Here is a 53,041-nt window from a genome sequence, read left to right as displayed (position 1 = left end):
CATCTCCACAGGAACCCGTTGCCAAGAGGCGCAACCATGCCGATCGCTGGTGGGGATGTCTCCACGCTCTCACCGATCCGGGCTTTGTACCACCCCTCCTTCGTCCATCCGGTCGCGGCGGACGTCCCGGTTCTCAGATGCGGCGGGGGCCGGGGCCGCTCTCGCCGAGGGCGTCCTCCGGATTGAGCAGGCGGCAGGCCTTGAGGGACAGGCAGCCGCAGCCGATGCAGCCCGCGAGCTCGCGCTGCAGATGCTCGAGCTGGGTCCGCCGCTCCTCGAGCTCGGCGCGCCAGCGCTTGGCCACGCGGCGCCAATCGCCGTGCGAGGGCGGGGCGTCGACGGGCAGGGTCTGGAAGAGCTCTTGGACCTCGCTGAGCGGGATGCCGATGCGCTTGGCCACCACGATGATCGAGATCCGTCGCAGCATGTGGCGGCGATAGCGTCGCTGATTACCCGGCGTGCGCGTCGACGCGATGAGGCCGAGCTGCTCGTAGAAGTGCAGCGCGGAGGGCGCGACGCCCGTGCGTCGGGTGACCTCCCCGATCGGGAGGAGATCGTCCGGTTCCATCCGCCGCCCTTCCGTAGACCTCAACAATAGTTGAGGAACGGGCGGAACGGTCAGCGCGAGGTCGGCGGAAGCTTGTCGACGCCGTGGCGGTTCGGCTTGTCCGGCTCGGCCGCGGTCTCCGGCGTCACGTCCGGGCTGTCCGCCGGCGCGCCCGACGTCGGATAGTGCGGCTCGTCGATCTCGACGGCCTTGTCCCTCTCGTCCGCCGGGGGCAGGTGGTCCAAGGGCTGCTTGATGTCATCGGGGTGGTGGCTCATGGCCCCAGCGTGCGCTGTGCCGCGTGCGGCACCCAAGGGGGTTGTCATCCGGCCCGCCGTGTGGTCGGTGGGTGGCGCTACTACGGGTCGAGCGCCATGCTCCGCGCCGAAGGCGGTCCGGATCTCATGCTCTGGGAGGCGCCGGGGCACGCGCCGATGAAGCTCACGGTGTCGGGGGAGGAGCGGCCGCTCTTCTTCCTGCGCACGACCGAGATCCACGCGCTCGCCGAGCGGTTCGCGGCAGAGGGCGTCGAGGTGGTGAGCTTCGACGACGGCGGCTTCGCCCTCTTCCTGAAGTTCTTCGACCCGGACGGCACCCTGCTCGGACTCATCCAGCACGCCGCCTGAGCCCGGCGTCGCGAGCGGGTCGTCGGGCTCCGCGGCCCTGTCGGTGGGTGCCGGGCTGGGCTATCGTCGGGGCACGGCTCCGCGCGGAGGGGCTGCGAGGAGGGGCGCATGGAGCAGGTCGACACGGTGATCGTGGGCGCGGGCGTGGCGGGATTGACGGCGGCGCGGCTGCTGCAGGATGCCGGGCGGACGGTCGTGGTGCTCGAAGCGCGCGACCGGATCGGCGGCCGGGTGCACACGGATCGGACCGACGGCATCGTCGATCTCGGCGCCTCGTGGATCCACGGTGTCGACGGCAGCCCGGTAGCGGCGGCTGCCGAGGCCTTCGGCATGCGGACCGTGGAGTTCACCGTCGGCGGTTTCCAGGTGGACAGCCGGCCGATCGCTTATCACGGCCCCGACGGGCGCCCGCTCTCCGCCGAGGAGACGCGCGCCTTCGCCGCCGATGTCCACGCGGTGGACGCCGTGCTCCCGGACATCATCGCCGCCTCCCGCCCCACGGCCTCCTACCGCGACGTCACGGATGAGGCCCTCTCGCGCCAGGGATGGAGCGCCGAGCGTACGCAGCGGGTGCGGGAGTACCTGGAGCATCGCGCCGAGGAGCAGTACGGGGCGTGGATCGAGGACCTCGCCGCGCACGGCCTCGACGACGACGCGATCGAGGGCGACGAGGTCGTGTTCCCCGACGGGTACGGCGTGCTCCCGGAGCGCCTGGCCGAAGGCCTCGACATCCGGCTGGAGCACCTCGTCACCCGTGTCGACTGGAGCGACGACGGCGTCTGGGTGCGGACCTCGCACGGCGACTTCTCCGGGGACACGACCGTCATCACGGTTCCCGTCGGCGTGCTGCAGGCCGGAACCATGGAGATCGTCCCTCCGCTGCCGCCGGTGAACGCCGAGGCGCTGGGGCGGCTGCGCATGAACGCCTTCGAGAAGGTCTTCCTGCGGTTCCCGACGCGGTTCTGGGAGGACGGGGTGTACGCCCTCCGGCAGCAGGGCCCCGAGGCGCGATGGTGGCACTCCTGGTACGACCTCACCGCGCTGCACGACGAGCCGCTCCTGCTCACCTTCGCCGCCGGGCCCGCCGCGGCAGCCACGCGGGACTGGAGCGATGCGGAGGTGCAGGCCTCGATCATGGCGCAGCTCCGCCGGCTCTACGGCGACGGAATCCCCGATCCGATCGGGATGCGCCGCACGGCCTGGCAGGACGATCCGTTCGCGCACGGGTCGTACGCGTACATGACGGTCGGGTCGACCACCGCGGATCACGACGACCTCGCCACCCCGGTCGGCGGCGTGCTGCACCTCGCGGGCGAGGCCACGTGGACCGACGATCCGGCCACCGTGCCCGCGGCCCTGTTCTCCGGGCATCGTGCGGCGGAGCGCATCCTCGGGCGGGCGGCCCCGATCGAACGGCTCTGGGCACAGGGGTGACGCGCCCCGGCGCCGGCAGTGTGGCCGTCGCCATACGTCCGGTCAACCCCCTGCGCCATTCCTCGCCGCCGCGCATACGGTCGTCGGACCGAACAGAGGAGGAGAGCATGAGCGACCCCCAGAACACGCAGGGCACCCCCGGCGCCGACGAAGAAGCCGACACGGCCTCCGGCGGCGCTCCCGACGACAGCGGCGAGAGCACCGACGACGTGCTCGAGCGCGAGACGACGGACGACGAGGGCAAGCCCCTCGAGAACCCGTCCGGCGGCTGACCGCCGCACCGCCCGAGGGTCAGCCGCGCTCCAGGTGGCGCGGCTACCCTCGGGTCATGCGCCGCATCGCTCTCGTCCCTCTGCTGCTCGCCGTCGGTCTCCTCGCCGGGTGTGCGCAGGTCACCCAGGCCGCGGGAGACGCGTTCGGAGTTCCGGTCGCGGAGACGTGCGCGACCATCGACGACGCGTACGCGCAGTATCAGGAGCTGCTGAGCCAGGGCGACGCGTCCGCGGAGCAGCTCGATGCCGCGCGCGACGACCTCGTCGCCACCCTCGACGGCGTCGCGGACGGAATGGACGGGCAGCTCGGCGACCTCATCCGCTCCGGCGCCGATCAGCTCGGCGGCATGACCGACCTTCAGGCCCCGGAGACAGTCGAGGCGATCGAGCGCCTCCACGACGGACTCTCCTCCTTCTGCGGCTGAGCCGGCTCGCGCGGTCGTGTCGCGACGTACCACTGCCGGAGCAGCAGCACGATGAGCAGTACGTCGACGGCGTCACCCGCGTAGAACATCAGCTCCGCTCCGATCCGCGCGTCCCCGGGGTCGACACCCACCGGAGGGTGTGCCCACAGCCACTTGGCGAGGATCGAGTGCGCGGCGATGAAGACGATGAGGACGGACGCCCGTACGGTGACGGAGGCTCGATGCGGATCGGGATCGAGGCCGAGGATGCTCGCGGTGAACAGATACCCCGTCAGCAGGACGTGCAGGTGCACGGCAGCATGCAGCCACGGTGAGGCGTGCATGAGGGGGAACAGCGGCGTGGCGTAGAGGAGCCACAACCCGGCGATGTTGAGGGTGCCTGCGACCACGGGATGCGTGAGCACCCGGATCGGGGCGCTGCGCAGCACCCGGGAGAGCGCACGGGCCTCGGCGACCGGAAGGGCGCGGAGGGCCAGGGAGACCGGACGCCCGAGCACCAGGAGGAGCGGGGCCAGCATGCCCACGAGGACGTGGCCGGCCATATGCACCGGGAAGCTGCTGTGGGCCAGGGCGGCGAACGGTCCGACGGTGCCGACCGCGGTGCACAGCAGACCGCTCATCCAGGCGGCCGTCCGTGGCCGCGGCCAGGGACTGCGGTCGCGGGTCCGCCGCAGCGCGACGAGATACAGCACGGCGGCGCCGAGGAGGAGGACGAGGGCGAGGAAGGGGAGGACGTCGATGCCCCCGCCCGTCGCATCCGCATCGAGGCCCGGAAGCCGAGGCGGGTCGTCGTGCCCGTCGTGCACGGCTGTCACCCCCTCGGGGCGGGTCGGGTCCGCCACACCGTGAGGGCTCCGGCAGCGAGCAGCCCGATAGTTGCGAAACCGCAACTATCGGCGTATGGTTGATCTCGATCAACTTTCTATGCAGGAGCATTCCCCCGTGACACACACCTCATCCTCTTCCGAGACCGCGCGCTCGGCCCGCGAGGTCTTCACCGCGATCTCCGGCCTCATCGTCGGCATGTTCGTCGCCGTGCTCTCCGGCACGGTCGTCTCGACCTCGATGCCCGTCATCATCGCCGACCTCGGCGGCACCCAGTCGCAGTACACCTGGGTCATCACCGCGAGCCTTCTCGCCACCGCCGTCTCGACGCCGATCTGGGGCAAGCTCGCCGACCTCGTCGACCGCAAGGTCCTCATCCAGATCTCGCTCATCCTCTTCACGGTCGGCACGGTCATCGCCGGCTTCTCGACCGACACGAACATGCTCATCGCGGTCCGCGTCGTGCAGGGCATCGGCGTCGGCGGCCTCATGTCGCTCGTCATGATCGCCGTGGCCCTCATCATCTCCCCGCGCGAGCGCGGCAAGTACATGGGCGTCGTCGGCGGCATCATGGCCCTCGGCACGATCGGCGGCCCGCTGCTCGGCGGCGTCATCACCGACGCCTGGGGCTGGCGCGCCAACTTCTTCGTCGGCGTCCCGTTCGCGATCGTCGCGCTCGTCCTGCTGCAGTTCACCCTGCACCTGCCCAAGCCGCAGCGCGGCACCAAGGTGTCCATCGACTACTTCGGCATCGTCCTGCTCGCCGTGGGCGTCTCGACCCTGCTGATCTGGGTCTCCATGGGCGGCAACCAGTTCGACTGGGACTCCGGGACCAGCATCGCCCTCGCCGTCACCGCGGGCGTCGCCATCGCCGCCTTCGTCGCCGTGGAGTTCTTCGTCAAGGAACCCATCGTCCCGATGTCGCTGTTCCGCAACCGCACCTTCACGCTGTCGGTCATCGCCTCGATCGCGATCGGCGTCTCGATGTTCGCGACCTCGGTCTTCCTCGCGCAGTACTTCCAGCTGGCCCGTGGCGCCACGCCGACCGAGTCGGGACTGATGACCATCCCCATGATCATCGGTCAGATGGGCGCGTCGATCATCATCGGACAGCTCGTCAGCCGCTTCGGCAAGTGGAAGGGCTGGATGGTTACCGGCTCCATCCTCGCCACCATCGGTGTGAGCCTGATGGCCACCCTGCGCTACGACACCCCGTTCACCCTGGTGGCCGTGTACATGTTCGTCCTCGGCGCCGGCCTCGGCATGGTCATGCAGAACCTCACCCTGATCGTGCAGAACGACACCGCGCCGCAGCAGCTGGGTGCCGCCTCGTCGAACGTCAACTTCTTCCGCACGATCGCCGGCACCATCGGCGTGACCGTCATGGGATCGCTGCTGTCGACCAGCGTGGCCGACTTCATGAAGGACGGCCTGAAGGGCTTCGTCCCGACCACGCCCGACGAGATCAGCGCCCTGGAGCGCCTGGGCTCCGGAGACGTGCCGAAGGTGGGCGAGCTGCCCGACACGATCCGCACGATCGTCGAGAGCGCCTACGGGCACGGCATCGCGGACGCGTTCATCCTCGCCATCCCGCTGGCCGTGATCGCGATCATCGCGATCACGTTCATCAAGAACAAGCCGTTGTCCACCAAGAACGCCGCGGAGCAGCTGCGCGAGCAGGCCGAGGAGTCCGTCATCGAGGTCTCCGAGGCCGAGGTCGGCGCCAACCTCTCGACGGGGACGATCCGCACCGGGCAGGCCGGACCGGCGACCACCACGGGGTCGGTGAGCGTGCTCGAGCGCGACGATCGGAAGCAGGAGCGCTGACATGATCGCGTCCGAGGCGGTCGGCACCCCCGACGTCGACACCGCCCTCAGCGACCTCCAGGCGCATCTCAACCTCATCTTCGCGCGGACCCGGTCGCTGTGGAAGGAATCGGCGTCCCGGGTCCACCCGGAGCTGCAGGTGGCGGGGTACAAGCTGCTCACGTTCATCGACCGGGCGGGCTCGGCCAGCGCGCACGAGCTCGCCGAGCGCTTCGAGATGGACAAGTCCGTCGTCAGTCGCCAGGTACGGATGCTGGAGGACCTCGGGCTGATCGCCTCCGTGCCGGACGAGCGTGACGGCCGGCTCCGGGTGCTCACCGCGACGCCCGCCGCGTGCACCGCTCTCACCGAGGTCCGGCGAGAGTACGGCACCCGGCTCCGCGCCGTGATCGACGAGCTCACGCCCGCCGAGATCGACGCCGCGTCCAAGGTGTTCCGGCTCCTCGCCGAGGTCTGAACCGGGCCCCGCGACCGCCTGCGGTCGCGGGGCTTCGCCGTACACTGGCGATATGCGCGCCTCGTCCGACGATCCCGCCGACGACGCTCCCCTCGACGATCTCGACCAGGCGGTCGCCCGCGTCGAGCACGAGCTCGGCCGTCTGTTCGCCCGCATCCGCGTCGGGTGGCGCGAGGCTGCCGCCACCGTGCATCCGGACCTCCAGCCGCTCGGGTACCAGGTGCTGACCTCGATCCTCGCCGGACGGGCGACCTCGGCGGGGGCTCTCATCGAGCGCCTGCAGACGGACAAATCCGCCGTGAGCCGGCAGGTGCGTCAGCTCGAGCAGCTCGGGCTCGTCGAGAGCATCCCCGATCCCGAGGACCGCCGCGCCCGGGTGCTGGTGGCGACCCCGCTGGCCGAAGAGCGCGTCGCTCTCGCCCGCTCCCGGTATGAGGGGCGCATCGGCGAGCGACTGCGCGGCTGGACGGCCGCCGACCTCGACCACTTCGCGAACCTCGTCGCCGATCTGGGCGGTTGATACACCGGAACACCTGGTCGATTCACGGGAATACAGCGGCCGGCCGTGTCCTTGGTCCCTCTGTGACTCTCTACGACTCCGCCGACTTCGGCTCGCTGCACCTGTCCAACCGCGTCGTCATGGCGCCGCTCACCCGCACGCGTGCGGACGCCGACGGCGTGCCGACCGCGATCATCGAGGAGTACTACCGTCAGCGCGCGGGGCAGGGGCTGATCATCTCCGAGGGCGTCTGGCCCGTCCTCGAGGGCAAGTCGTACCCCGGGCAGCCGGGGATCGTGACCCCCGCCCAGATCGACGGATGGCGACGCGTGGCCGACGCCGTGCACGCCGAGGGCGGCACCATCGTCATGCAGCTCATGCACGGCGGCCGGGTGGGCCACCCGGAGATCTCCGGTGAGCCCCGCGTCGTCGCCCCGAGCGCCCTGGCCGCCCCCGGCCAGACGCGGACGCCCCAGGGCAAGGCCGACCTGCCGGTCGCGCACGCCCTCACCCTCGACGAGATCCCGGTGGTCGTCGAGCAGTTCGTCCAGGCCGCGCGGAACGCGATCGCGGCCGGCTTCGACGGCGTCGAGGTGCACGGCGCCAACGGCTACCTCGTCCACGAGTTCCTGTCTCCCGTGTCCAACGTCCGCGACGACCGGTACGGCGGCTCGCCGGAGAACCGCGCGCGCTTCGCGATCGAGGTGACCACGGCGGTCGCCGCCGCGGTGGGTGCCGACCGGACCGGCATCCGGCTCTCTCCGGCCCACGGCATCCAGGGCGTCATCGAGGACGACGCGGCCGACGTCCTCGCGACCTACACCGCGCTCGCCGAAGGGCTCGCGCCTCTGGGGCTGGCCTTCGTCGATGTGCTGCACGCCGAGCCCGCCGGAGAGCTCGTCCAGGCCATCCGCCGGGCGGCGGGCGCACCGCTGATCGTCAACACCGGCTTCGGCGTCGAGACCACCCGTGCCGCGGCAGAGGAGCTGGTGGCCGAGGACTGGGCGGACGCGGTCGCGGCCGGGCGTCCCGTCATCGCCAACCCCGACCTCGTGGAGCGCTGGCGGACCGGGGCCGAGCTGAACGAACCGCGCCCCGAGCTGTTCTACGGTTCGACCGCCGAGGGGTACATCGACTACCCGTCCCTGGAGGTCGCGCGCGCCGGCGAGTGATACGGAGCGCCCGCTGTCACACGACGATGTCGTCGGCCGTGTGCAGCGGGCGCCATCCGGTCTCGCGGATCCCGCGTCGGGGGAGGACGTCGGCGTCGGGCAGCGGGCCGAGGTCGACTCCGGTGAGGGTGGTGACCTCGGCGACGGGCACCTGGAAGGTGCGGAAGGCTCCGAGCGACGCGACGGCGAGGACACCCTCCCTGGTGTCGACGAGCTCTGTCTGGTCGAGGAGGAACGCGGCGGCGGCGAGTCGGCCCTCGGAGCTCCAGGCCGCGATCTTCCAGAACCGGAGGGGGATGCGGATGCCGCGGTACGGCGGGTCGGTGTCGGCGAGCACCGGGGCGGTGAAGACGGACAGGCGCTGTGCGGTCGTCTCGGCATACGCGAGCACGTGGTCCTCCAGCCCGAGCCAGAGGTCTTTCGACTGGTTGAAGACGGCCGCCTGCGGAGCCGCGTTGGGGTAGGTGAAGGTGGCTTCCATGGCCGCGCGGGCGTCGGAGCGCTCGCCCCAGCCCGGATCGCGGCGGCGCACGAGATGCCCGCGGTCGAGGTCGTTCCCCGCATAGACCGCCGGACCCGCCTGCTCCTCTGCGGGCACTCGCGGGTCAAGACGCCACTCACCCGTCCGGGGGAGATCCCGCAGGCGGGCGCCGTCGATGGTGACGGCCGTCACCGCGGCGAGCCGCCGCTCCGGGTCCAGCAGCACCGTGAACCGGGGAGCGGGGAGGGTGCGCACCGCCATCGGAGGCACGGGCAGGGGAAGCGGGATGCCGAGGAACCCGGGGTCGTAGCCGTCCGTCATGCCTCCATCGTGCCCCGGCCCGCCGACATCGGGTGGCCGCCGCTCAGGCCGGGCCGTTGTCCTCCGCGCGCCGTGCCGCGGCCTCCCGCATGCGGCGGCGGATGCGCAGCGCGATGAACACCAGGAGCAGCAGGATGAGCAGGCCGACGACCACGTCGGAGATCACGCCGCTCCACTGCTCGAGGATCGGCCGGATGGCGGGGCCGAAGGCGAACCCGAGGCCGATCCAGATGCCGTTCCAGACGGCCGATCCGACCAGGGTGTACAGCGTGAACTTCCACAGGGCCATGCGCTCGATGCCGGCGGGGATCGAGATGAAGGAGCGCACGAGAGGCACGCAGCGGCCGAACAGCACCGCGCCGCCGCCCCAGCGGGCGAAGAACGCCTCCGCCTTGTCGAAATCGTCGTGGTCGAGGAGGGGGATGCGTCCGACGATGCGTCGGGTGCGGTCCCGGCCGACCGCCGCGCCGAGTCCATACCAGATCCACGCGCCGACGAGCCCTCCGAGGGTGGCAGCGGCCCAGGCGCCCCAGGCGTTCATCCGGCCGTCGTAGGCGAGGAAGCCTGCCGCGGGCAGGATCGCCTCGGATGGGATCGGGGGGACGAACGTCTCGATGAGTACCGCGAGGCCGACGCCGACCTCGCCGAGGGTCTCGATCAGGCTGAGCACCCAGCCGATGAATCCGTCGTAGCCGGGGGCGGAAGCGGCGAGGGGCAGGGTGCCGGGGGTCATCGTGTCCTCTGTCGGGGGATCGCGGTGATCGTGCGGAGAGCGGGTCCGTCGGAGCGGACTTCGCCTCTGCACGGTATCGCCCTTCCCTGGACCCCGCCTGCGTGCGCAGGGAGCGGGAGGAGCCGGCGTTGTCAAGGCGCTCGCCGCCGTCCGACGGTACGGAGATCATGGAACCCCATCGACCGAGGAGGCAGCATGACCGATCCGCGCCAGGACGAGACGACCGGGTTCCAGGGGGAGCCCCCGACCGCCAACAACGGAGAAGGCGACGCCCCGGAGGTCGACGTGACCGATCTGGAGCCGGAGGAGATCGAGGACGGCGTGGAGGTCGACGACCGTCCCTGATCGGTGGGGGAGGTTTTGACATAGGTCAAAATCTCCCCTACCGTCGAGTCATGGGCACGGCGGAGAGCAGAGACGGCGAGACCGATGCGATCAGCGGTGTCACCGCCGCCGAGATCTCCGAGAGCGTGCGCGACCTCGTCGAACGGGGAACCCTCGTCGCCGGCGACCGCCTCCCTCCTGTCCGCACCCTCGCACAGCGCCTCGGCGTCAACCGCAACACCGTGCTCGCGGCCTATCGCTCCCTCGTGACGGCGCGCATCGCGACCACCGGCGGGCGCACCGGCACGACGGTGCTCGGACCGGCTGCCACGCCGGATGAGGGCTTCACGCCCGGAACGGCCCTGCGTGACATCGCCAGCGGGAACCCCCAGGCGGCCCTGCTGCCCGATCTCGCCGCGGCCCTCGCGACGGTGCATCCCCGGTCCGTCCTCTACGGCGAGTCGGTGATCGACGCCGAACTCGCCGAGTGGGCGACGCGCTGGATTGCAGAGGACCAGCCGCGTCCCTTCCGGCTCTCGGTCACCGCGGGCGCCGTCGACGCCGTGGAGCGGCTGCTCGCCCAGACGCTCGTGCACGGCGACCGGGTGGGCCTCGAGGACCCCTGCTTCCTCTCCAGCATCCAGACCGCGCGGCTGGCCGGGTACACGCCCGTCGCCATCCCGGTCGACGAGGAGGGGCTGACCGTGGAGGGAGTGCGCGAGGCCCTGGAGGCCGGCGTGCGCGCGATCGTCTGTACGCCCCGTGCGCACAACCCCACCGGGGTCAGCACCAGCGCCGCCCGCGCTGCGGAACTGCAGGAGGTGCTCGCGCCCCATCCGCATGTCCTCGTGATCGAGGACGACCACTTCTCCCTGCTCGCCCCCACGCCCTACGCGAGCATCATCGGCCCGGCGCACGAACGCTGGGCCCTCGTGCGGTCGGTGTCGAAGTTCCTCGGGCCGGACATGCGCCTGGCGGTGACGGCCTCGGACCCGGTCACGGCGGAGCGGCTCGCCCTCCGGCTCAGCCCCGGGACGATGTGGGTGAGCCATGTCATGCAGCAGCTCGCCGCGGCCATGCTCCGTGACGAGGAGGTCCATCGGCTCATCGCGACGGCAGGCGCCCGCTACGTGGCCCGCAACCGGTCCTTCGTGGCGCTCCTCGCCGCCCGCGGAGTGGAAGCCTCCGGGGAGAGCGGCCTGAACGTGTGGGTCGACGTCCGCGACGACGCCGGCGTGGTCGCGGATCGGCTGGCGCGCCGTGGCTGGCTCGTCCGTCCGGGTTCCGAGTTCACCCTGGAGGACGAATCCGCCGGGGGGCGCCACGTGCGGGTGACCGTGCACAATCTCGACGACGCGGAGCTGCGCTGCCTCGCCGACGATGTCGCCGCAGCCGCCGGACCGGCCTCGACCGAGGAGGGCGCGTGACGCAGGGCGAGACGGCGGGTGTCTTCCGGGTCGGGCGGTCGTCGCGACTGGACGGCGTGCTCTACGACCTGCGCGGTCCGGTGGCGGAACGGGCCGCAGAGCTGGAGGCCCGCGGCGAGCAGATCCTCCGCCTGAACATCGGCAATCCCGCCCCGTTCGGCTTCGAGGCGCCGCCGGTCATCGTGGAGGCGCTGCGAGCGGCGCTTCCCCGTGCCCACGGCTACTCCGAGTCCCCTGGTCTGCCGGAGACGCGCGAGGCGATTCGCGCGCACTATGCGCGCCGACCCGGATTCCCGGCCCTGGGGATCGATGCGGTGACCGTCGGCAACGGGGTGTCCGAGCTCGTGGGCCTCACCCTGCAGGCGCTCCTGGAACCGGGGGACGAGGTGCTCGTCCCGAGCCCCGACTATCCGCTGTGGACGGCTTCGACCGTCCTCGCCGGAGGAGAGCCGGTCCACTACCCCTGCGTCGAGGAAGCCGGCTGGCGTCCCGACCTCGAGGCCATGGCTGCGGCGATCGGACCGCGCACGGTGGCCATCGTCATCATCAACCCGAACAACCCGACCGGGGCGGTGTACGACCGCGCGACGCTGGAGGGCATCGCCGACCTCGCCCGTCGTCACGGACTGCTCCTGCTCTCGGACGAGATCTACGACCGCGTCGTGTACCCGGGCTTCACGCACCTCTCCACGGCGCAGGTCGCGCCCGACGTGCCGTGTGTGACCTTCGCCGGACTGTCGAAGACGCACCGCGTCGCCGGATATCGGGCGGCCTGGGCGCTCACGACAGGGTTCGCCGCAGACGACGCCTTCCTCTCGGGAGTGCGACTGCTCGCCTCGATGCGGATGTGCGCGTCCGTACCGGCGCAGCATGCGATCACGGCGGCGCTGGAGCACGACACGTCGCTCGACGCCCTCGTCGCGGAGGAGGGGCGTCTGACGGTGCAGCGCGACGCGGCGACGGCGGCGCTGCGGGAGATCCCCGGTGTCGAGGTGCAGGAGGCCGGTGGTGGGCTCTACCTCTTCCCGCGGCTCGATCCGGAGGTCTACGGCATCCAGGATGACGAGCGCCTGGTGCTCGACCTCCTCGATGCGGAGCGCATCCTCCTGGTGCACGGGCGGGCCTTCAACGGCGCGGACTCCGACCACGTGCGCGTCGCCTTCCTGCCCGAGACGGAGGTCCTCGTCGACGCCGTGCAGCGCTTCGGCAGGTTCCTGCAGGGGTACTCGCCGCCCCGGAACTGACGACGCCCGAACCCGGTGGAGTGACCGAGTGGCCAGGTCGCGGTCCGCAAGACCGTGTACGCAGGTTCGATTCCTGCCTCCACCTCTGAGAGGACACCCGCGGCCGGCGGGTGAGTTCAGGCCGCGAGGCCGAGCCAGGCGCGCGGCGAACGGCCGAGCCGCTGGGCGAACGCGCGGGAGAACGCCGACGCGCTGGCGTAGCCCAGGTCGGCGGCGACCGCGCTCACCGACATGCCGGCGCGCAGCTGCTCCTGGGCGATCGTGAGCCGCCACTCCGTCAGGTAGTCGCCCGGCGCGCGGCCGACGACCTCTTTGAAGCGGGCGGCGAAGGCGCTGCGCGACATGGCCGCGGTGCGCGCGAGCGTGTCGAGGTTCCAGGGCTCGCCGGGTGCTTCGTGCATCGCCACGAGCGCGGGTGCCAGACGCTCGTCCGAGAGTCCGGGCAGCAGTCCCGGGGGAAGCACCAGCTCGCCGGAGTGGTCGAGCATCCAGCGGAGGAGCTGGATGAGCACGACCTCGAACATCCGGTCGGCGAGCAGGGGACGACCGCAGCGCACGTTGTCGACCTCGGCGAAGAGGAGGTCGAGCGCAGGCGCGAGGGTGGACACCTCGTCGAGCGGCAGGACGATCACGGAGGGGAGGGTGCGCACGAGCGGGTGGGTGGCCCCGCCGTCGAAATCGATCGTGGCGCAGGCGAAGTCGGACTCCTCGGTCGGGGCGTTGAGGAAGGTGTGATCGATCGGGCGGGGGAAGAACAACAGGCTCGGGCGTGTGATGGTCTCGCGCTCGATGCGTCCGTCCGGGCGCTGATGCGTCACCTCCATCTCGCCGCGCCGCAGCACGTGGAGGAAGCCGTGGCCGGCGCTCGCCGCGAAGACCGTGGTGCCGCAGAGCGGTCCGGTGTGGAACAGGCGACTGCGCACTCGGAAGCGGTCGAGCAACGGGGTGAGGCGGTCGAGCGGCGGCATTCCTCCATTCTTCTGGACGATGTGTCATGAAAGCAAGATCAAATGATACGTATCGTACTCACTGCCGCGGAAGACTGAAGGGGAAGCCGAACCCGGCTCGTCTCGAAACAAAGGAGCATCCCATGCCCAACGTCCCTCTCGTCGACCGTGAGGCCGCCACCGGCCCCGTCAAGGACCAGCTCGAGCAGATCGGCTCCGCCTTCGGCGCCGTCCCCGCCATGTTCCGCGCGGTCGCGAACTCGCCTGCGGCCCTGACCAGCATGTGGAGCGCGTTCGGCGCCTACGGTGGGGGCACGCTCGGTGCGGCCCTGGGTGAGCAGATCGCCGTCGCCGTCGCGAACCGCAACTCGTGCGGCTACTGCCTCGCCGCGCACACCGCGCTCGGCAAGAAGGCCGGCCTCTCGACCGAGGTCCTCGCCGAGGCGCAGGAAGGCACCTCCGACGACCCGCGCACCGCGGCGCTGCTGGCCTTCGCGCTCAAGCTCGTCGACGAGCGCGGCCAGGTGACCTCGGCCGATGTCGACGCCCTCCGCGCGCACGGCTGGAACGACGAGCAGATCGTCGAGACCATCGGCCAGGTCGCGCTGAACCTCTTCACGAACTACGTGAACATCGCGCTCGACGTGCCGATCGACTTCCCGACGGTGCCGCTGCGTCGCGCCGCCTGAGGTCGAGGGGAGCAGAGGCCGGATTCGCTGGGGGTCCGGCCTCTTCCGCTGCCCCGGCCGGCTCGCTAGGCCTCGACCGCATCCAGCCAGTCGGTGAGGACGCGGGTGGCGAGCGTCTCGAGCCGGGGGCCGAGGGTGCGTGCCTGCTCCCGGATCACCCGCGGGTCGATGCCGTTGTGATGCAGTTCGTGGGCGTGGCCGATGAGCCAGCGCTCGATCGTGCGGTGGTCGGCTTCCAGGTGGAACTGAAGGCCGAGAGTGCGCCCCACCGCGAAGGCCTGATGCGGGAAGCCGGGCGTGTGCGCCAGGGACTGCGCCCCGGCGGGGATCGCGAACTCGTCCCCATGCCAGTGCAGCACCGGCTCGCCGTCGAGCGGGGCCAGGACCGACTCCCGGCCCTCGGGCGTCAGCGTGAGCGGACCGAAGCCGATCTCGACCGCACCGGTCGGCCGGACCGCTGCGCCCAGGGACTCGGCGAGGAGCTGCGCGCCGAGGCAGACGCCGAGCGTGGCGCCGCCGCTGTCGAGTCGCGCCGCGACGGCGGCCTTCGAGGAGCGCAGGAACGGGTAGCGATCGTCGTCGTACACCCCGATCGGACCGCCGAGGACGATGAGCAGGTCGGCTCCGGCGACGGCGACGGCGTCTGCGTCGAGTTCGTCGATGCCGGCATCGAGGAGGGTGGTCTCGTAACCGCGCTCCGCCAGCAGAGGAGCGAGGATCCCGAGGTCTTCGAAGGGGACGTGGCGAACGGCGACGGCCGTGCGGGGCGTGCGGGACGCGGACATGCACTCTCCTCGGATAGATTTGACCTATGCCAAAAATAGCACAGGAGGTTCAGGGCTCCGAAGTGATCGTGCACGCCGCGGGGGTCCTGTTCGACTGCGATGGCGTGCTGGTGGATTCGGTCCCCTCGGCGGCGATCGCGTGGGATGCCTGGGCCCGCCGGTACGCCCCGGGATTCGACTTCCTCCGAGACGCCCCGCACGGCATGCGACCGAGTGAGGTGGTCGCGGCGATCGTCGGGCCGGAGCGGGCCGCCGAGGCGACCGTCGATCTCCTCGCGCGAGAGCTCGCCGTCGCCCCGGCGACCACCGGGATCCCGGGGGCCGCTGCCCTGCTCGCTGCGCTGCCGTCCGAGCTCTGGGCGGTTGCGACGAGCAGCAACAGGGCGGTCGCGACCGCGCGGATGCGGGGTGCGGGCATCCCGGCACCCGCCCTGCTCGTGGCCGCCGAAGACGTGGACCGCGGCAAGCCCGCTCCCGACCCCTACCTCCGCGCCGCGCGTCTGCTCGGGCGGGACCCGCGGGACTGCGTGGTCTTCGAGGACTCGGCACCGGGGATCCGTGCGGCGCGGGCGGCCGGCGCGGGGCTCGTGGTCGGAGTGGGCGCCGGCTCTGCGGCGGCCCACCCCGACCTGATCGTGCACGACCTCGCCCGTGTGCGCTGGAGCGGCGAGGCGCTGTGCCTGCGAGTGCTCAGCGGAGCGCGCTGAGGGCCTCGTCGATGACGTCCACCGCGACGTCGAGCTGCTCGTCCGTCGTCGTGAGCGTCGGCAGGAAGCGGATCACGTTGCCGTCGCTGCCCGCGGTGAGCAGCAGGATGCCGCGCTGGGCGGCGAACTCCGAGACCATGGAGGCGGCCCCGGCCAGCGGTCGCGTCGTGCCAGGGGTGCTCAGCTCGAAGGCCTGCATGGCACCGATCCCACGGACGTCGCCGACGACGGCGTGACGGGCGCGCAGGCCCTCGAGCCGCGCGGACAGGTGCGCGCCGATCCGCCGGGCGTCCGCGAAGAAGGTCCCGTGCTCCAGCTCGTCGAACACCGCGAGGGCGGCGGCGATCGAGACCGGGTTTCCGCCGAACGTGCCGCCGAGGCCGCCCGGGTCGGGTGCGTCCATGATCTCGGCGCGACCGGTCACCCCGGCCAGGGGCAACCCGCCGGCGATGCCCTTCGCCGTGAGCACGAGGTCCGGAACGAGGTCGAAGTGCGTGCTCGCGAACCATGTCCCGGTGCGCCCGAGGCCCGTCTGGATCTCGTCGGCGATGAACACCACGCCGTTCCGCGTGCACCACTCCTGCAGGGTCGGCAGGTAGCCCGCGGCAGGGACGACGAAGCCGCCCTCGCCCTGGACGGGCTCGGCGATGACGGCGGCGAGGTCGTGGACGCCGATGCGCTGTTCGAGATGGGCGATCGTGCGCGCCGCGGCCTCCGTCCCGTCGAGGCCGTCCCGGTAGGGATAGGAATTGGGGACACGGTGGATGTCGGGAGCGAACGGGCCGAACCCGGTTCCGTACGGCGCCGCCTTGTGGTTCATGGCGAGCGCGAGGTTGGTGCGCCCGTGGAACGCGTGGTCGAGGGCGGCGACAGCGCGCCGTCCCGTGTGTCTCCGGGCGATCTTCACCGCGTTCTCGACGGCTTCGGCGCCGGAGTTCGCGAAGGCCGTGCGGGTCTCGTGGGTGCCGGGCACCTTCTCCGCGAGCAGCTCCGCGAGGCGCACGTAGCCCTCGTACGGGGTGACGGTGAAGAGCGTATGCGTGACCCGATCGAGCTGCTCGGCCGCGGCGGTGACGGCGGCGAGGTTGGTGTGGCCGATCGTCGTCACGCCGATGCCGCTGCCGAGGTCGAGGAAGCGGTTGCCGTCGACGTCGGTGACCCAGGGGCCGTCGGCGTGCTCGATGTAGACGGGGAGCACGCTGCCGACGCCGCGGGGGACGACCCGTCGCCGGCGCTCGTGGAGCGCCCGGCTCCGCGGCCCTGGGATCTCGGTGCGCAGGCGCGGAGCCGTCAGTGCGGTGTCGGAGAACAGGCCGGGTGCGGACATGAGAGGGCTCCTTCGCGAAGGGGGTGTCGGCGGGCGCGCGACGTGGTCCCGAAGCTATGTTAGATTTTGACCTATGTCAAAGTCTGAGCATGTCGGAGACGGCGCCGCGCGCTACCCGACGGCCGTCACCGCCGCGGATTTCCGTGCCAACCTCGCCGCCGTCCGCGCCCGTATCGACGCCGCCGCCGAGCGTGCGGGACGGGAACCCGGTGCGGTGCACCTGCTCCCGGTGAGCAAGACCGTCCCGACCGAGCGGGTGCGGGTGGCCATCGGCGCGGGGCTGCGTCGCGTAGGGGAGAACAAGGTGCAGGAAGCCGTGCGGAAGAACCGGGAGACGGCCGATCTCGACGTGGACTGGGTGGTCATCGGCCATCTGCAGACGAACAAGGCCAGGGACGTCGCCTCGTTCGCCGCGGAGTTCCAGGCGCTCGACCGGCTCCGGGTCGCCGAAGCCCTGGACCGGCGCCTGCAGGCCGCAGGGCGCAGCCTCGACGTGTACGTGCAGGTGAACACCTCGGCCGAGGACTCGAAGTTCGGGATGCCGCCCGACGAGCTTCCGGGCTTCCTGAAGGCCCTGCCGTCCTACGATGCCCTCCGTGTCCGCGGGCTGATGACGCTCGCGCTGCTCACACCGGACGACGCCCGGGTGCGGAGGTGCTTCGCGCTGCTGCGCACTCTTCGGGACAGGGCGCGCGAGGAGACCCCCGAGCTCATCGGCGACGGCGCCCTCTCTATGGGCATGTCCGGCGACTATGAGATCGCCGTCGAGGAGGGGGCGACGTGCGTACGGGTCGGGCAGGCGATCTTCGGTGCGCGTGCCGTCCCCGACAGTCACTACTGGCCGGAGGGTTGACCCGCTCAGTCCTCGGTGCGGAAGCCGGCCGCCTTGTGCGTGCCGTCGCAGAAGGGCTTGAGCGCGGAGAGCCCGCAGCGGCACAGGGCCACGGTGCGTCGGCGCGGGTCGATCACCGTGCCGTCGCTCGCGTGCAGCTCGATCTCGCCGCGCACGAGCAGCGGGCCGTCGGGGTACGCGGTGACCGTGACCGGTTCGTCCCGGCCGCTCATGCGGTCGTCCTCTCTCGCAGTGCCGAGCGCCCTTCGCTCCAGGCGTCGAGGGTGTGGGCTCCGGCCCAGCCGTCGACCGTGAGGCACGCGGCCGCGCCGAACAGGATGTCCGCCAGCAGTTCCGGACGGTCCTCGGCGAGGCTGCCCGCGAGGTCACGGGCGGCGATCTGCTCGTGCACCGCGTCGGCCTCCACATGCTCCTCGAAGTACGCGGCGACCTCGTCGGCGAACCCCAGCCGGTGCAGGCCGTCGGCGTAGAACCGGCACGGGATGGACGAGGTCATCTCGTAGGCGGCGAGATGACCGACGATCGCGCCGACGAGCCGGCGGTTGAGTCCGAACAGGCTCATCATGTTGTGCGAGGCGAGCGTGATCGCCGGGGCGTCGTCGACATAGGCGCCGTAGGTGTCGTCGAGTCCTGCGGCGCGCAGGGCTCGGGCGTAGAGCTCCGCATGCACCCGCTGCGGGCGGCCGCCGCCGTACTCGTCCGACTGGATCTCCACGAGCGCGGCCTTGGGGCGCCCGGTCAGCCGCGGAATCGCCCACGAGTGCGGATCGGCCTCCCGCAGCGTGTACACCGATCGCAGGATCAGGGACTCCTCGGCCTGCTCGCGGGTGGCCTTCCTGGCGATGTGGCGCGACAGACTGGGGCCGGTGTCCGCGGCAGCGAGGGCGAACAGGGCGCGACCCACGGCGTCGACCGTGGGTTCGGGAAGCTCGGGCACCGGCACGGTGTCACGCAGTGCGGCCTCGAAGGCGTCCTCGAGGATACGGCGTGCCGTGACCACCCCGGCATCCCACTCGAGACTCGCATCCAGCTGCGGAAGCGATCCGTAGGAGGACGCGTAGAGGACGAACAGGGCGAGCTGGATGTCGTCGTCCCTGACCACGTCGTCGCTCGCGGCGACGGCTGCGGCGGCGAGGTCGGGGAGGGTGGCGGCGTCGTCACCGCGACCCGTGAGGACGCCGAGGACGGCGCTCGACAGGGGGCCGCGCGGCGAGAAGGCGACGGCGGTGTCGGCGTCGAGGGTGGAAACGGTCATGAGGAGGGGCTCCCATCGGATCGATCACCCGCATCCTCACCCGCGCGAGCGGAGACCACCAGGGACTTGACGCCGAGGCGCTCGGCAGGCAAGCGCGCCCGCCGTCACGGGCACCCGGCGAACACGTACCCCTCCTCGTCCGGAGCGACGAGGTCGCGATCGCGGAGCACTGTCGACGCCGGGGTGTCCGGGTCGGCGCACAGCTCCGCGAACGGCCGAGGGAGCTGATCCGTGTACTCGATGTCGATCACGTGCGGCCCGTAGACCGCGGTGTACGCGCCGCACTCCGCGTAGGCGGCGCACTCCTCCGTCACGGCGAAGTCGAAGCCCGCGCGCTCCTTCAGGGCGTCGGCATGTTCGGCCGCGTTCTTCTGCCCGGCGGCGAGCCCGACGCCGTGCGCCGCGTCGACGAAGAGCTCCGCGAGGGCGAGGTTGTCGTCCAGGCTCAGGGCGCCGTCCGCGCGCGAGAACGAGTCGAGGTTGTCGAACTCGACCGCCTGGAAGCCGGAGTCTGCACAGCCCTCGATCCACGGGATCACGATCTCGGCGATGCGGGACCGCTGTGCCGCGCTGCCGGTGTCCAGGAGGGCCTCGTCGGGCCAGTCGGGATCGACGACCACCTCGTCGCCGTCGTGCAGGAGCAGGTCGTCGGGCCAGGTGTCCAGCTCGCCCGGCTGGGTCTGGAAGCCGTTGACGTAGCAGACGGAATAGAGGCCGGCGGCGGGCTCCGCGCTGCGGTCGCGGGCGACGATCCCCACACCCTCGGGCGGGTCGTAGGCGCCGCCGAGCTGGTAGTCCGGGAGGGCGGCGGTCGGAACCAGCGCGACAGCGGCCGACGGCGCCGTTCCCTCCGCGGGGAGAGCGGACGGAGCGGTGCAGGCGGAGAGGGCGAGGATCCCGACCGCGACGAGGGCCGCCGGCGCCAGGGAGACGCGTGCGCTGCTTCGACCGCGCGGGGGACGAGGGAGGCTCATCGCGGCTGAGGCGTCGGCTGTGCGGGGGCGTCGGCGGGCGGGGCCGTGGCCTCCGAGGGGTTCCGGCGGATCCCGATCCACGACACGACGCCGCCGAGCACGAGGAGCGCCGCCGTCACCCAGGCTGCGTTGTGGAACCCGTCGAGGTCGAGGGTGCCGCCGACGATGGTCGACAGCATCGCGACCACGAGCAGACCGGCGACGCGGGAGACGGCGTTGTTCACGGCGGAGGCGATGCCGGAGTGGTTCTCATCGATGGCGCCGAGGATCGCGGCCGTCAGTGGGGCGACGGTGAGCGACAGGCCCAGGCCCATCACGATCATGGCGGGGAGCACCTGGGCCCAGTAATCGAAGGCGGCGTTCACGGTCAGCAGCATCAGGGCTCCGACGGCCATGATCAGCGGTCCGAGCGTCATGAAGATGCGCGGGCCCCAGCGCCCTGCCCACCCGCCGGCACGGGAGCTCAGCAGGATCATGAGGATCGTCATCGGCAGGCTCGCGAGCCCCGCCGCCGTCGCGCTGAGTCCCGCCCCCTGCTGGAGGTAGACGCCGACGACGAAGCCGTTGAGGGAGAGCGCGGCGTACACGAACAGCGTGGCGAGGTTGCCCCACCCGAAGTCGCGCACCCGGAACAGCCAGAGCGGCATGAGCGGCGTGGCCGAGCGGCCCTGGCGCCACAGGAAGACGGCGAAGAGCGCGGCCCCGGCCACGGCGGGGATCCAGATCGCGGGGGAGGCCCACCCGAGGTTCGGCTGCTCGATGAGGGCGAAGACGATGGCGCCCAGGCCCAGGGCGCACAGTGCTCCGCTCCACCAGTCGACGCGGACGCCTCGCGGGTGCTCCGGCAGATGCAGGCGGGCGAGCAGCACCAGCGTCACCCCGATGGGGAGGACGTTGATGAGAAAGACGAAGCGCCAGGACAGGAAGTCGACGAAGAGCCCGCCGAGCAGCGGACCGACCAATTGAGCGGCCGTGGTGAAGGCGGTCCAGACGCCGATGGCCCTCGCCTGGAGGTCGCCGCGCATGGTCGCGGTGATGAGCGCGAGGGAGCTGGGGACGAGCAGGGCCCCGGCCGCCCCCTGCGCCCCGCGGGCCACGATGAGCATGAGCGGGTCGATCGCGGCGGCGACCGCGACGGACGCGATGCCGAAGGCGATGAGGCCGATCCGCATCACCAGCACCCGTCCGTAGGCGTCGGACAGGGAGCCGGCGAGCAGGATCAGCGCGCTGAGGGTGATGAGGTATGCGTCGACGACCCACTGCTGCGTGGTGATCCCGCCGCCGAGCTCCTCGCTGATGGCGGGAAGGGCGACGTTCACCACTGTCCCGTCGAGGAACGTGACGAACGAGGCCAGCACGGCGATCGCGATGACGAGCCGCTGGAGCGGGGCGAAGGATGACACAGGCCGACCCTACTCCGGGCGACGGACGCGAGGGCCGGTCAGTCAGGCGGTGTTCCGGTACCTTCCTGCAGGAGCCGTCGGAGCGCGGGGAGCCCGTCCCGTGCGTGCGCCGCACGCTGCCGTGCCGCGCCGGTCCCGTCGGCCCGTATCCGGGCGAGGCCCGCCCGCACCGCGTCCGCATCGCCGAGCTCGTCCAGCACCGGTCCGATGTCGTCGAGAAGGTGCTCCGCCACCGTCCAGGCCGGGGCGATCTCGCCCGTGAGCGGATCCAGGAGGCGGGCCGTCATCCCGGCTCGCGACGCCATCCAGATCGACGCGTCGATCGTCTCCGTCTCATCGGCGACGATCCGCTGCCCGGACGACAGGGCGATCCCGCGGGTCAGCAGCGCGGAGAGGACGGCGTCCTCCGCGGTGAGCTGCGTGTCCGCGACGCGCGCCTCCACGGTCGGGTAGCGCTCGGAGAGGCGCACCGCCCAGGAGAGGGAGGTCGCCTCGCCGATGGTCCCGAGGTCGAGGAGCTGGTCCACGCGCGTGCGGTAGTCGTCGACGTCGGCGAACCGGGGCGGACACCACGACGAGGGGAGTCGGCGGATGAGCATGCTCCGCCAGCTCGCGAAACCCGTGTCGAGACCGTTGCCGAACGGGCTGTTCGTGCTGAGGGCGAGCAGCAGGGGCAGCCACGCGCGAAGCCGATTCAGGGAACGGACCCGCTCCTCCTCGTCCGGCACCTCCACGTGCACGTGCAGGCCGTTGACCTCGTGCTCGCGGGTGAGGTGCGCCAGCCGTCGCGCGACGTCGTCGTAGTGCGCCGACGGCGAGAGGCGCGGCGAGCGGAGAGTGGTGAACGGCGCGCCGGTCGGTGCCGCGATCGCGCGCCGGACGCGTGCCTGCCTCCCGATGGCCGTGCGCAACGCCGTCAGCTGCTGGACGGCCTCGGCGCCGGTGCGCACCGGGTCGGTGAGCGCCTCGACCTGCGAGGCCAGGTACTCGGTGGTCACGCGTCCGGCGGTGACGTCATCGCCGATGCGCTCCAGGATGTCACCGCTGAGGGCGACGGGGACGAGCGAATCCTCATCGAGCAGGAGGAACTCCTCCTCGATCCCGAAGCGCGTCATCCGGGTCAGTGGTTTCGCAGTTCGGAGATGAGCTCGGCCTTGCGCTTGCCGCTGTAGCCGGTGAGCCCCAACTCCTTCGCGCGCTTCCGCAGCTCGGGAACTGTCCAGTCCTCGTAGTCCCCGTGCTTCCCGCCGCGGCGGCCGACCGAGCTGCGGCCGTCTCGTGCGGCCGCGTTCGAGATGCGGGCGGCCTTCTCCTTCGAAGCCCCGTCGTCGCGGAGCTCTTCGTACAGCTCCGGATCCTTCAGCGAGTTGTTGCGTCGTCCTGGCATTGCTCTGCTCCTTCGCGCATCGGGAGGGTCCAAGTCAACCCCCTCCAGAGAGGGTGTGGTTCGGGTCTAGCGTGAGGTCACCGCAGTCGGGCGCCCGCGCCCCCAGAGAAGGGAAAGACCGATGAACATCCTCCTGATCATCGTCATCGTCATCGCCGTGATCCTCGCGATCACCGGAGGACTGGTGCAGTCGCTCCAGTTCCTGCTGTGGGTCGGTCTGGTGCTCCTGGCCATCGCCGTGATCGCCTGGCTGATCCGAGCGATCACCGGCAGCCGCAAGGTCTGACCCGAGTGCGGAGGGGGAGGCTCGCCATCGGCGAGCCTCCCCCTCTTCATGGGTTCAGCGGGTGGGGGATCAGCGGTTGAACGCGTCCTTGACGCTGTCGCCGGCCTTGCCCGCGGCGTCCTTCACGTTCTCGCCGGCCTGCTTCGCGTCGGCCTTCACCTGATCCGCCTGGCCTTCGGCCTCGAGCTTCTCGTTGTCGGTGAGCTTGCCGAAGCCTTCCTTGACCTTGCCACCCAGCTTCTCAGCGGAATTCTTCATGTCATCTGCGCCACTCATAAGAGGCTCCTCTCCTGGACGGATCGATTGCTCTTCGAGCGTCGCACCGGCGTCGCGGTCCGTCCACGGGATTGACATTCACCGACGGGCGTGTCAACGTTCCGCCCCCATCGACTCCCGCCCGCACAGGGGTTAGCCTGGCGCCAGGCGGGTGTCCTGCCCGTCGTCCTGGACGAAGGGAGCGGTGTGCGATGGACGCGATGATGATGGGTGCCATGTCCAAGAACATGGAGTCGATGCCGGACATGGCGATGATGGACATGTCGGTGCTCCAGGCGTGTATGGACGCGTGTGCCGCCTGCGAGCAGGCCTGCACGGTGTGCGCGACGCAGGAGATGGACTGCGCCCCCGCGTGCATGAACTGCGCGGACATGTGCCACACGATGATGCGATCGATGCTCCGCATGCAGGGGATGACCCCGGCCACGATGATGGCGATGCTGGACGCGTGCATCGCGATGTGCCAGATGTGCATGGACGAGTGCATGCAGCATGCCGATCACAGCGACGTCTGCCGCCTCTGCGCTCAGGCGTGCCAGGCCTGCATGAACGCGTGCATGGCGGTCCGCGACATGATGATGGCGAGGGCCTGACCCGAGGGGGTCAGGCCCTGGTCACACGACGGCGACGTTGAAGCGGGTGCGTCCCACGGCGAGCACGGCGTAGTCGAGGTGGAGGGCGACCGGGCTGCCGATGGCGGCCTCCAGCGCGGCGCCGGAGCCGTTCCACAGCGTGTGCGTGGTGCCGTCGAGCGTGCGGACGACGAGGTCTCCGGCGACCGGATCCGCCGCGATCACGAACGCGTCCGCCCATCGCGCCGGGGTCGCCGCGGCGAGACGCTCCTGGATCAGGTGCAGGGCGTGGCCGGGGGCCGACGAGGAGCAGCGGCCGCCGTTCCTGCACATGCACGTCGCACGCTCACGCACCTCGAGGGGCGGACGGTGGTGCAGCGGCGTGGACACGGGGACTCCTTCGGATCGGCGTCCGGCCAGAGTACGTCGACGAGGTCGGGATCCCGCAGCGCTCCCGACACGCGACGAAACAAACGGGTGTAGGCTCGCCGGGTGCTGTCGTCGATGAGTGCCCTCGGGGCGCGGAGCGGAGCTGCAGGCGCGTTCAGCGCCGCAGGCAGAGGCTGAGGACCGGCCGGAGGCGGAACCCCGTCCCCGGTGCTGCGTCGTACCCCGGCATCGTCCGGGTGATCCTCCGATCCGTCTCGCCGTTCCGGCGATCACACCGAAAGCTCTTCCCCTCATGCGTCCCATCGACGAGCGCGCCCTGCGCGCCTCCTTCTGCAACGCCTCCCGCAAGGAGGTCTCCGACATCACTCTGCCGCCCGGCTTCGCCGAGACCGATTTCGACCGGCTCGACTACCTCGGCTGGATCGACCCGAAGCTGCCCCGGCGCGCCTATGTCGTCGTGTGGATCGACGACGAACCCGTGGGCGTCGTGCTGCAGCGCGCCGAGCAGCGCGTGCTCGCCCGCGCCCAGTGCTCGTGGTGCGAGGACGTGACGCTCCGCAACGACGTGCAGCTGTACGTCGCCCGACGCGCCGGGGCCGCCGGCCGCAAGGGCGACACGGTCGGTGTGCTCGTGTGCGCGGAGTTCGGCTGCAACGCGGCGGTGCGCAAGCTCCCGCCGCTGGCCTATCCGGGGTACGACCGCGAGCTCGCGCGCGAGATGCGGATCCTGCGGCTGCAGGAGCACGTGACCGGATTCGTGCGCGAGGTCGCCCGGACCGACTAGGCCGTCACGGTGCGGACATGCGCGAGGGCGGGTGCCGCCCACGCCGCCGACAGCCGGGCGAACGCCTCGAAGCTGCGTCCGCCCGGCCAGTCGGCCGGCAGCATCGCCGGGGGCAGTCCCGGATCGGTGTAGGGCAGCACCCGCCAGCGGTCGATGAGGTGCACGTACGCGGGGAATGGCGCATCGGGGAGCGCGGTGAGCGAGGCCTGGAAGGCTTCGTGCTCGCCGCGCAGCGCGTCCAGGTCCCACCACGCCGCCGCGGCCTCGGCCAGCGTGCCGGCCGGGGCGGGGGCCGACGCGTCGAACAGCGTCGCCCAGCGGCGGGCACCGAGCTCGTCGAGGATCTGCTCCGCCTCCGCCCTGAGGTGCCCGGGGCAGATCCACAGGGCGGGGGAGACGACGCCGGCGCCGATCCACTGCAGGCGCCGGCGCAGCTGATGACGCACGCTGCGCGCACTCTCCGGGATCGAGAACGACACGAGGCACCACGAATCGTCGTCGGTCATCTCCTGCATCCGGAAGATCCGGCGGTCGCCGCGCTCCAGCATCGGCACGGCCGCCGGGCTCAGCCGGTAGCCGACGGCGTCGCGGCGCTCCGGCAGGAGCAGGCTCTTCTGCTTGAGACGGGCGATGCCCGTCCGGGCGGGAGCGGCGGGGATGCCGAGGTCGGCGGCCAGCGCCACGAGATCGGCGGCCGAGATCCAGCCTCCGAGCGGGCGCAGATACAGGCCGATCAGGGTGCGCAGGAGCGAGGCGGTGCTGCCGGGGCGGGCGTCGATGTCATCGAGCACGACCGGCGCCGCGGGCTCAGGAGACACCGGACTCCAACGCATCCCTGACCGCGAGCACCCCGGCGACGGTCTCGGCGTGCGAAGTGCTGAGCGGCGACAGCCCGAGCCGGATCCCGTCCGGGAAGCGGAAGTCGGGGATGACGCCGTCCGCCCAGAGCCTCCGGGTGACCTCCCGGAAATCGGGGTGGCCGATCGTGATGTGTCCGCCGCGTCGCGCCGGGTCGCGAGGGCTGAGCAGGCGGACGTCCAGCGGCGCGAGCAGCTCGTCGTACGCCCGGACCGCGAGCGCGGTGAGCGACTCCGACTTCGCGCGCACGCCGTCGATCCCCGACTGCTCGATGAGGTCGATCATCCCCTGCATCGCGAGCATCGAGGTCACCGGCGGCGTGCCGCTGAGGAGCTGACGGATGCCGTCGGCGGGGACGTACTCCGGGCCCATGGCGAAGATGTCGGCCGCGCTCCACCAGCCTTGGATCGGCTGCCGCAGCAGGCCCTGCAGGTCGTGGCGGAGGTAGGCGAACGCGGGCGATCCCGGGCCGCCGTTGAGGTACTTGTAGGTGCAGCCGACGGCCATGTCGACGCCCCAGTCGTCGAGCTGCATCGGCACGACACCCGCCGAATGGCAGAGGTCCCACAGCATGAGCGCTCCCGCGTCATGGACGACGGCGGTGATGGCGGGCATGTCGGCGAGGGCGCCGGAGCGGTAGTCGACGTGGCTGAGCGAGACGAGCGCGGTCCGCTCGGAGACCACGGCTGCGACGTCGTCGACCGTGACGCCGTGCACCGGGTCGGGCGTGATCCAGCGCAGTGTGGCCCCCATCTCCGCCGCGACGCCCTCGGCGAGGAACCGGTCGGTGGGGAAGTTCCCCTCTTCGATCACGAGCTCCGTCCGCCCCGCGGATCCCTGAGCCGTGCCCCTGGGGCCCTGAGTCGCGCCCCTGGGTCCCTGAGCCTGTCGAAGGGCCCCCCGCATGAGCTTGTACAGCAGGACGCTCGTGGAGTCGGACACGACCGTCTGCCCCGGCCCCGCGCCCAGGGCGACGGCGCCGATGCGGTCTCCGAGCTCCATCGGCAGGGCCATCCACTGCTCGTCCCAGGAGCGGATGAGGCGGGTGCCCCAGTCCTCGCGCACGAACGCGGCGAGCTTCTCCGGCACGTCGCGCAGCGGCCGCCCGAGCGAGTTGCCGTCGAGGTAGGCGGTGACGCCCGGGGCCTCGACGAAGGCGTCGAGATGCGCGGCGAGCGGGTCGGCGGCGTCCAGGGCGCGGGCGGCGTCGAGGAGGGTGGTGTCGGCGGAGCGGTCGGTCATGTCACACCTTCAGGTCGGCGGCGGTGAGGGGGCGGGCGGCCAGGGGATCGGCGGATCCCGGTGGCAGCAGGAGGAGGAGAGAGCGGGGATCGAGCGGGTCGACCGGCGCGAGGGCGCGGAGGACGGCCTCGTCGTCGAGCCCGGCGGTGCGGAGGGCGGCGACCTCGGTCGGGTTCAGGTCGACGGGAGTCGGGCCGTTGCCCATGTCGGTGCCGTAGCGGACGGTGCCGCCGGCGGCATGAAAGCGGGCGACGTTGTCGATCGCGATGACCCTCGCGGCGGGGTCGTGAATGGCGAGGGTGCTGATCCAGGAGGCCCGGACGGCCTGCTCCGCGATCTCCTCGTCATCCAGACGCTCGGTGAACGGGGCGTGCGCGAGCTGGCTCGCTCCGAGGCGGACGACGCGCTGCGCCTCGCCAGGGCCCTCGGCGTGGGCGACGACGGGGAGGCCGTGCGCCACGGCGAGCTCGACGATCGCGCGGAAGAGGGCGTCGGAGAAGGTCGGGCCGGCGGTGCTGTTGCTCGCGACCTTGATGCCGGAGGCGCCGGCCGCCACCAGCTCCTCGATCACGGTCGCGGCCGCTGCGGAGTCGGCGATCTCCCGGACCGAACCTGCCGGCGCCCACGCGCGGTCCGAGGGGTACCCGCCGGGAGGAGTGAGGAACGCGCCGGCGTAGTGGACGGTGCGCGACGCGTCAGAACCGCGTCGGGTCGACGAACCTCCGGAGTGGTGCCGGGCGATCCCCGCGACCGTGGACGGATCGCCGCCGAGGTCGACCACCCGCCCGAGGCGCGACGAGGCCAGGAGTGCATGGTCGACGAGCTGCAGATGCACGTGGTGGTCGGTGAAGCCGCCGACGATGCGTCCGGCCAGGGCTGGGGTGCCGGGGGAGGGCTCCTCATCGCGGAGCTGGGGGCGCCCGTCCGCGCCGAGCCCGACGACGCCGTCGCGCCAGCGCTCGCCGTCGAAGAACGTCGCCGCGAGCATCAGGAGCCGATCTCGGTGCGGACGGTGTAGAGCTCCGGGAAGAACGTCAGGTCGAGGGCGCGCTGCAGGAAGCCGACGCCGCTCGATCCACCCGTGCCGACCTTCATCCCGATGGTCCGGGACACGGTCTTGAGGTGGCGGAAGCGCCAGAACTGGAAGTTGTCCTCGAGATCGACGAGGTCCTCGCAGGCCTCGTAGAGGTCCCAGTGGGTGCGCGGGTCCTGGTAGATCGCGCGGATGGCGGGTACGAGGGCCGGGGTCTCGCGGTACGGCTGGCGCACGTCCCGGTCGAGGATCCCGTGCGGGACGGGGAGCCCGCGGCGCGACGCGTAGCGGAGGAACTCGTCGTACAGCGTGGGCTTCTCCCACTCGGCCGTGAGGAGCGCGAGGTTCGCGGGGTGGTCGCGGAAGACGCTCAGCATCTTCTCGTTCTTGTTGCCCAGCGCGAACTCCACGGCGCGGTACTGCACCGACTGGAAGCCGGACGAGTTGCCGAGCGCGCCACGGAACTGGGCGTACTCCGTCGGGGTCAGTGTCGCGAGCACCGACCACTGCTGCGTCATCACGTCCTGAATGCGCTTGACTCTGGCGATGCGCTTGAGGGCGTCGCGCAGGTCGTCGGCCGCGAGCAGTTCCCGCGCCGAGCTGAGCTCATGCAGCAGCTGCTTCAGCCAGAGCTCCGTCGTCTGGTGCTGGATGATGAACAGCATCTCGTCGTGGTGCTGCGGGTCGCTCACCGGGTGCTGTGCTGTGAGGAGCTGGTCGAGCGCGAGGTACGAGCCGTAGGTCATGCGGCCGGAGAGGTCCGTGACGATCCCGGACTCGAGTGCGCGTTCGTTCTCGGTGTGCATCCCGTGAACATATCATTTCCGTGCCGGTCGTCACAGAGACGTTATGTCCGATTCCCGACGCATCGGCACGACCCGGCGACGGTGGCACGGGTATCCGGAGGATTCGGTCGTGCACCCGTGCCGGAGTCGTGCATCTGTGCCCGGGTCGTGCATCCGTGCCCGGGTCCGCCTGCACGATTCGGAGACGGTGGCACGGGTATCCGGAGGATTCGGGTCGTGCATCCGTGGCGGGGTCGTGCAACGGTGGCAGCCTGCGCCTGACGAAAGGGGCCGGGTCAGCGGGTGTGCGCGTCGAGGAAGGCGATGGTGTCCGCAAGCGCCTTCCGGGCCTCGGGGAGATCGAGGTGGAACTGGTATTCGTGCGGGAGCTCCGGCTCGTGCGGCGCGGGCCAGAACACCGGCGTCACGTCGACCCCGAGCTCCTGGAGCCGCTTCGACATCGGGATCGACTGGAGCCAGGTGAGACCGTCGCCGTTGCCGCCGGAGATGTAGGTCGCGGGGAAGTCGGCCGTGACCCAGTCGACGGTCGACATCGTGGCCCCCGTCGAGTCCTCCGCCCAGGTCTTCGTGCCGGAGTACGCCCACATCGCCGACTTGAAGCCCCATCCGGCGACCCCGTCGAGTTCTGCCAGTGCGGCGAGGTCGTAGACGCCGCAGTTCAACACGGTCGCGACGAGCTGATCGGCGAGGATCGACGGGCGGATGCCGAGGATCTCCGCGTAGTCCGGATTCGTGATGAGTGTCGCCATCTGGCTGGCGAGCTGGGCCCCGGCGGAGTCTCCCGCCAGCACGATGCGGCGCGGATCGACGCCCAGTTCCGCCGCGTGCGCGTCGATGTAGGCGAGGGCCTCGTCGAGCTGGTGGACGGCGAGCGGATACACGCCCTCGGGTCCGCGGGTGTAGTTCACGCCGATGGTCGTGTAGCCCTCCGCGGCGAGGATGCGGAGGTAGGGATCGACGTCCTCCTTCGATCCCGAGATCCAGGCGCCTCCGTGGATCCACACCACGGTCGGCAGTGCGCCGTCGGCGGAGGCGGGGCGGAAGACGTCCATCGTCGTGTCCGCACCGGCGTCACCGTAGGCGACATCCTTCCGCTCGTCGAGGGCGGTGTCCGGGACGTGCTTCGTCATCTCGGCGGCGGTCTCGTCGCCGCCCTTCGTGAACACGGAGCGGATGATCATCGCGGACGGCCACGGGGTGAGCGCGCCGACGATCGCGACGACGGCGGCGACCGCGGCGAGGGTGCCCACGGCGATCTTCGTGCGACGCCAGGGCGTCCGACCGGTCTTCGCGGCCACGGTTCCGGCGGTGCTGCGGGAGTCTTCCACGGCCTCAGTGTGCCAGCATCCGCCGTCGTGGACCGCGAATGACGAGCGTCCTCACCCGGCGAGGCTCGCGAGGAGACGCCGGAGGCCGTACTCGAAGGCGCGGTCGACGTCACCCCCGAGTCGGAACGCCCCGGACAGTTCCATCTGCAGGAATCCGGTGGCCCAGGCGGTGAAGAGACGCGCGGCGTCGAGAGCGTCCGTCTCGCCGACCGCGGTGGCGCAGGCGCGGATGACGGGGGCGGCGGAGCGTTCCAGGGCCTCGCGGGAGACCGCGGCGTTGAACATGAGGCGGAAACCCTCCGGGTGCGCATGAGCGAAGGTGCGATAGGTCCGGGCGAGCGTGGAGAGGTCGTCGCCGGCCGCCTCGAGCTGGGTCGCGAGGGCATCGACGGATGCCGTGGCGACCGCGACTCGCAACGCCTCACGATCGCGCACGCGCTTGTAGAGGGAGGGGGCCCGCACGCCGACACGCTCCGCGACCGCCTGCATCGTGAGCCCCGCAGGACCGTCGGCCTCGATGATCTCCTGGCCGGCCGCGACGATGGCATCGATCGACGTGCGTTCGGGGGTGGGCATGGATCCTCCTCGATGGCTATTGACAGTAGCCATGATAGCTACGTAACGTAGCCATCGCAATCGCCCGAGAGGATCATCATGAAGCTCGCCCCTCACCTCCACCGCCTCGGCAACGACATCGTCGCCTCGTACCTCATCGACCTGCCCGAGGGCATCACCCTCGTCGACGCCGGGTTGCCCGGGCACTGGCATGACCTTCAGCGGGAGCTCGCCGTGATCGGCCGCCCGCTGTCCGACATCCGCGGACTCGTGCTGACCCACGGCGACAGCGACCACATCGGATTCGCGGAACGACTGCGTCGCGAGTCCGGCGTTCCGGTGTACATCCACGGCGCCGATGCACACCGCGTGCGTACCGGGGAGAAGCCGAAGACCCCGATGGGTCCTTCCCGGATCGGTCCCATGCTCGGGTTCCTCGCCTACGGCCTCCGCAAGAGTGCGCTCCGCACGCGCCACGTCACCGAGGTTTCCGAGGTCGCGGACGGCGACGTGCTCGACCTCCCCGGGGCCCCGGTCGTCGTGGGTCTTCCGGGGCACTCGCCGGGGAGCATCGCGGTGCACGTCCCGGCGGTCGGCGCGGTGTTCGTCGGCGACGCCCTGACCACGCGGCATGTGCTCACGGGGGAGGAGGGCGCGCAACCCGCCCCGTTCACCGACGAGCCCGCGGAAGCCCTGGCCTCGCTCGACCGCCTCGCGGCGCTCGACGCCGAGTGGGTCCTTCCCGGCCATGGTGCTCCGTGGCGCGGAACTCCCGCCGACATCGCCGCCGCGGTCCGCGCCCACGCCTGACGCTCGCCCCTGTCGGGTTCAGTAACGCTCCTCCCCGCGGCTGCCGAGGTGCACTTTCCGTCCCGCCCGAACGCCGCAGCACGGTGCTGGATCGATAACGCACCGCCGTCGCGCGGCGGAGGTGCGTTTCGCGTCCCGCGACGCGGACTCCGTGCGGGATCGAAACCGTGCCCGGTGGGCCCGCGCGAGGTGCGGGATCCGTCCCGCTGGGAGGGCTCGCCGGCGTGCGGGATCGACAACGGGCGCGAAACGGTGTGCGGAGGTGCGATTTCCGTCCGGCACGGGCGCGGGGTGCGGGCCCGGGGCGGGGTCAGGGGGAGAGGAGAGCGGCGGTGTCGGTCACGGTGATCTGCGGGGGATACAGGGACATGACCTGCACGGCGGCCGCATGGTTCTCGGCCGTGGAGCCGGCGCAGGCATCCGCCGCGAGCGTCACGCGTGCCCCGGCGTCCGCGGCGGCGAGAGCGGTGGACACGACGCAGCAGTCCGTGGACACCCCTGCGAGCACGATCCGACCACCGCGCCCCACGATCGCCTCCAGCTCCGGACCCCATTTGCCGAACGTCGGGAGGTCGACGGTGGGATGTGGAGACAGCCCTTCCGCCTCGGGGACGAGCGCGTACAACGGGTCGTCAGCGGGGCGGTCGGCGAACGGCCACGCGGCGAAGTACTCGCCCCAGGAGGTCGAGCGGTCGGCCGTCGGCAGCCACCGGGTCACGAGCACGCGCTCGCCGAAGGCGTCCGCGAGGCGCCGGATGTTCGTCATCGCGGCGGCGAAGAACGGCGAGCCCCAGGCCGAGTCGGGCGACGCGAAGATCACCTGCGGATCGACCACCACGAGCCAGCTCTCGTCCTGGGGCCCTGAGCCTGCCGCCCCCTGAGTCCCTGAGCCTGTCGAAGGGCTCACGACTCCTGCCGCCGGATCTTCCCCGCCCGCGCGAACCAGGTCACGAGGAACGAGAGCACGAGGGCGACGAACACTCCGAGGTTCGCGTACGCCCAGTCCCCGTCCGCCCCGCCGACGAGGAACAGGAGGTATCCCTGCCAGTTGTTCCACGGCGCGGCGTCCGCGAAGCCGTTGAGCACGAGGCCCCACCCGATCACGCTCGCGACGACCATGGTGCCGATCGAGGTCCAGTCCCAGGCGCCGTAGCGGCCGCGGCTGTCGAACAGGGCCGCCTCGTCGTAGTCCTTCCGGCGACGCAGGATGTCGGCGATGAGGATGCCGGCCCAGGAGGCCAGCGGCACGCCGAGGGTGATGAGGAAGCTCTGGAACGGGCCGAGGAAGTCGGTCGCGAAGAACACCACGAAGATGGTCCCCGCGGTGAGGATCGCCCCGTCGATCGCCGCCGCGGACGGCCGCGGGATGCGGATGCCGAGGCTGAGCAGGGTCAGCCCGGAGGAGTAGATGCCGAGCACCGCACCGGAGACGAGCGCGAGCACGGCCGTGAGGAGGAACGGCACGAGCACCCACACGGGCAGGATGCTCGCCAGCGCGCCGATCGGGTCCGCGGCGATCGCGTCCATGAGCTCCTCGTCCGATCCGGCGAGGAGCAGACCGAAGACGACGAGGATGACCGGTGCCACCGAGCCGCCGATGGTGTTCCAGGCGACGATCGCCCCGTCGGACGCGGTGCGCTTCTGGTAGCGCGACCAGTCCGCGGCGATGTTGATCCACCCCAGCCCGAATCCGGTCATCACCATCACGAGCGCGCCGACCACCTGGCCGATGCCCCCGTCAGGACGGGCCAGCACCGCGGCGAGGTCGATGGTCGGCGCGGCGAGGATGATGTAGACGATCGTCACGACGCCGGTGATCCACGTCAGCACCGACTGCAGCCGCATGATCGTGTGGTACCCGAGCACGGAGGCGGCGACGATCAGCGCGGCGACGATCACGGTCGCGAGGATCTTCAGCCACAGACTGTCGCCGTCGCCGCCCAGCTGCGTGATGACGGTCGCCGTCGCGAGCACGGCCATGATCGCGAGGAACGTCTCCCACCCGATCGACGTGAGCCAGGACACGATCCCCGGCACCTTCTGCCCCTGCACGCCGAACGCGGCCCGGGAGAGCACCATCGTCGGCGCCGACCCGCGCTTGCCCGCGATCGCGATGAGCCCGCAGAGCAGGAACGACACGACGATGCCGATGACCGAGACGACCGTCGCCTGCCAGAAGGAGATGCCGAAGCCGAGCACGAACGAGCCGTACGACATCCCGAACACCGACACGTTCGCCGCGAACCACGGCCAGAACAGGTCGCGGGGCTGGGCGGTCCGCTCGGACTCGGGGATGATCTCGATGCCTGCACGCTCGATGAGAGCCGGCCTGATGTCGTTCATCCTCACATCCTGGCACTCCGGGGGCACACTCCGCGCGGCCCGATTCAGCCGGCGAAGAAGGCCCCGGCCACGCGGGTCAGGTCGTGCAGGTCCGAGACGCCGGCGAGCTCGCGGGCGGAGTGCATCGAGAGGATCGGGATGCCCACGTCGACCGTCCGGATGCCGAGCCGGGTCGCGGTGATCGGGCCGATCGTCGAGCCGCACGGCACGCTGTTGTTCGAGACGAACTCCTGCGTCACCACCTCGGCCCGATCGCACCAGTTCCGCCACGAGGCGGCGCCGACCGCATCGGTCGCATAGCGCTGGTTGGCGTTGAGCTTGAGGATGGGTCCGGAGCCGAGCACGGGCTGCACGACGGGGTCGTGCCGGCCGATGTAGTTCGGGTGCACGGAGTGCCCCACGTCGCTGGACAGGCACCACGACGACGCGTACGCCTGGCGGCGGGCGGAGCCGTCGGCGCCGAGCCCCGCGTACAGCCGTTCCAGAACGTCTTCGAGGAAGGGGCCTGCGGCGCCGGAGCGCGACTCGGAACCGAGCTCTTCGTGATCGAACGCGGCGAGGATCGCGATCGGCGCGCCCGCCACGGGGGCGTGTGCCGCGAGGGCCACGACGCCCGCGTGCACCGAGGCGAGGTCGTCGAGCCGGCCGGAGGCGAAGAACGCGTCGTCCTTGCCGAACACGGCACCCCGCGCGGCGTCGGCGACCACGACGTCGTAGCCGCGGATCTCTGCGGCGTCCACGCCGGCGGAGTCGGCGAGCTCGGCCAGCAGATCGGCCTCGGTCGGATCGCCCAGACCCCACACCGGCTGCGTCTCGGTCTGCTTGTCGAGCGCGAGGCCGTTGTTGACCCCGCGATCGAGGTGGATGGCGAGCTGGGGGAGGCGCAGCAGGGCTCCGGTGTCGGCGAGGACGACCCGGCCGTCGGCGAGGGCGAGCCGGCCGGCGAGGCGCAGCTCCCGGTCGAGCCAGGAGTTCAGCAGCGGACCGCCGTACACCTCGACGGCGGCCTGCAGCCAGCCGCGGGCTCCGGTGGTGGGCTGCGGCTTGAGCTTGAAGCCGGGGGAGTCGGTGTGCGCTCCGAACACGTGCACGGGCGTCGTGGAAGACGCATCCTCCGGCACCACCCACGCGATCGTCGCGCCGTCGCGGACCACGAGGTACCGGCCTCCGGGCTGCGCAGGCCAGGCGTCCTCCTCCTGCAGCCGCGTGAAGCCGGCCTCCTCCAGACGGCGGGCGGTCTCGGCGGCGGCATGGTAGCTCGACGGGGAGGCGGCGACGAAGTCGGCGAGGTCTTCGGCGTGGGCGAGGGCGTCCGGGGTGACGGGCATGGCATGACCTTCCTGCGCAGGGTGTCCTTCGAGCGTAGTCGCGCCCGGTCGCCGCGCCCCTCCCGGTCGGGGATAGGGTGGTGGCGATAGCGCCTAGGGTTCCGGGGTCTGCACCCGTCTGGTCCGAGCGGCGCCACGGTCCTCCTCCGCAGGAGGGCCGTCATCTGACAGGACAAAAGCCCGGAGGACCCGATTCGTCGCGCCCGCGGCGGAGGGAAGGGTCTGCCGTGTCCGCTGTCGCTCTCGTCCTCGTCCTCGCCGCCGCGATCGCCCACGCGTCCTGGAACGTCATCGCGCACGGTATCAGCCGCGCCGGCTCGCCGTTCCTGTGGTGGGGTGCGGTCGCCAGCACCGCCGTCTGGATCGGGGCCGTGCCGTTCACGGGCGGACTCGGTGCGGCCGACCTCGGCTCGTTCGCACTCGGGGTTTCCGTCTCCGCGGTCCTGCACGTCGCCTACATGGCCGTGCTGCAGCGCGGCTACCGGGAGGGCAGCCTGTCGACCGTCTATGCGACCGCACGCGGCACCGGCCCCTTCCTCTCCGTGATCGTCGCCGTGCTCCTGCTCGGCGAACGCCCCTCGGCCCTGGCGCTCGTCGGCGTCGCCGCGGTGATCGCCGGTGTGGTCGCGATCGGGTTCGTCGACCGCCGTCCGGCGGGCAGCGGGCGCCGCATCGACCCCGGCCTCCTGTTCGGTGCTCTCACCGGCGTGGCCATCGCGGTCTACACGATCTGGGACGCCCACGCGGTGCGGGAGTGGGAGCTGTCACCCGTGGCGTTCATGGTCGGGACGACGCTGCTGCAGGTGCCGTTCTATTCCGTGGCGGTGCGCGGACGATGGGGTGCTGTCGTGGCGCTGGGGCGCACGCAGTGGCGCCGCATCCTGGCCTTCGGCATCCTGTCGCCGCTGTCCTACATCCTCGTGCTGACGGCCATCCAGATCGCTCCGGTGGCTCTCGTGGCACCGCTGCGGGAGGTCAGCGTCGTGCTCGTGAGCCTGTTCGGCGCCTTCGTCCTGCGCGAGTCCCGGCCCGGCTGGCGGATCGGCGCCTCGCTGGTCGTCCTCACCGGGATCGTGCTGCTCGCGCTCTGAGGCCGCGGCTCACCGGAAGGTGACGAGGCCGGCGTGGGCGGCCGTGACGAGGATCTGCACGCGGTCGCGCAGGTGCCACTTCGACATCATGCGACCGAGGTGGGCCTTCACGGTTCCCTCCGAGACGATGAGCGCCTTCGCGATCTCGGCATTGGACATGCCCTTCGCGAGGCACTGCAGCACCTCCTCCTCGCGCTCGGTGAGCGGTTCGAGGGTCTCCGCCGCCGCGGTGGGAGTGGAGTCGCGCACATGGCGGATGAGCATCGACGCGATGCGGGGCGACAGCGAGCTCGCTCCCGCGAACACCTCGCGCACGCCCGTGACGATCTCCTCCGCGCTGGAGTCCTTGAGCAGGTAGCCGGAGGCGCCGGCGCTCAGCATGGGCAGCACCGTGTCGCTGCCGTCGAGTGTGGTGACGGCGAGGATGCGCACGTCGGGCCACCGTTCGGCGATCGCCGCAGTCGCCTCGATGCCGTTCATCTCCGGCATCTGGACGTCCATCATCACGACGTCGGGCTTCTCGCGCTCGACCGTCGTGAGGGCCTCCACACCGTCCTCCGCCTGCGCCACGACCGTGATCTCGGGCGCGCGCGACACGAAGTGCGACAGCGCCGAGCGGACCAGAGGATCGTCATCGACGATCACCACGCGGATTTCCTGCATGGAGGAAGCCTAACGGCGTGAAGCGGGCGCTCTGAGGATGTAGACCTTTGGCTATCGAGGTCTGGACGAACGCCAGATGTGCGCTCCGCGCGCCGCCGAGAAGATGAATACAGACATCGACAAACGGCACTAGAACGGAGGTGAATGTAATGACTTTCTGGCAGCAGGTTGGCAAGTTCTTTGGTCTCGTCCGCTAGAGTACCTGGCGAATAGGAGATAGTGAACCATGGCCTTCGACCATTCGATTCGCGGTTCCGCGGATTCGCTCCGACTGGTTCGAGGCGAGAAGCTCACTGCCATCGAGCGCATCGTCGTTCTAGCGATCATCTCCATCACCGTCGCGGTCGACGTCATCGGCCTCATCGTCGCCCCGGGTGTGAATCCCGCGGCCGTCCTGGTGAGCATCGCGTCGTCGGCAGTGTTCGCCCTTTATCTCTGGAAACCCCTCATCGCGACATGCGCCCTCGGCGTCGTGTTCGCCCTATCTTTTCTGGCAGGAACCGAATCCCAGGTCTTGACCGCCGCCGCTGTCGCGGCCGGGCTGGTCATGCGACTCGGGTGGACCGCGTTGATCCTGTCCTACACGGGGGCCTTTCTCGTCTCTGCCGCTATCGTCGCCTTCGGCGATGCGGATTCCGGCGTGAATGTCGCCCTCTATCTCGTCTTCGCCGCAGTCGCGGGTGCCGTCGGCTTCGCCCTCCGATTGGCGTTCGCCCGCGGCAGCAGACTCGAGCGTCAGCTGGAGGCTGCGGCGCAGCAGGAACGGGAAGCCGTCCTCGCCGAGCGACGATGGATCGCCGGCGAGCTGCACGACAGCATCGCGCATCACCTCACCGTGGTGTCGCTGCACGTGCAGATGCTCGAAGACCCCGACGCCAGCGATGGCTCCCGGGAGGCGATCCGTGTCGCCGCCCGCAAGGCCATGACCGACCTCCGTTTCGTGATCGACCTCGCCGACGACGGCCCCCGTGCCGCGGGTATGCCGACGGGCGACCTCGTCGCGGCGGTCGAGGAGGCGCAGACCGAGTTCGAAGCGGCCGGGCACGAGGTCATCCTCGATGGCGACCCCGGCGACGAGCGCATCCCCCGGGCCGTGGAGATCGTGCTCGCGCGCATCGTGCGCGAGTCGGCGACGAACGTCCTGAAGTACGCGGGCCCCGGCACCGTCGAGATCCGTCTCGCCGTGGACGACGACAAGGCCCACCTGTCGCTGCGGAGCCCGCTGCCCACCACGCCGCGTCGCGAGCTCTCCTCCAGCCGGACCGGACTCGGACGGATGGCCGAACGCGTGATGGGCGCCAGCGGCGAGTTCAGCGCCGGGGAGGTGGACGGGCATTGGCTCGTCTCCGCCGTGTTGCCGGTGGTGTGAGCCCCGCGTAGTCTGAGACGGCGCCCGTGATTCCGGGCCTGAGACCGTAGACGAAAGTCTACGAGTGTCTCGACATTCGGCACTTCAGCGGCCTCGCGGCGCCGACATATGCTGAAGGCTCCCCAGATAAAGCGTCCCCAGCGCTGCGATCGCGGGCGCGATCTTTCTGGCTTCTTAAACTCCCGCGCCCGCGGTCGCGAATCTGTTCCGGGCCTCAGCCGCCCACCGCTCTCATGTAGTGTCCGTCCGTCGATATCCCGGATGCCGCCACCGTGAAGCGCACCACCTCGCTGAGGTAGCGGTCTTCCGATGCTTCGAAGATGCGCCCCTCGGCGTCCCGCGACGTCCGCGTGAGGCGGAGGATCGGGGTTCCGCGCGGCACACGCAGGAGCGCGGCGTCCTGGTCGTCGGCGGCCACGGCATCGATCACGTGCTGCAGGGTGACGATGGGATGGCCGACCGAGGCGAGGTACTCGGTGATCGACACCTCGTCGAGGTCCACCTCGAACAGGCGTCGCCCGACGTCCTCGGTGTACGCGAGGCGCTCCAGCATCGTCGGTCGACCGTCGAGAAGCCGCAGCCGGACCACGCTCACGATCGTGTCGTCGCGTCCCACGCCCAGGGCCGAGGCGAGGTCTCCCGCGCGACGCAGGCTGAGCTCCTGCGTCTGCGCGCCCGGCGAGACGCCGAGGTCCCGCGCCCAGCGGGTGAAGGGAACCGAGACGTCCACCGCCTGATACGCCTTCCGTGCCACCACGCGCGCGGGGCGGCCGCGGCCCGTCTCGATCAGCCCTTCGGCGCGGAGGGCAGCCAGGGCGTTGCGGATCGGACCGCGTGACGTGCGCCAGCGCTCCGCGAGTTCCGCTTCGGTCGGCACGTCGTCCCCGGGGCGGAGCGTCCCGTCGGCGATCCGCGCGCGGAGGTCGTCGGCGATCTGGGTGTACACAGCTTCGGCCACATAGGTACATTACTTCGTTCGACGCCGTCGCACAGTGGGCGTTGCGTGGCCGTTCACCCAGGCGAATGCCGGGTGAACGCCGCCTGAACTCTTCCGAGATAGGTATACATCTCGGCCGCGGGGCTGGGAGAGTCGTCCCTGGATCACTCCTCCCACCCTGAAAGGTCCTCATGAAGCTCCGCGCTCTCCCTGCCCTCGCCGGCGCTGCGATCCTCGCGCTCGGCCTCGCCGGCTGTTCCGGATCGGCCGACGCCACCGACGCCTCCGCCGACGCTCAGTCTGCCGGCGGATTCGCCGTCGACGAGAACACGCTCGTCTTCGGAGTCGTCCCCGACTCGGTGGACACCGAGACGAACTACCAGCCGCTCATGGACTACATCGCCGAGGTCACCGGCAAGACCGTCGAGTACCACGAGTCCACCGACTACGCCGCGCTCATCGAGGCCGCCGTCGCCGGCAAGGTCGACGTCGCCTCGTTCTCCGGGTTCACCTACGTCACCGCGACGAACAACGGCGCGAAGCTCACCCCGATCTCCTCCATCGTCACCGAGGAGGGCCAGGAGCCCGGCTACTACTCGCAGGCGATCGTGCCGGCGGACAGCGACATCTCCAGCCTCGAGGACTTCGCGGGCAAGAAGGTGTGCTTCGTGGATCCCTCCTCCACCTCCGGCTACCTCTTCCCGTCGTACAACCTCATCGAGGCGGGCGTCGACCCGAAGACCGACATCACCCCCGTGTTCGCGGGCAAGCACGATGTCAGCGTGCAGAAGGTCGGCGAGGGCGTCGAGTGCGAGGCCGGCTTCGCCGAGGACTCCGAGGTCGAGAAGTCGGACAAGGTGAAGGTCATCGCCGAGACCATGGTCCCGGGTGCTCCGCTCGTCTACTCGTCGTCGCTGCCGGACGACGTGGCGACGCAGCTCGTCGACGCCCTCGGCGAGGTCACCATCGACGACATCATCGCGGCGGGCATCGACAGCGCGGACTCCGACGCGTTCCGCAGCGTGTTCTTCGCCACCAAGCCGGTGGACGACGCGTACTACGACCTCATCCGCGACATCTGCGCCGAGACCGAAGCCGAGCAGTGCCAGGGCTGACGCCCCGCGCCTGACGACAGGAGAAGCCATGACCGCGGCACCCGACACGCTCATCCGCCTCGCCGGCGTCACGAAGACCTTCGGCAGCACCACCGCCCTCAAGGACGTCACGCTCGAGGTGGCGCGGGGAGAGATCGTCGTGCTGCTCGGGCTCTCCGGTTCCGGCAAGTCCACGCTGCTGCGGCATCTCGACGGCCTGGAGCTGCCCAGCTCCGGGTCCGTCGAGGTGCTCGGCGCGTCCGTTCCCTCGATGAAGGGGCGGGCGCTGCGACAGCTTCGCAGCAGCGTGGGCTTCATCTTCCAGCAGTTCGAGCTCGTGCCTTCGCTGACCGTGCTGGAGAACGTGCTGACCGGGTCGCTCTCGCGGATGCGCGGCCCGCGGCTCGGGCTGTGGAGCTACCCCCGCGCCGCGAAGCTGACCGCGCTGGAGCACCTCGACCGCGTCGGCCTCCTCGACCGCGCCTACCAGCGCAGCGACACCCTGTCCGGCGGCCAGCAGCAGCGCGTGGCCATCGCCAGGGCCCTCATGCAGAAGCCGGCGATCCTCCTGGCCGACGAGCCCGTCGCCTCCCTCGACCCGGAGTCGAGCGAGCAGGTGATGGCCCTCATCCGCGAGATCGCCGCCGACGAAGGACTCACCGTCGTGTGCAGCCTGCACCAGGTCGACCTCGCGATCAGCTGGGCCGACCGGATCGTCGGGCTCCGGCACGGCGAGGTCGTCCTGGACACCCCGACGGACGGACTCACCAAGGCCGAGGTGATGGAGATCTACGGACGCGTCGCGACGACCACGGCGGAGATCCGCGCCGTGCAGGTGGAACTCGTCGACGCCGTGACCACGGTGGGGGCGTCATGACGACGGTGGGGGCGTCGACACGGGGCGCTTCGACAGGCTCAGCGACCCAGGGGGGCGGCTCAGCGACACGGGGCGCTTCGATGGGCTCAGCGAACCAGGGCGGAGGGAGCGTCGCGGAGCGGGCGCCGAAGCGGCCGCTCTCGGCGGAGCGCATCGCGGCGGGGCTCACCCTCGTCGTCCTCGTCGTGCTCGGCATCGTCGCGGTGCGGGACGTGGGTATCTCGATTCCCGCGATGGTGCAGAGCTGGGGCAACGCCGAGAATTTCCTCGCCCGGGTCGGCGGACTCTCCTTCCCCGCGCCGGCCGACCTCGCCTGGCTCATCGCCCTGACCGTCGGCCTCGTGCTCGTCGGCACGCTGCTGGCGGCCGTGCTCTCCGTGCCGATCGCCTACCTCGCCGCTGCGAACACCACCCCGGGCGCCGGCTGGCGCGCGGCGGCCCGCTTCCTCGGCGTCCTCACCCGTGCCCTGCCGGACGTCGTGCTGGCCATGGCCTTCGTGCTGATGTTCTCGCTCGGCACGCTGCCCGGCATCCTCGCGATCGGCATCCACTCGATCGGCATGATCTCCAAGATGTTCGCGGATGCCATCGAGCAGATCGACGAGGGGCCGCGTCTCGCGATCCGCGCCGCCGGCGGCTCGAAGCTCCAGGAGTTCACGGCGGGCATCCTCCCGCAGGTGCTGCCGAGCTGGGTGGCCACGGTGCTGCACCGCAACGACATCAACCTGCGCGGAAGCGTCGTGCTCGGCTACGTGGGCGTCGCCGGCCTCGGCCTCGAGATGTCCTATGCGTTCAAGGCGCTGAACTACGGCAAGGGTCTCGGGATCGCGCTCGTGATCTTCGTGCTGTGCATCGTGATGGAGATAATCTCGAGCACGGTGCGGGGCGCGATGCTCGGTGAGCAGAAGCAGACCCGTTCCTGGATGGACCGGATCGTGCACCCGCGCCTGCGTCGGCGGTCGCACGCGCCCGCCGAGGGCCGCCCGGCGTGGGCGGCGAGCCCGGAGACCGCGGTGCGTCGTCCGTGGACCGCGCAACGCGTGCACCACACCGCGGCCGGTGTCGTCGCGCTCCTCGTCGTGGTCGGCAGCGTCGTCGTGAGCCAGATCACCTGGTCCGACCTGTTCACCTTCTGGGCGAAGCTGCCCGACGTCGCCGCCCGCTTCTGGCCCCCGTCGTTCGGCAGCTACGACACGGTCGCGATGCTGGAGGCCATGCGGGAGACCGTCGCCATCGCGCTCGCCGCCACCGTCCTCACGCTCCTGCCCTCGCTGCTGCTCGGCTCGTTCGCCGCGCGCAACGTCGCCCCGCACGCGGCAGCGCGCGGCACCGCCCGTCTGCTGCTCGTCGGCATCCGCGGCATCCCCGAGCTGATCCTCGCCATCGTCCTCGTCGTCATCACGGGTCTCGGCGCGCAGGCCGGCGTCATCGCGCTCGCGATCGGCGGCATCGGTCTGCTCGGCAAGCTCATCGCCGACTCCTTCGAGGAGGTCGACCGCGGCCCTGAGCGCGCGCTGCGGGCGGTGGGCGCCACACGGATGCAGACGTACACGTCGGCCACGCTGACCCAGGGCACCCGAGCCCTCATCGGGCACAGCTTCTACATGCTCGACACCAACATCCGCGCGGCCACGATCCTCGGCATCGTCGGCGGCGGCGGGGTCGGCTACTACCTGCTAAACGCCAGCCAGGGCTCGCGCTACGAGACCGTCACCGCGATCGTGCTGATGATCCTCGTCACCGTGCTCGCCGTCGAGGGGCTCGCGATGTGGATGAGGAAGGTGTTCCGATGACCGGGGCGAAGCAGAATCCCGACCTCGTCGTGGTGGGGGCCGGGATCGTCGGTCTCGGCGCCGCCTTCGCCGCCGTGCGCCGCGGGCTCCGGGTCGTCGTCGTCGAGCGCAGCGCCGCCCCGACCGGCGCCACGATCCGCAACTTCGGCCACCTCTGCATCGGCGCGCAGGGCGGAGAGGCACGGCGATACGCGGATGCCTCCCGTGAGCTCTGGCTGCAGCTCGCCCGGGACGCGGGGTTCTGGCTCCGCGAGTCGGGAACGCTCGTGGCCGCCCGCCACGAGGACGAGCTCGCCGTGCTCTCCGCGGCGGCGCAGGACGGCGGCATCCGGATGCTGGAGGCCGCCGTCCTCCTGCGCCGTGCGCCGCTGCGCCGGGACGGGCTCGTCGGCGGTGCCCTCATCGAGGCCGACCTGCAGACGGACCCGCGCACGGCGGCGACCGCGATCGTGCGCCACCTGACGGCACAGGGCGTCGAGTTCCGCTTCCGCACTGCGGTGACGGCCCTCGGCGCGGGACGGGTGGAGACCACGCGCGGGGCGATCGACACCGGGGCGGTCGTCGTGGCCGTCAACCACGACATCGACCAGCTCCTGCCCGAGGTCGCGGAACGGCACGGGGTCGTGCGGTGTGCGCTGGACATGATGCGGGCGGCCGTCTCCTTCCCGCGACCGTTGACCGCGCCCCTGCTGACCGGCTGGTCCCTCATCCGGTACGGGCGGTTCGCCGACAGCCCCGAGGCCCGCACCCTCCGCGAGCGCCTGCACGCCGAGCGGCCCGACCTCGCGGCCCTCGATCTCAATCAGATGTACACGCAGCTGCCGGACGGCACGCTCATCCTCGGAGACTCCCACGCCACCGACGCCGCCCCGTCGCCGTTCCAGCCGGAGGCCGCGTTCACCGCGTTCCTCGACGAGGCCGAGGCCCTGTTCGACGGGGCGGCGCCGCGGGTCATCGAGCGGTGGCAGGGCGTGTACGCGAAAGCCCCCGGCGAGTTCCTCGTCGACCGCGGAGATGACGGCGCCCTCGTGCTCGCCGCGACCACCGGCATCGGCATGACCTGCGGTCTCGGGCTCGCCGACCTGCACCTCACCGCCGCCCTCGGCGGCACCCCTGCTCTGGAAGGAACGCCATGACCACTCCGATCGAACTCGTCGTCCTCGACATGGCCGGCACCACCGTCCTGGACGACGGCGTGGTGGAGCAGGCGTTCCAACGCGCCGCCGAGCGCACCGGCGTCGCCGCGCGGCTGCCCTGGGAGGATGCCCTCGACTACGTCCGGGAGACGATGGGGCAGTCCAAGTTCGACGTCTTCCTCCATCTCGCGGGCGGCGATGCGAGCGCGGCGCGGCAGGCCACCGCGGCGTTCGAGACCGCATACGCCGAGATCGTCGCCGAGAGCGGCGTCGCGGAGATCCCTGGAGCGGCGGACGCGATCCAGGGGCTGAAGGACGCGGGGCTGACCGTCGTCCTCACCACCGGATTCGCTCCGGTCACGCGACAGGCGCTCATCGACGGGCTCGGGTGGGGAGGACTCGTCGACCTCGCCCTGTCTCCGGTCGATGCCGGCCGCGGACGCCCCGCGCCCGACCTCGTCCTCACCGCCCTTCTGCGGACGGGCGCGTCAGCGGTGCAGGCTGTGGCCGTCGCCGGCGACACCGTGAGCGACGTCGATTCCGGCCGTCGTGCGGGGGCGGGCTTCGTCGCGGGGGTCCTCACCGGGGCGCACGATCGCGCGGCGCTGAGCGGAGCGGGGGCCGACGTCGTGCTGTCCGACGTCACGGCGCTGCGGACAGCGCTGGCGCAGCGCGAGCTCCTTCCTGCCGTCGCCTCCGTCTGAGGTCGTGTCATGGGAACGGTGCTGATCCGCCCACCCGGCCACCGGAGGGACGTCGCGCTGCGCCCCGCAGCCACCGCGATGGTCTGGATCGGCGAAGGCCACCCGCACGAGACCATCGCCGTCCCCGGGGTCGCGCTCGGTGATCGGGACGTGCTCGTCGCGGTGGAGATGTCGACGATCTGCGGATCGGACGTGCACACCGTGCAGGGCCGCCGGTCCGCGCCCGCGCCCCTCGTCCTCGGGCACGAGAGCGTCGGTCGGGTCATCGCGCTGGGCGACGACGGTGCGGAGGCGGTGGACGGGACCCCGCTGCGGATCGGCGACCGCGTGGTGTGGTCTGTCACGGTGTCGTGCGGCACCTGCGATCGCTGCCGGCGCGGCCTCACGCAGAAGTGCCGGGACCTCGGCAAGTACGGCCATGACCGCGTCGGGGCGCACGGCGACCTGACCGGAGCCTTCGCCAGTCATGTGCAGCTGCGGGCCGGCACCGCGATCGCGCGCGTACCGGAGGCGCTGCCGGCCGCGGTGCTGGCTCCGGCCGGCTGCGCGACGGCGACGGCATGGGCGGCCGTGGCGCGAGCGGCGCGTGACATCGATCTCGACGGTGCCGCGGTGCGCATCCACGGTGCAGGACTGGTGGGGATCAGCGCCGCGGCGATCGCGGCCGAGCACGGGGCCGTGGTCGAGGTGCGCGATCCAGACGACGATCGCCGTGGCTTCGCCGCCCGCTTCGGAGCCACCGCGCTCGACCGTGACCCGGACGTGGTCATCGAAGCCTCCGGGCATGCCGTCGGGGAGGCGCTCGCCGGCGTCGCCGTCGGCGGCACGGTCGTCCTGGTCAGGAGCGTGTTCCCGGCGACGCCCGTCCCGCTGGAGGCGGAGGATCTCGTCCGCCGTCTCGTCACGGTGACCGGCGTGCACAACTACGGCGCCGACGACCTCGCGGCAGCGGTGTCGTTCCTCGCGGGGCGCGGGCGCGCCTATCCGTTCGCCGAGGCCGTGGGCGCCGTGCGACCGCTGCCCGACATCGACGCCGCTCTCACGGAGGCTGCGGTGCCGGGCGCCCCGCTGCGGGTGGGTCTGGTGCCGGGCCGCTGAGCCCTCAGTCGGAACCGGTGCGCCGGGGCCCTGCGGGATGGAGTCCCTCGGCGTGGAAGGCGAGCAGGCGCACCGCGGCGTCGACGCTCGCCGACAGGATCTCGTCCGGGTCACCGGTCAGGGCCAGCCTCCGGTGCCCGGCGTCGTCGGCGGTGGCCCAGCCGAGGTACACCGTGCCGGCGGGATGACCGCCCTCCGGACCGGGCCCGCCCACCCCGGTCGTCGAGACGCAGATGTCGGCGTCGAAGAGCTCCCGTGCGCCCCGGGCGAGCTGCTCGGCGCAAGCGGCGGACGTCGGGTCGGTCCCCGGGGTCAGCCCCAGCACCCTCTCCTTGACCTCCGTGAAGTACGCGACGATGCCGCCGGCGAACCACCCCGACGCCCCTTCGCCCGCACCGATCGTGTTCGCGAGGCGTCCGGAGGTGAGCGACTCCGCCACGCTCACGCGCAGACCTCGGCTGCGGGCGAGCTCGCCGAGGTGCTCGAGGTCGGGGGTCTCGTTCGGTGCGGTCATCGGGGCGCTCCTCTCGTCGGTTCCCCCTACGCTACGGACCCCGCGGCGCCCTGTCGCAGGGGATTGACAACGACGCCCGCGTCAAGCCCCTGGAGGGCCGTCGCCCGGCGCGCCATCGTCGAGGAACGTCACACCGACGAAGGAGGCGGACATGGCGGAGGATGCGCGGGACACCGCAGGGATGCGGGCGGTCTTCTGGATCTGGGCGGGGATCATCAGCGTCGGGCTCGCCGTGATGATCGGCCTGCCGCTGGGAGGGCGATGACATGCGCTCGCGGATCAAGGACCACGCCCTCAGCCTCTTCTTCCTCGCCCTCTTCGTGCTGGCTCTGGCCGGACAGGCCGTCGCCGGCTACCTCCGGAACAACGACGAGCTCCTCGACCACGGGCAGCCGACGATCGGCTTCGGAGACTTCCTCTGGTCGTCCGACTTCGCGGTCGACGTCGCCGAGAACTGGCAGTCGGAGTTCCTGCAGTTCTTCCTCTTCATCGCCGCGACGATCTGGTTCGTGCAGAAGGGCTCCCCGGAGTCGAAGAAGCCCGGCGACGAGGGGCCGGGCAGCGATGCCGATCAGCTCGTCGGCGCGCACGCCCGCCCGGACTCTCCGCGGTGGGCCCGGGCGGGCGGGTGGCGAGCGGCGGTGTTCGGCAACTCGCTGCTGCTCGTGATGGGGGCGGTTTTCGTGCTGTCCTGGCTCGCGCAGTCGCTCGCCGGGACAGTGGTCATGAACGAGGAGAACGCGATGCACGGCCTCGCCGCGATCACCTGGGGCGACTACGTGACCAGCTCCGACTTCTGGGACCGCACCCTGCAGAACTGGCAGTCCGAGTTCCTCGCGGTGGGGACGATGGTCGCGTTCGCGATCTACCTCCGCCAGCGGGGGTCAGCGGAGTCGAAGCCCGTCGGCACCCCGCACCATCAGTCGGCCTTGGAGTCCGACTGAGACCGCTCGTCGTTGACGTCGGCCTGGGACAGCCGCTCGTCGTCGGCGTCGTAGCCCGCACGCGCCTCCTGCAGCGGCTGGTCGGAGTACTCGCCGCCCTGGCGTCCACCGAACGGACGGCCGTGGTCGGCGAACTCCTCGCGGGCGAAGACCAGCTCCCACGGGCCCACCGTGAAGCGCGATCCGGTACGCAGCGTCTCCGTGCGGTCGCCCGGGTGGGTCGCGTCGGCATCGGGGTTGGAGTTCATCTCACCGTCGGCGTGCAGGGTCACCACGTACTCGTCACGGTCGTCGTGCACGACCGTCGCGTGCACCGGCTCGGTGTCGGCGAGGCGCAGCTCGTTCCCGGCGGCCGATCCGATGCGGACCTCCTCCATGTCGAGCGCGAACTCGGTGCGCTCGTCGTCGCGCCGCACGCGCAGTCGCGGGTTGCCCGCGCCGCGCTCGGCGTGGGTTGTGCCGGGCGTGTAGCCCTCGTCGGGACGGTCGTCGATGTGGCGGTCAGTCATGGCGGTGCCCTCCTCGGGTGTCGATGATTCGAGGCTAATCGCCGCGCGGATCGCGCGCAGGGCCTTGACTTCGACGCGCGCATCGCCCTCCGGGGCTGATTTGCCGTGCGCCCCGCCCGAGGGCTTACCCTCTACCCATAGGCCGATCCCGGCAGTGTCCGCCGGGCTGAGGACCACCCGACCGAGGAGCATCACCCGATGGGCAAGTTCATCTACGAAGGCAGCGTGAAGACCGAGATCGAGGACCGGGCACTCACGCACCTGCAGCTCGTCATCACGGCCAAGCTGCGTCGCGGCGAGCCGTTCCCGTTCAACTGGCGCGAGGACGCCAGCGTCGGCGGCGGCCGGACCACCGTCTGGATCCAGCCGGGCAGCTCTCTCGTCTTCAAGTACTTCGGCAGCCGCCAGCCCGCGGTCAACCGGGCCTGGGTCGAAGCGCTCGCCTTCACCGCGAATTCCCCCAGCGGGCTCTACCTCGTCCCCGAGCCCGCCGAGGGCGCCGAGCCCCCGCACGGCGACGTCCCCTCCGCCGGCTGACACCTGCTGTCGCGGAGACCGCCCCGGGCTGTCAACCCCCTGCCGTCCCTCCTCCGGACCCACGAGGCTCGATCACGACCTGATCGACAGCCCCATGACAGGAGGAGCGGACATGACCGACACCACCCGCGACGGCGGCCTCACCGACCCCCGACACGCCCACCACGAGGACGGGTTCCCGGCGCAGAGCCAGGACCAGCCGGGCCTCACCGAGAAGACGACCCCGGAGCCGGACCACGGCGAGCAGTCCTACGTCGGCCACGGCCGGCTCGAGGGACGGCGCGCTCTCATCACCGGTGGTGATTCCGGCATCGGACGGGCGGTCGCGATCGCCTTCGCCCGCGAGGGTGCCGACGTGGCCATCGTGCACATGCCCGAGGAGCAGGCGGACGCGGAGGAGACGCTCGCGCTCGTCCGCGAAGCCGGTCGCACCGGCGTCAGCATCCCGGGCGACGTCCGCGAGGAGGCCTTCGCGACCGATGCGGTGCACCGTGCGCGTCGCGAGCTCGGCGGACTCGACGTGCTCGTGCTCAACGCGGCCTATCAGCACGACATCGACGGCTTCGAGAACCTCGACACCGAGAAGATGCGCCGCGTGTTCGACACGAACCTCGCCGGCCTCGTCTTCTCGGCCCGGGCTGCGTTCCCCGACCTCGAGCCGGGATCCAGCATCATCGTGACCTCGTCGGTGCAGTCGGCGCAGCCGTCGCCGGGACTCATCGACTACGCCATGACGAAGGCGGCGCAGGTCGCGTTCGTCAAGGCGCTCGCGGAGGAGGCCGGGCCGCGCGGCGTGCGCGTCAACGCCGTCGCGCCGGGGCCGATCTGGACGCCGCTGATCCCCGCGACCGGGTGGGGGCCCGAGCGCCTGGAGACGTTCGGTCAGGACACCCCGCTCGGACGCGCGGGGCAGCCTGCGGAACTCGCCGGTGCCTACGTGTACCTCGCCTCGGCGGAGTCGTCGTACGTATCCGGCGCGGTCCTCGCGGTGACGGGTGGCAAGCCGCTCTGATCCGCGCGAGGACGGCACAGGCGGCGGGGAGGCAGGGGCCCGCCGCCTAAGCTTGTCTGGTGCAGAGACCCGCGGCATCCGGCCCCCTCGTGGGCGTCGCGCTCGTCATCGGATCCTGCCTCTCGCTGCCGTTCGGCGCCGCGGTGGCCGCGCAGCTCTTCCCCGTGCTCGGGCCGTGGGGCGTGACGTCGCTCCGCGTCGCGATCGCCGCGCTGCTGCTGGTCGTCATCGTGCGCCCGCGGCCCCGCGCCTGGACCCGGTCGCAGTGGCTCGCCGCCGTCCTGTTCGGGGTGTCCCTGGCCGCGATGAACGGGTTCTTCTACGCGGCCATCGACCGCATCCCCCTGGGGCCCGCCGTGGCCATCGAGTTCCTCGGTCCGCTCGTGCTTGCCGCCGTGCTGACCCGCCGTCTCGCCGACGCAGTCTGGGTGGGGGTGGCCCTGCTGGGCATGGCGCTGCTCGGGGTCGACGGCCTCGTCGGCGCCGAACCCCTCGATCCGCTGGGCGTCGTCTTCATCCTCATCGCGGCCGGATTCTGGGTCATGTACATCCGGATGAGCGCGCGTGTCGGCGCCCTCATCCCCGGCAGCAGCGGTCTCGCGATGGGACTCGTCGTTGCGGCGGTGCTCCTCATCCCCGTGGGCGTGCCCGCGGCGGCGACGGTGGCGCTGGATCCGCAGCTCCTCCTGCTCGCGGCGGTCACCGCGGTGCTGTCGTCCGTGATCCCCTACAGCTTCGAGCTCGCGGCGCTCCGCCGGCTCCCGCAGCGGGTGTTCGGCGTGCTGCTGAGCCTGGAGCCCGCGTTCGCGACCCTCGCCGGGTGGCTCATCCTCGGACAGGACGCCACGCCGCTGCGGCTGCTCGCGGTGGCGCTCGTGATCGCCGCGAGCGTCGGGACGACGCTGGGCGTACGCCGCGACCGGAGGGGCGACGGCCCCGCGGGACCGTTCACCGCGCCGATCCCGCTTCCCGACTGACGCCCCTCCGGTCGGGCGGCTCTCATGCCCGGACGGCCACCGGCTGCGGCAGCGGGTAACGGCGGCGCAGCATCACCCGCTGCACGAGGGTCCACACCACCGTGACCGTGAGGTAGAGCGCGGCGGCGAGGGGGACGAAGGCCGCGAAGACCGCGGTGAGGTAGTGCAGCGCGGCCATCATCCGGAGCATGCCGGGGGAGCTGAGCGGAGAGTCGTCGCCCTCGACGGGGGCCGGTCGGAACACCCGCCGGGTGACCTCGGCGACGGCGATCATCACGGCCAGCAGCACGCCGAAGACCGCGAACGTCGCCGGGGTCGCGGTGCCGCCGAACAGGGCCGACACTAGGCTCGTGCCGAGCGGGGCGCCGAAGAGGTCGTGGGTGAGCAGCTCGTTCGGGTGTCCGGCGATCTCCGGTCGCAGGAACAGCGTGTAGAGCAGGCCGACGACCGGTGCCTGCGCCAGCACGGGCAGCATCCCGGCGAAGGGCGAGGTGTTCTCGGCGCGGTAGAGCGCCATCATCTCCTGCTGCAGGCGCTCCGGATTCTTCCGGTGGCGCTGCTGCAGCGCGCGCAGCTTCGGGGCGAGGCGGGCCCTGGTCTGCTCGGCTCGGGCCTGGGAGATGCCGACGGGGATGAGGAGGGCGCGCACGAGGAGGGTCACCAGGACCACGGCGAGGGCGGCGGCGGAGGGGCCGGCGAGGGGTTCGAGAAGGGTGGAGAGGCCGTTCAGGGCACCGTAGGCGGCGTCCAGGAGCGCGGCGAGGGGAGGGAAGGCGAAGATGTCCACGGGAAGGTCCGTTCGATGAGGTCGGGAGGGTCGGCGAAGGCCGCGTGGTCCCGGTCGGACGGACTACGCGGCGGTCGCGACTCCCGGCGCTCGCGGACGAGGGTGTCCGGCGGCATCCGGATCGCTCTGAGGCAGGAGGGTTCCGACATCGATCGCCCGCAGCGGGTGCGGGGCATCGGCGGAGGCCTGGTGGCGCACGCTCAGCACGAGCGCGAGTGTGAGGACCGTGACGGCGAGCAGCGCGATCGCGAGGCCGAGCGCGGCGGCATCCGGCACCGTCACGAGACCGATCGCGGCCGCGACGAAGCCGAGCATCTGCCCGAACCACTCGCTCATGCCGCGAGCTTACCCCGTTCGAATCGCCTGAATTGCTGTATCCGGGCCGCCGATGGAGCCATTCAGGCGATTCGAAGGGCGTACGGTCGGGGTATGGCGACAGAACTTCTGGGAGTCGAGCATCCGATCGTGCTGGGACCGTTCGGGGGGAGCTCGTCGGTGGCGCTGACGGCGGCGGTGAGCGCGGCCGGCGGGCTGGGGTCGTACGGGCTGTACGGCTACGACGGCGACCGGATCCGCGCCGTCGGGGCCGAGCTGCACCGCGCCACCGACCGGCCCTTCGCCCTGAACATCTGGCTGCCCCTGGGGGACGAGGTCGCGCCGAACCCGCAGCACGCGGTCTTCGCCCAGGCGCTGGAGCCGTTCTACGAGGCCGTCGGGGTTCCGGTGCCGGCCCGGCCCGAGCGCTACGTCCCCGAGCTCGACGAACAGCTCGACGCGGTGTGGGAGGTCGCCCCGGCCGTGCTGAGCGTGGTGTTCGGGGTGCCGTCCGCCGCTCTCGTCACCGAGGCCCGCGACCGCGGCATCCGCGTCGTGGGCACCGCCACCACGGTCGCGGAAGCCGTCGCGCTCGCCGAGGCCGGAGTCGATGCGGTCGTCGCCTCGGGATCCGAGGCGGCCGGGCACCGGGTGTCGTTCCTCCGCCCCGCGGCCGAGTCGCTCGTGGGAACCGTCGCGCTCGTGCCGCAGGTCGTGGACGCGGTCGACGTGCCCGTCATCGCCGCCGGCGGGATCGCGGACCGCCGCGGGGTCGCTGCGGCCTTCGCCCTCGGCGCCTCCGGCGTGCAGGTGGGGACGGCGTTCCTCGCGACCGCCGAGTCCGCCGCGACGGCCGCGCACCGCGACGCCATCCGGACCACCGCCGCCGACGAGACCGTGCTGACCAGGGCGATGAGCGGACGCCTCGCCCGCGGAGCCCGCAACCGCGCGGTGCGGGCGATCGAGGCGAGCGGCACGATCGCCCCGTTCCCGATGCAGAACTGGCTCACCGGACGCTTCCGCACGGCGGCAGGGGAGCAGAATCTCGGCGAGCTGCAGTCGCTGTGGATGGGGCAGGCCGCCCCTCTCGCGCGCGGGACCACCGCTGCCGAGGTCTTCGCAGAGCTCGCGG

Annotated in this window: 62 protein-coding genes and 1 tRNA gene (1 of these 63 only partly in view); 32 read left to right on the top strand and 31 right to left on the bottom strand. The window is 71.4% G+C overall.

Annotated features, from left to right (window positions below; translation table 11 throughout):
* Positions 1–133: 133 nt before the first annotated feature.
* Positions 134–568 carry a redox-sensitive transcriptional activator SoxR gene (gene soxR, locus AB0300_RS02915; RefSeq protein ID WP_025102542.1) on the bottom strand — a complete coding sequence of 145 codons (435 nt, stop codon included), beginning with the start codon at positions 566–568 and terminating at the stop codon, positions 134–136.
* Between the two features lie 50 nt (positions 569–618).
* On the bottom strand, positions 619–825 hold the full coding sequence (locus AB0300_RS02910) for a hypothetical protein (protein WP_025102541.1): 207 nt from the start codon (positions 823–825) through the stop codon (positions 619–621).
* A 96-nt stretch (positions 826–921) separates the two neighbouring features.
* Between AB0300_RS02910 and AB0300_RS02905 the strand changes: the two genes are divergently transcribed.
* The 4 genes from AB0300_RS02905 (at position 922) to AB0300_RS02890 (ending at position 3,304) form a co-directional block, all read left to right on the top strand.
* On the top strand, positions 922–1,173 hold the full coding sequence (locus AB0300_RS02905; protein WP_085605767.1) for a VOC family protein: 252 nt from the start codon (positions 922–924) through the stop codon (positions 1,171–1,173).
* Between the two features lie 108 nt (positions 1,174–1,281).
* A complete protein-coding gene (locus tag AB0300_RS02900; RefSeq protein WP_366215418.1) occupies positions 1,282–2,607 on the top strand; it encodes an NAD(P)/FAD-dependent oxidoreductase in 1,326 nt (441 codons plus the stop codon).
* 107 nt (positions 2,608–2,714) lie between these two features.
* Positions 2,715–2,879: a hypothetical protein gene (locus AB0300_RS02895; RefSeq protein WP_164498166.1), complete on the top strand. Its 165-nt coding sequence runs from the start codon at positions 2,715–2,717 to the stop codon at positions 2,877–2,879.
* 56 nt (positions 2,880–2,935) lie between these two features.
* Entirely contained in the window at positions 2,936–3,304 is a 369-nt protein-coding gene (locus AB0300_RS02890; protein ID WP_025102538.1) for a hypothetical protein, read from the top strand.
* Here AB0300_RS02890 and AB0300_RS02885 read toward each other — a convergent pair.
* Positions 3,238–4,146: a cytochrome c oxidase assembly protein gene (locus AB0300_RS02885; RefSeq protein WP_366215417.1), complete on the bottom strand. Its 909-nt coding sequence runs from the start codon at positions 4,144–4,146 to the stop codon at positions 3,238–3,240. The two genes, AB0300_RS02890 and AB0300_RS02885, sit on opposite strands and share 67 nt — an antisense overlap.
* 82 nt (positions 4,147–4,228) lie before the next feature.
* Here AB0300_RS02885 and AB0300_RS02880 point away from each other — a divergent pair, with 82 nt between their 5' ends.
* The 4 genes from AB0300_RS02880 to AB0300_RS02865 all read left to right on the top strand — a co-directional run bounded on the left by AB0300_RS02880 (position 4,229) and on the right by AB0300_RS02865 (position 8,084).
* On the top strand, positions 4,229–5,956 hold the full coding sequence (locus AB0300_RS02880) for an MDR family MFS transporter (RefSeq protein ID WP_366215416.1): 1,728 nt from the start codon (positions 4,229–4,231) through the stop codon (positions 5,954–5,956).
* 1 nt (position 5,957) lies between these two features.
* Entirely contained in the window at positions 5,958–6,413 is a 456-nt protein-coding gene (locus AB0300_RS02875) for a MarR family transcriptional regulator (RefSeq protein ID WP_025102534.1), read from the top strand.
* A gap of 52 nt (positions 6,414–6,465) precedes the next feature.
* The gene (locus tag AB0300_RS02870) at positions 6,466–6,933 is read left to right on the top strand and encodes a MarR family transcriptional regulator (protein WP_025102533.1); all 468 of its coding nucleotides are present in this window, start codon (positions 6,466–6,468) and stop codon (positions 6,931–6,933) included.
* Positions 6,934–6,995: 62 nt separating this feature from the next.
* Positions 6,996–8,084, top strand: coding sequence for an alkene reductase (locus tag AB0300_RS02865; RefSeq protein ID WP_136052433.1), 1,089 nt, complete (start codon positions 6,996–6,998; stop codon positions 8,082–8,084).
* Between the two features lie 16 nt (positions 8,085–8,100).
* Here the strand turns inward: AB0300_RS02865 and AB0300_RS02860 are convergent, their stop codons facing one another.
* Positions 8,101–8,886 carry a DNA/RNA non-specific endonuclease gene (locus tag AB0300_RS02860; protein ID WP_085605775.1) on the bottom strand — a complete coding sequence of 262 codons (786 nt, stop codon included), beginning with the start codon at positions 8,884–8,886 and terminating at the stop codon, positions 8,101–8,103.
* Between the two features lie 43 nt (positions 8,887–8,929).
* Complete coding sequence (locus tag AB0300_RS02855) at positions 8,930–9,619, bottom strand: DedA family protein (RefSeq protein WP_136052431.1); 690 nt, start codon at positions 9,617–9,619, stop codon at positions 8,930–8,932.
* Positions 9,620–9,814: 195 nt separating this feature from the next.
* Here AB0300_RS02855 and AB0300_RS02850 point away from each other — a divergent pair, with 195 nt between their 5' ends.
* The 4 genes from AB0300_RS02850 (at position 9,815) to AB0300_RS02835 (ending at position 12,699) form a co-directional block, all read left to right on the top strand.
* On the top strand, positions 9,815–9,964 hold the full coding sequence (locus AB0300_RS02850; RefSeq protein WP_153245002.1) for a hypothetical protein: 150 nt from the start codon (positions 9,815–9,817) through the stop codon (positions 9,962–9,964).
* A 50-nt stretch (positions 9,965–10,014) separates the two neighbouring features.
* On the top strand, positions 10,015–11,370 hold the full coding sequence (locus AB0300_RS02845) for an aminotransferase class I/II-fold pyridoxal phosphate-dependent enzyme (protein ID WP_366215415.1): 1,356 nt from the start codon (positions 10,015–10,017) through the stop codon (positions 11,368–11,370).
* Positions 11,367–12,614 carry an aminotransferase class I/II-fold pyridoxal phosphate-dependent enzyme gene (locus tag AB0300_RS02840; RefSeq protein WP_366215414.1) on the top strand — a complete coding sequence of 416 codons (1,248 nt, stop codon included), beginning with the start codon at positions 11,367–11,369 and terminating at the stop codon, positions 12,612–12,614. Before AB0300_RS02845 ends, AB0300_RS02840 begins: the two co-directional genes overlap by 4 nt.
* Before the next feature lie 14 nt (positions 12,615–12,628).
* Positions 12,629–12,699: transfer RNA gene (locus AB0300_RS02835), tRNA-Cys, on the top strand.
* 31 nt (positions 12,700–12,730) lie between these two features.
* Here the strand turns inward: AB0300_RS02835 and AB0300_RS02830 are convergent.
* A complete protein-coding gene (locus AB0300_RS02830; RefSeq protein ID WP_366215413.1) occupies positions 12,731–13,582 on the bottom strand; it encodes an AraC family transcriptional regulator in 852 nt (283 codons plus the stop codon).
* A 122-nt stretch (positions 13,583–13,704) separates the two neighbouring features.
* Here AB0300_RS02830 and AB0300_RS02825 point away from each other — a divergent pair, with 122 nt between their 5' ends.
* Positions 13,705–14,250 (top strand): peroxidase-related enzyme, encoded by a 546-nt coding sequence (locus AB0300_RS02825; protein ID WP_315107514.1) that lies wholly within the window; start codon positions 13,705–13,707, stop codon positions 14,248–14,250.
* A gap of 65 nt (positions 14,251–14,315) precedes the next feature.
* On the opposite strand, the gene AB0300_RS02820 is transcribed toward AB0300_RS02825, so the two are convergent.
* The gene (locus tag AB0300_RS02820; protein ID WP_366215412.1) at positions 14,316–15,035 is read right to left on the bottom strand and encodes a glutamine amidotransferase; all 720 of its coding nucleotides are present in this window, start codon (positions 15,033–15,035) and stop codon (positions 14,316–14,318) included.
* Between the two features lie 26 nt (positions 15,036–15,061).
* On the opposite strand from AB0300_RS02820, the gene AB0300_RS02815 reads away from it, so the two are divergent.
* Complete coding sequence (locus AB0300_RS02815; protein ID WP_366215411.1) at positions 15,062–15,742, top strand: HAD-IA family hydrolase; 681 nt, start codon at positions 15,062–15,064, stop codon at positions 15,740–15,742.
* On the opposite strand, the gene gabT is transcribed toward AB0300_RS02815, so the two are convergent.
* Positions 15,726–17,069 carry a 4-aminobutyrate--2-oxoglutarate transaminase gene (gene gabT / locus AB0300_RS02810; protein WP_366215410.1) on the bottom strand — a complete coding sequence of 448 codons (1,344 nt, stop codon included), beginning with the start codon at positions 17,067–17,069 and terminating at the stop codon, positions 15,726–15,728. The two genes, AB0300_RS02815 and gabT, sit on opposite strands and share 17 nt — an antisense overlap.
* A gap of 73 nt (positions 17,070–17,142) precedes the next feature.
* Between gabT and AB0300_RS02805 the strand changes: the two genes are divergently transcribed.
* A complete protein-coding gene (locus AB0300_RS02805; protein ID WP_366215409.1) occupies positions 17,143–17,922 on the top strand; it encodes a YggS family pyridoxal phosphate-dependent enzyme in 780 nt (259 codons plus the stop codon).
* Positions 17,923–17,927: 5 nt separating this feature from the next.
* Here AB0300_RS02805 and AB0300_RS02800 read toward each other — a convergent pair whose 3' ends face one another.
* The 6 genes from AB0300_RS02800 to AB0300_RS02775 all read right to left on the bottom strand — a co-directional run bounded on the left by AB0300_RS02800 (position 17,928) and on the right by AB0300_RS02775 (position 22,941).
* Complete coding sequence (locus AB0300_RS02800) at positions 17,928–18,134, bottom strand: CDGSH iron-sulfur domain-containing protein (RefSeq protein ID WP_025102521.1); 207 nt, start codon at positions 18,132–18,134, stop codon at positions 17,928–17,930.
* Complete coding sequence (locus AB0300_RS02795; protein WP_366215408.1) at positions 18,131–19,177, bottom strand: iron-containing redox enzyme family protein; 1,047 nt, start codon at positions 19,175–19,177, stop codon at positions 18,131–18,133. The genes AB0300_RS02800 and AB0300_RS02795 overlap by 4 nt, the downstream gene beginning before the upstream one ends.
* Positions 19,178–19,281: 104 nt before the next feature.
* On the bottom strand, positions 19,282–20,151 hold the full coding sequence (locus AB0300_RS02790; RefSeq protein WP_366215407.1) for an endo alpha-1,4 polygalactosaminidase: 870 nt from the start codon (positions 20,149–20,151) through the stop codon (positions 19,282–19,284).
* Positions 20,148–21,554, bottom strand: coding sequence for an MFS transporter (locus AB0300_RS02785; RefSeq protein ID WP_366215406.1), 1,407 nt, complete (start codon positions 21,552–21,554; stop codon positions 20,148–20,150). The genes AB0300_RS02790 and AB0300_RS02785 overlap by 4 nt, the downstream gene beginning before the upstream one ends.
* A 38-nt stretch (positions 21,555–21,592) precedes the next feature.
* The gene (locus AB0300_RS02780; RefSeq protein WP_366215405.1) at positions 21,593–22,669 is read right to left on the bottom strand and encodes a YbdK family carboxylate-amine ligase; all 1,077 of its coding nucleotides are present in this window, start codon (positions 22,667–22,669) and stop codon (positions 21,593–21,595) included.
* Positions 22,670–22,674: 5 nt separating this feature from the next.
* Positions 22,675–22,941: a Rho termination factor N-terminal domain-containing protein gene (locus AB0300_RS02775; protein ID WP_025102516.1), complete on the bottom strand. Its 267-nt coding sequence runs from the start codon at positions 22,939–22,941 to the stop codon at positions 22,675–22,677.
* Positions 22,942–23,062: 121 nt separating this feature from the next.
* Between AB0300_RS02775 and AB0300_RS02770 the strand changes: the two genes are divergently transcribed.
* Positions 23,063–23,227: a hypothetical protein gene (locus tag AB0300_RS02770; protein ID WP_164498167.1), complete on the top strand. Its 165-nt coding sequence runs from the start codon at positions 23,063–23,065 to the stop codon at positions 23,225–23,227.
* Between the two features lie 69 nt (positions 23,228–23,296).
* Here the strand turns inward: AB0300_RS02770 and AB0300_RS02765 are convergent, their stop codons facing one another.
* Positions 23,297–23,503, bottom strand: coding sequence for a CsbD family protein (locus tag AB0300_RS02765; protein ID WP_025102515.1), 207 nt, complete (start codon positions 23,501–23,503; stop codon positions 23,297–23,299).
* A gap of 191 nt (positions 23,504–23,694) precedes the next feature.
* On the opposite strand from AB0300_RS02765, the gene AB0300_RS02760 reads away from it, so the two are divergent.
* Positions 23,695–24,096 carry a hypothetical protein gene (locus AB0300_RS02760; protein WP_366215404.1) on the top strand — a complete coding sequence of 134 codons (402 nt, stop codon included), beginning with the start codon at positions 23,695–23,697 and terminating at the stop codon, positions 24,094–24,096.
* Positions 24,097–24,117: 21 nt separating this feature from the next.
* On the opposite strand, the gene AB0300_RS02755 is transcribed toward AB0300_RS02760, so the two are convergent.
* The gene (locus tag AB0300_RS02755; RefSeq protein ID WP_366215403.1) at positions 24,118–24,465 is read right to left on the bottom strand and encodes a hypothetical protein; all 348 of its coding nucleotides are present in this window, start codon (positions 24,463–24,465) and stop codon (positions 24,118–24,120) included.
* Between the two features lie 292 nt (positions 24,466–24,757).
* On the opposite strand from AB0300_RS02755, the gene AB0300_RS02750 reads away from it, so the two are divergent.
* Positions 24,758–25,249 (top strand): FBP domain-containing protein, encoded by a 492-nt coding sequence (locus AB0300_RS02750; RefSeq protein WP_366215402.1) that lies wholly within the window; start codon positions 24,758–24,760, stop codon positions 25,247–25,249.
* On the opposite strand, the gene AB0300_RS02745 is transcribed toward AB0300_RS02750, so the two are convergent.
* The 6 genes from AB0300_RS02745 to AB0300_RS02720 form a co-directional block, all read right to left on the bottom strand.
* Positions 25,246–26,067 (bottom strand): PaaX family transcriptional regulator C-terminal domain-containing protein, encoded by an 822-nt coding sequence (locus tag AB0300_RS02745; protein WP_366215401.1) that lies wholly within the window; start codon positions 26,065–26,067, stop codon positions 25,246–25,248. The two genes, AB0300_RS02750 and AB0300_RS02745, sit on opposite strands and share 4 nt — an antisense overlap.
* The gene (locus tag AB0300_RS02740; protein WP_366215400.1) at positions 26,057–27,349 is read right to left on the bottom strand and encodes an aminotransferase class V-fold PLP-dependent enzyme; all 1,293 of its coding nucleotides are present in this window, start codon (positions 27,347–27,349) and stop codon (positions 26,057–26,059) included. The genes AB0300_RS02745 and AB0300_RS02740 overlap by 11 nt, the downstream gene beginning before the upstream one ends.
* A 1-nt stretch (position 27,350) precedes the next feature.
* Positions 27,351–28,337 carry an amidohydrolase family protein gene (locus AB0300_RS02735; RefSeq protein ID WP_366215399.1) on the bottom strand — a complete coding sequence of 329 codons (987 nt, stop codon included), beginning with the start codon at positions 28,335–28,337 and terminating at the stop codon, positions 27,351–27,353.
* The gene (locus tag AB0300_RS02730) at positions 28,337–29,188 is read right to left on the bottom strand and encodes a tryptophan 2,3-dioxygenase family protein (protein WP_366215398.1); all 852 of its coding nucleotides are present in this window, start codon (positions 29,186–29,188) and stop codon (positions 28,337–28,339) included. The genes AB0300_RS02735 and AB0300_RS02730 overlap by 1 nt, the downstream gene beginning before the upstream one ends.
* A gap of 275 nt (positions 29,189–29,463) precedes the next feature.
* Positions 29,464–30,516, bottom strand: a complete 1,053-nt coding sequence (locus AB0300_RS02725) for an alpha/beta hydrolase (protein WP_366215397.1) — start codon at positions 30,514–30,516, stop codon at positions 29,464–29,466.
* A 51-nt stretch (positions 30,517–30,567) separates the two neighbouring features.
* Complete coding sequence (locus AB0300_RS02720) at positions 30,568–31,092, bottom strand: TetR/AcrR family transcriptional regulator (protein WP_062765483.1); 525 nt, start codon at positions 31,090–31,092, stop codon at positions 30,568–30,570.
* A gap of 78 nt (positions 31,093–31,170) precedes the next feature.
* Here AB0300_RS02720 and AB0300_RS02715 point away from each other — a divergent pair, with 78 nt between their 5' ends.
* On the top strand, positions 31,171–31,881 hold the full coding sequence (locus tag AB0300_RS02715; protein WP_085605805.1) for an MBL fold metallo-hydrolase: 711 nt from the start codon (positions 31,171–31,173) through the stop codon (positions 31,879–31,881).
* 310 nt (positions 31,882–32,191) lie between these two features.
* On the opposite strand, the gene AB0300_RS02710 is transcribed toward AB0300_RS02715, so the two are convergent.
* From AB0300_RS02710 to AB0300_RS02700, 3 genes are all read right to left on the bottom strand, one after another.
* Complete coding sequence (locus AB0300_RS02710) at positions 32,192–32,719, bottom strand: cysteine hydrolase (protein ID WP_366215458.1); 528 nt, start codon at positions 32,717–32,719, stop codon at positions 32,192–32,194.
* Between the two features lie 65 nt (positions 32,720–32,784).
* Complete coding sequence (locus AB0300_RS02705) at positions 32,785–34,224, bottom strand: cytosine permease (protein ID WP_366215396.1); 1,440 nt, start codon at positions 34,222–34,224, stop codon at positions 32,785–32,787.
* Positions 34,225–34,268: 44 nt separating this feature from the next.
* The gene (locus AB0300_RS02700; RefSeq protein WP_025102502.1) at positions 34,269–35,552 is read right to left on the bottom strand and encodes a M18 family aminopeptidase; all 1,284 of its coding nucleotides are present in this window, start codon (positions 35,550–35,552) and stop codon (positions 34,269–34,271) included.
* A 227-nt stretch (positions 35,553–35,779) separates the two neighbouring features.
* Here AB0300_RS02700 and AB0300_RS02695 point away from each other — a divergent pair, with 227 nt between their 5' ends.
* A complete protein-coding gene (locus AB0300_RS02695) occupies positions 35,780–36,643 on the top strand; it encodes an EamA family transporter (protein ID WP_025102501.1) in 864 nt (287 codons plus the stop codon).
* Positions 36,644–36,652: 9 nt separating this feature from the next.
* On the opposite strand, the gene AB0300_RS02690 is transcribed toward AB0300_RS02695, so the two are convergent.
* Positions 36,653–37,306 (bottom strand): response regulator transcription factor, encoded by a 654-nt coding sequence (locus AB0300_RS02690; protein ID WP_231729504.1) that lies wholly within the window; start codon positions 37,304–37,306, stop codon positions 36,653–36,655.
* A gap of 226 nt (positions 37,307–37,532) precedes the next feature.
* On the opposite strand from AB0300_RS02690, the gene AB0300_RS02685 reads away from it, so the two are divergent.
* A complete protein-coding gene (locus AB0300_RS02685; RefSeq protein WP_366215395.1) occupies positions 37,533–38,675 on the top strand; it encodes a histidine kinase in 1,143 nt (380 codons plus the stop codon).
* Positions 38,676–38,889: 214 nt separating this feature from the next.
* Here the strand turns inward: AB0300_RS02685 and AB0300_RS02680 are convergent, their stop codons facing one another.
* A complete protein-coding gene (locus tag AB0300_RS02680; protein ID WP_366215394.1) occupies positions 38,890–39,633 on the bottom strand; it encodes a GntR family transcriptional regulator in 744 nt (247 codons plus the stop codon).
* Positions 39,634–39,803: 170 nt separating this feature from the next.
* Between AB0300_RS02680 and AB0300_RS02675 the strand changes: the two genes are divergently transcribed.
* From AB0300_RS02675 to AB0300_RS02650, 6 genes are all read left to right on the top strand, one after another.
* Positions 39,804–40,727, top strand: coding sequence for a phosphate/phosphite/phosphonate ABC transporter substrate-binding protein (locus AB0300_RS02675; protein WP_338566702.1), 924 nt, complete (start codon positions 39,804–39,806; stop codon positions 40,725–40,727).
* Positions 40,728–40,755: 28 nt separating this feature from the next.
* Positions 40,756–41,583: a phosphonate ABC transporter ATP-binding protein gene (gene phnC, locus AB0300_RS02670; protein WP_366215393.1), complete on the top strand. Its 828-nt coding sequence runs from the start codon at positions 40,756–40,758 to the stop codon at positions 41,581–41,583.
* 80 nt (positions 41,584–41,663) lie between these two features.
* Positions 41,664–43,376, top strand: coding sequence for a phosphonate ABC transporter, permease protein PhnE (phnE, locus tag AB0300_RS02665; RefSeq protein ID WP_366215392.1), 1,713 nt, complete (start codon positions 41,664–41,666; stop codon positions 43,374–43,376).
* Positions 43,373–44,512, top strand: coding sequence for a TIGR03364 family FAD-dependent oxidoreductase (locus AB0300_RS02660; protein ID WP_366215391.1), 1,140 nt, complete (start codon positions 43,373–43,375; stop codon positions 44,510–44,512). The genes phnE and AB0300_RS02660 overlap by 4 nt, the downstream gene beginning before the upstream one ends.
* Positions 44,509–45,216, top strand: a complete 708-nt coding sequence (locus AB0300_RS02655) for an HAD family hydrolase (RefSeq protein WP_249521618.1) — start codon at positions 44,509–44,511, stop codon at positions 45,214–45,216. Before AB0300_RS02660 ends, AB0300_RS02655 begins: the two co-directional genes overlap by 4 nt.
* Before the next feature lie 9 nt (positions 45,217–45,225).
* Positions 45,226–46,314, top strand: a complete 1,089-nt coding sequence (locus tag AB0300_RS02650) for an alcohol dehydrogenase catalytic domain-containing protein (protein WP_366215390.1) — start codon at positions 45,226–45,228, stop codon at positions 46,312–46,314.
* A 4-nt stretch (positions 46,315–46,318) separates the two neighbouring features.
* Here AB0300_RS02650 and AB0300_RS02645 read toward each other — a convergent pair whose 3' ends face one another.
* On the bottom strand, positions 46,319–46,828 hold the full coding sequence (locus AB0300_RS02645; protein ID WP_062633002.1) for a CinA family protein: 510 nt from the start codon (positions 46,826–46,828) through the stop codon (positions 46,319–46,321).
* A 266-nt stretch (positions 46,829–47,094) separates the two neighbouring features.
* On the opposite strand from AB0300_RS02645, the gene AB0300_RS02640 reads away from it, so the two are divergent.
* Positions 47,095–47,772 carry a DUF6766 family protein gene (locus tag AB0300_RS02640; RefSeq protein WP_062765430.1) on the top strand — a complete coding sequence of 226 codons (678 nt, stop codon included), beginning with the start codon at positions 47,095–47,097 and terminating at the stop codon, positions 47,770–47,772.
* Here AB0300_RS02640 and AB0300_RS02635 read toward each other — a convergent pair.
* Entirely contained in the window at positions 47,748–48,281 is a 534-nt protein-coding gene (locus tag AB0300_RS02635; protein ID WP_062765427.1) for an FHA domain-containing protein, read from the bottom strand. The genes AB0300_RS02640 and AB0300_RS02635 overlap by 25 nt on opposite strands.
* A 198-nt stretch (positions 48,282–48,479) precedes the next feature.
* On the opposite strand from AB0300_RS02635, the gene AB0300_RS02630 reads away from it, so the two are divergent.
* The 3 genes from AB0300_RS02630 to AB0300_RS02620 all read left to right on the top strand — a co-directional run bounded on the left by AB0300_RS02630 (position 48,480) and on the right by AB0300_RS02620 (position 50,807).
* Positions 48,480–48,818 (top strand): ATP-dependent DNA ligase, encoded by a 339-nt coding sequence (locus tag AB0300_RS02630; RefSeq protein ID WP_366215389.1) that lies wholly within the window; start codon positions 48,480–48,482, stop codon positions 48,816–48,818.
* A gap of 112 nt (positions 48,819–48,930) precedes the next feature.
* Entirely contained in the window at positions 48,931–49,830 is a 900-nt protein-coding gene (locus tag AB0300_RS02625) for an SDR family oxidoreductase (protein WP_025102487.1), read from the top strand.
* A gap of 59 nt (positions 49,831–49,889) precedes the next feature.
* Positions 49,890–50,807 carry a DMT family transporter gene (locus tag AB0300_RS02620; RefSeq protein WP_062632992.1) on the top strand — a complete coding sequence of 306 codons (918 nt, stop codon included), beginning with the start codon at positions 49,890–49,892 and terminating at the stop codon, positions 50,805–50,807.
* A gap of 22 nt (positions 50,808–50,829) precedes the next feature.
* Here AB0300_RS02620 and yidC read toward each other — a convergent pair whose 3' ends face one another.
* Together yidC and AB0300_RS02610 are read right to left on the bottom strand one after the other, a co-directional pair.
* A complete protein-coding gene (gene yidC / locus AB0300_RS02615) occupies positions 50,830–51,594 on the bottom strand; it encodes a membrane protein insertase YidC (RefSeq protein WP_249521614.1) in 765 nt (254 codons plus the stop codon).
* Positions 51,595–51,657: 63 nt separating this feature from the next.
* On the bottom strand, positions 51,658–51,930 hold the full coding sequence (locus tag AB0300_RS02610) for a DUF6412 domain-containing protein (protein WP_062765409.1): 273 nt from the start codon (positions 51,928–51,930) through the stop codon (positions 51,658–51,660).
* A gap of 93 nt (positions 51,931–52,023) precedes the next feature.
* Between AB0300_RS02610 and AB0300_RS02605 the strand changes: the two genes are divergently transcribed.
* Positions 52,024–53,041, top strand: partial view of a DUF561 domain-containing protein gene (locus AB0300_RS02605; protein ID WP_366215388.1) — the 5' portion only. It continues 20 nt past the right edge of the window; only the first 1,018 of its 1,038 coding nucleotides appear in the window; its start codon is at positions 52,024–52,026; its stop codon lies off the right edge, out of view.

Source organism: Microbacterium sp. NPDC078814 (genome assembly GCF_040702645.1).
Classification (GTDB): domain Bacteria; phylum Actinomycetota; class Actinomycetes; order Actinomycetales; family Microbacteriaceae; genus Microbacterium.
The sequence above is the reverse complement of the archived record's forward strand: the minus strand, read 5'-3'. Positions and strand labels throughout refer to the sequence as shown.

What these genes read in the sequence shown, in the direction of transcription:
- soxR (WP_025102542.1), bottom strand. Translation starts at nt 568, where the DNA reads ATGGAACCGGACGATCTCCTCCCGATCGGGGAGGTCACCCGACGCACG.
- AB0300_RS02910 (WP_025102541.1), bottom strand. Translation starts at nt 825, where the DNA reads ATGAGCCACCACCCCGATGACATCAAGCAGCCCTTGGACCACCTGCCC.
- AB0300_RS02905 (WP_085605767.1), top strand. Translation starts at nt 922, where the DNA reads ATGCTCCGCGCCGAAGGCGGTCCGGATCTCATGCTCTGGGAGGCGCCG.
- AB0300_RS02900 (WP_366215418.1), top strand. Translation starts at nt 1,282, where the DNA reads ATGGAGCAGGTCGACACGGTGATCGTGGGCGCGGGCGTGGCGGGATTG.
- AB0300_RS02895 (WP_164498166.1), top strand. Translation starts at nt 2,715, where the DNA reads ATGAGCGACCCCCAGAACACGCAGGGCACCCCCGGCGCCGACGAAGAA.
- AB0300_RS02890 (WP_025102538.1), top strand. Translation starts at nt 2,936, where the DNA reads ATGCGCCGCATCGCTCTCGTCCCTCTGCTGCTCGCCGTCGGTCTCCTC.
- AB0300_RS02880 (WP_366215416.1), top strand. Translation starts at nt 4,229, where the DNA reads ATGCAGGAGCATTCCCCCGTGACACACACCTCATCCTCTTCCGAGACC.
- AB0300_RS02875 (WP_025102534.1), top strand. Translation starts at nt 5,958, where the DNA reads ATGATCGCGTCCGAGGCGGTCGGCACCCCCGACGTCGACACCGCCCTC.
- AB0300_RS02870 (WP_025102533.1), top strand. Translation starts at nt 6,466, where the DNA reads ATGCGCGCCTCGTCCGACGATCCCGCCGACGACGCTCCCCTCGACGAT.
- AB0300_RS02860 (WP_085605775.1), bottom strand. Translation starts at nt 8,886, where the DNA reads ATGACGGACGGCTACGACCCCGGGTTCCTCGGCATCCCGCTTCCCCTG.
- AB0300_RS02855 (WP_136052431.1), bottom strand. Translation starts at nt 9,619, where the DNA reads ATGACCCCCGGCACCCTGCCCCTCGCCGCTTCCGCCCCCGGCTACGAC.
- AB0300_RS02850 (WP_153245002.1), top strand. Translation starts at nt 9,815, where the DNA reads ATGACCGATCCGCGCCAGGACGAGACGACCGGGTTCCAGGGGGAGCCC.
- AB0300_RS02845 (WP_366215415.1), top strand. Translation starts at nt 10,015, where the DNA reads ATGGGCACGGCGGAGAGCAGAGACGGCGAGACCGATGCGATCAGCGGT.
- AB0300_RS02830 (WP_366215413.1), bottom strand. Translation starts at nt 13,582, where the DNA reads ATGCCGCCGCTCGACCGCCTCACCCCGTTGCTCGACCGCTTCCGAGTG.
- AB0300_RS02825 (WP_315107514.1), top strand. Translation starts at nt 13,705, where the DNA reads ATGCCCAACGTCCCTCTCGTCGACCGTGAGGCCGCCACCGGCCCCGTC.
- AB0300_RS02820 (WP_366215412.1), bottom strand. Translation starts at nt 15,035, where the DNA reads ATGTCCGCGTCCCGCACGCCCCGCACGGCCGTCGCCGTTCGCCACGTC.
- AB0300_RS02815 (WP_366215411.1), top strand. Translation starts at nt 15,062, where the DNA reads ATGCCAAAAATAGCACAGGAGGTTCAGGGCTCCGAAGTGATCGTGCAC.
- gabT (WP_366215410.1), bottom strand. Translation starts at nt 17,069, where the DNA reads ATGTCCGCACCCGGCCTGTTCTCCGACACCGCACTGACGGCTCCGCGC.
- AB0300_RS02805 (WP_366215409.1), top strand. Translation starts at nt 17,143, where the DNA reads ATGTCAAAGTCTGAGCATGTCGGAGACGGCGCCGCGCGCTACCCGACG.
- AB0300_RS02800 (WP_025102521.1), bottom strand. Translation starts at nt 18,134, where the DNA reads ATGAGCGGCCGGGACGAACCGGTCACGGTCACCGCGTACCCCGACGGC.
- AB0300_RS02795 (WP_366215408.1), bottom strand. Translation starts at nt 19,177, where the DNA reads ATGACCGTTTCCACCCTCGACGCCGACACCGCCGTCGCCTTCTCGCCG.
- AB0300_RS02790 (WP_366215407.1), bottom strand. Translation starts at nt 20,151, where the DNA reads ATGAGCCTCCCTCGTCCCCCGCGCGGTCGAAGCAGCGCACGCGTCTCC.
- AB0300_RS02780 (WP_366215405.1), bottom strand. Translation starts at nt 22,669, where the DNA reads ATGACGCGCTTCGGGATCGAGGAGGAGTTCCTCCTGCTCGATGAGGAT.
- AB0300_RS02775 (WP_025102516.1), bottom strand. Translation starts at nt 22,941, where the DNA reads ATGCCAGGACGACGCAACAACTCGCTGAAGGATCCGGAGCTGTACGAA.
- AB0300_RS02770 (WP_164498167.1), top strand. Translation starts at nt 23,063, where the DNA reads ATGAACATCCTCCTGATCATCGTCATCGTCATCGCCGTGATCCTCGCG.
- AB0300_RS02765 (WP_025102515.1), bottom strand. Translation starts at nt 23,503, where the DNA reads ATGAGTGGCGCAGATGACATGAAGAATTCCGCTGAGAAGCTGGGTGGC.
- AB0300_RS02760 (WP_366215404.1), top strand. Translation starts at nt 23,695, where the DNA reads ATGGACGCGATGATGATGGGTGCCATGTCCAAGAACATGGAGTCGATG.
- AB0300_RS02750 (WP_366215402.1), top strand. Translation starts at nt 24,758, where the DNA reads ATGCGTCCCATCGACGAGCGCGCCCTGCGCGCCTCCTTCTGCAACGCC.
- AB0300_RS02740 (WP_366215400.1), bottom strand. Translation starts at nt 27,349, where the DNA reads ATGACCGACCGCTCCGCCGACACCACCCTCCTCGACGCCGCCCGCGCC.
- AB0300_RS02735 (WP_366215399.1), bottom strand. Translation starts at nt 28,337, where the DNA reads ATGCTCGCGGCGACGTTCTTCGACGGCGAGCGCTGGCGCGACGGCGTC.
- AB0300_RS02730 (WP_366215398.1), bottom strand. Translation starts at nt 29,188, where the DNA reads ATGCACACCGAGAACGAACGCGCACTCGAGTCCGGGATCGTCACGGAC.
- AB0300_RS02720 (WP_062765483.1), bottom strand. Translation starts at nt 31,092, where the DNA reads ATGCCCACCCCCGAACGCACGTCGATCGATGCCATCGTCGCGGCCGGC.
- AB0300_RS02715 (WP_085605805.1), top strand. Translation starts at nt 31,171, where the DNA reads ATGAAGCTCGCCCCTCACCTCCACCGCCTCGGCAACGACATCGTCGCC.
- AB0300_RS02705 (WP_366215396.1), bottom strand. Translation starts at nt 34,224, where the DNA reads ATGAACGACATCAGGCCGGCTCTCATCGAGCGTGCAGGCATCGAGATC.
- AB0300_RS02700 (WP_025102502.1), bottom strand. Translation starts at nt 35,552, where the DNA reads ATGCCCGTCACCCCGGACGCCCTCGCCCACGCCGAAGACCTCGCCGAC.
- AB0300_RS02690 (WP_231729504.1), bottom strand. Translation starts at nt 37,306, where the DNA reads ATGCAGGAAATCCGCGTGGTGATCGTCGATGACGATCCTCTGGTCCGC.
- AB0300_RS02685 (WP_366215395.1), top strand. Translation starts at nt 37,533, where the DNA reads ATGGCCTTCGACCATTCGATTCGCGGTTCCGCGGATTCGCTCCGACTG.
- AB0300_RS02675 (WP_338566702.1), top strand. Translation starts at nt 39,804, where the DNA reads ATGAAGCTCCGCGCTCTCCCTGCCCTCGCCGGCGCTGCGATCCTCGCG.
- phnC (WP_366215393.1), top strand. Translation starts at nt 40,756, where the DNA reads ATGACCGCGGCACCCGACACGCTCATCCGCCTCGCCGGCGTCACGAAG.
- phnE (WP_366215392.1), top strand. Translation starts at nt 41,664, where the DNA reads ATGGGCTCAGCGAACCAGGGCGGAGGGAGCGTCGCGGAGCGGGCGCCG.
- AB0300_RS02660 (WP_366215391.1), top strand. Translation starts at nt 43,373, where the DNA reads ATGACCGGGGCGAAGCAGAATCCCGACCTCGTCGTGGTGGGGGCCGGG.
- AB0300_RS02655 (WP_249521618.1), top strand. Translation starts at nt 44,509, where the DNA reads ATGACCACTCCGATCGAACTCGTCGTCCTCGACATGGCCGGCACCACC.
- AB0300_RS02650 (WP_366215390.1), top strand. Translation starts at nt 45,226, where the DNA reads ATGGGAACGGTGCTGATCCGCCCACCCGGCCACCGGAGGGACGTCGCG.
- AB0300_RS02645 (WP_062633002.1), bottom strand. Translation starts at nt 46,828, where the DNA reads ATGACCGCACCGAACGAGACCCCCGACCTCGAGCACCTCGGCGAGCTC.
- AB0300_RS02640 (WP_062765430.1), top strand. Translation starts at nt 47,095, where the DNA reads ATGCGCTCGCGGATCAAGGACCACGCCCTCAGCCTCTTCTTCCTCGCC.
- AB0300_RS02635 (WP_062765427.1), bottom strand. Translation starts at nt 48,281, where the DNA reads ATGACTGACCGCCACATCGACGACCGTCCCGACGAGGGCTACACGCCC.
- AB0300_RS02630 (WP_366215389.1), top strand. Translation starts at nt 48,480, where the DNA reads ATGGGCAAGTTCATCTACGAAGGCAGCGTGAAGACCGAGATCGAGGAC.
- AB0300_RS02625 (WP_025102487.1), top strand. Translation starts at nt 48,931, where the DNA reads ATGACCGACACCACCCGCGACGGCGGCCTCACCGACCCCCGACACGCC.
- AB0300_RS02610 (WP_062765409.1), bottom strand. Translation starts at nt 51,930, where the DNA reads ATGAGCGAGTGGTTCGGGCAGATGCTCGGCTTCGTCGCGGCCGCGATC.